The sequence below is a fragment of the Rapidithrix thailandica genome, from assembly GCF_039710355.1.
In the GTDB taxonomy this organism is placed as follows: Bacteria; Bacteroidota; Bacteroidia; order Cytophagales; family Flammeovirgaceae; genus Rapidithrix; species Rapidithrix thailandica.
On record NZ_JBDKWZ010000019.1, the window covers coordinates 1 to 57,671 of the forward strand.

Annotated in this window: 51 protein-coding genes (1 of these 51 running past the window's edge); 33 read left to right on the plus strand and 18 right to left on the minus strand. The window is 41.3% G+C overall.

The annotated features are described in order from the left end of the window. The coding region (locus AAG747_RS24150; RefSeq protein ID WP_346823819.1) for a glycoside hydrolase family 95 protein at window positions 1–2,448 on the plus strand (2,448 nt) is incomplete at its 5' end. Window positions 2,449–2,494: 46 nt separating this feature from the next. On the opposite strand, the gene AAG747_RS29245 is transcribed toward AAG747_RS24150, so the two are convergent. Further along, window positions 2,495–2,758, minus strand: coding sequence for a transposase (locus tag AAG747_RS29245; protein WP_430300671.1), 264 nt, complete (start codon window positions 2,756–2,758; stop codon window positions 2,495–2,497). Window positions 2,759–2,923: 165 nt separating this feature from the next. Here AAG747_RS29245 and AAG747_RS24155 point away from each other — a divergent pair, with 165 nt between their 5' ends. After that, on the plus strand, window positions 2,924–3,502 hold the full coding sequence (locus AAG747_RS24155) for a hypothetical protein (protein WP_346823820.1): 579 nt from the start codon (window positions 2,924–2,926) through the stop codon (window positions 3,500–3,502). Window positions 3,503–3,619: 117 nt separating this feature from the next. Here AAG747_RS24155 and AAG747_RS24160 read toward each other — a convergent pair whose 3' ends face one another. The 3 genes from AAG747_RS24160 to nrfH all read right to left on the minus strand — a co-directional run bounded on the left by AAG747_RS24160 (window position 3,620) and on the right by nrfH (window position 9,206). Further along, complete coding sequence (locus AAG747_RS24160; protein WP_346823821.1) at window positions 3,620–6,823, minus strand: cytochrome c biogenesis protein CcsA; 3,204 nt, start codon at window positions 6,821–6,823, stop codon at window positions 3,620–3,622. A gap of 163 nt (window positions 6,824–6,986) precedes the next feature. Then, window positions 6,987–8,492, minus strand: a complete 1,506-nt coding sequence (nrfA, locus tag AAG747_RS24165) for an ammonia-forming cytochrome c nitrite reductase (protein WP_346823822.1) — start codon at window positions 8,490–8,492, stop codon at window positions 6,987–6,989. Window positions 8,493–8,591: 99 nt separating this feature from the next. After that, complete coding sequence (nrfH, locus tag AAG747_RS24170; protein ID WP_346823823.1) at window positions 8,592–9,206, minus strand: cytochrome c nitrite reductase small subunit; 615 nt, start codon at window positions 9,204–9,206, stop codon at window positions 8,592–8,594. A 307-nt stretch (window positions 9,207–9,513) separates the two neighbouring features. Here nrfH and AAG747_RS24175 point away from each other — a divergent pair, with 307 nt between their 5' ends. After that, window positions 9,514–10,527, plus strand: coding sequence for a metallophosphoesterase family protein (locus AAG747_RS24175; RefSeq protein WP_346823824.1), 1,014 nt, complete (start codon window positions 9,514–9,516; stop codon window positions 10,525–10,527). A 71-nt stretch (window positions 10,528–10,598) separates the two neighbouring features. Here AAG747_RS24175 and AAG747_RS24180 read toward each other — a convergent pair whose 3' ends face one another. Then, window positions 10,599–11,660, minus strand: coding sequence for a class I fructose-bisphosphate aldolase (locus AAG747_RS24180; protein ID WP_346823825.1), 1,062 nt, complete (start codon window positions 11,658–11,660; stop codon window positions 10,599–10,601). 595 nt (window positions 11,661–12,255) lie between these two features. Between AAG747_RS24180 and AAG747_RS24185 the strand changes: the two genes are divergently transcribed. After that, window positions 12,256–12,936, plus strand: coding sequence for an HAD family hydrolase (locus AAG747_RS24185; RefSeq protein ID WP_346823826.1), 681 nt, complete (start codon window positions 12,256–12,258; stop codon window positions 12,934–12,936). Between the two features lie 9 nt (window positions 12,937–12,945). Here AAG747_RS24185 and bioD read toward each other — a convergent pair whose 3' ends face one another. The 4 genes from bioD to AAG747_RS24205 are packed head-to-tail and all read right to left on the minus strand — an operon-like array spanning window position 12,946 to window position 16,198. After that, complete coding sequence (bioD, locus tag AAG747_RS24190; RefSeq protein ID WP_346823827.1) at window positions 12,946–13,605, minus strand: dethiobiotin synthase; 660 nt, start codon at window positions 13,603–13,605, stop codon at window positions 12,946–12,948. 34 nt (window positions 13,606–13,639) lie between these two features. Beyond that, entirely contained in the window at window positions 13,640–14,407 is a 768-nt protein-coding gene (locus AAG747_RS24195; protein WP_346823828.1) for a methyltransferase domain-containing protein, read from the minus strand. Further along, a complete protein-coding gene (locus AAG747_RS24200) occupies window positions 14,404–15,063 on the minus strand; it encodes a DUF452 family protein (protein WP_346823829.1) in 660 nt (219 codons plus the stop codon). The genes AAG747_RS24195 and AAG747_RS24200 overlap by 4 nt, the downstream gene beginning before the upstream one ends. Then, window positions 15,044–16,198, minus strand: a complete 1,155-nt coding sequence (locus tag AAG747_RS24205; RefSeq protein ID WP_346823830.1) for an aminotransferase class I/II-fold pyridoxal phosphate-dependent enzyme — start codon at window positions 16,196–16,198, stop codon at window positions 15,044–15,046. Before AAG747_RS24205 ends, AAG747_RS24200 begins: the two co-directional genes overlap by 20 nt. 310 nt (window positions 16,199–16,508) lie before the next feature. On the opposite strand from AAG747_RS24205, the gene AAG747_RS24210 reads away from it, so the two are divergent. Further along, on the plus strand, window positions 16,509–18,947 hold the full coding sequence (locus AAG747_RS24210; protein WP_346823831.1) for a zinc-dependent metalloprotease: 2,439 nt from the start codon (window positions 16,509–16,511) through the stop codon (window positions 18,945–18,947). Between the two features lie 86 nt (window positions 18,948–19,033). Here AAG747_RS24210 and bioA read toward each other — a convergent pair whose 3' ends face one another. After that, the gene (gene bioA / locus AAG747_RS24215; RefSeq protein ID WP_346823832.1) at window positions 19,034–20,317 is read right to left on the minus strand and encodes an adenosylmethionine--8-amino-7-oxononanoate transaminase; all 1,284 of its coding nucleotides are present in this window, start codon (window positions 20,315–20,317) and stop codon (window positions 19,034–19,036) included. A 99-nt stretch (window positions 20,318–20,416) separates the two neighbouring features. Then, window positions 20,417–21,286, minus strand: coding sequence for an Rpn family recombination-promoting nuclease/putative transposase (locus AAG747_RS24220; protein WP_346823833.1), 870 nt, complete (start codon window positions 21,284–21,286; stop codon window positions 20,417–20,419). 407 nt (window positions 21,287–21,693) lie between these two features. Here AAG747_RS24220 and AAG747_RS24225 point away from each other — a divergent pair, with 407 nt between their 5' ends. Then, window positions 21,694–23,097 (plus strand): caspase family protein, encoded by a 1,404-nt coding sequence (locus AAG747_RS24225; RefSeq protein WP_346823834.1) that lies wholly within the window; start codon window positions 21,694–21,696, stop codon window positions 23,095–23,097. A 64-nt stretch (window positions 23,098–23,161) separates the two neighbouring features. Here the strand turns inward: AAG747_RS24225 and AAG747_RS24230 are convergent, their stop codons facing one another. Beyond that, window positions 23,162–24,004, minus strand: a complete 843-nt coding sequence (locus AAG747_RS24230; protein ID WP_346823835.1) for a PspA/IM30 family protein — start codon at window positions 24,002–24,004, stop codon at window positions 23,162–23,164. 182 nt (window positions 24,005–24,186) lie between these two features. After that, complete coding sequence (locus AAG747_RS24235; RefSeq protein WP_346823836.1) at window positions 24,187–24,765, minus strand: J domain-containing protein; 579 nt, start codon at window positions 24,763–24,765, stop codon at window positions 24,187–24,189. A gap of 346 nt (window positions 24,766–25,111) precedes the next feature. Between AAG747_RS24235 and AAG747_RS24240 the strand changes: the two genes are divergently transcribed. The 3 genes from AAG747_RS24240 to AAG747_RS24250 all read left to right on the plus strand — a co-directional run bounded on the left by AAG747_RS24240 (window position 25,112) and on the right by AAG747_RS24250 (window position 28,070). Further along, window positions 25,112–25,468: a DUF6787 family protein gene (locus AAG747_RS24240; RefSeq protein WP_346823837.1), complete on the plus strand. Its 357-nt coding sequence runs from the start codon at window positions 25,112–25,114 to the stop codon at window positions 25,466–25,468. A 433-nt stretch (window positions 25,469–25,901) separates the two neighbouring features. Beyond that, entirely contained in the window at window positions 25,902–26,756 is an 855-nt protein-coding gene (locus AAG747_RS24245; protein ID WP_346823838.1) for a hypothetical protein, read from the plus strand. A 174-nt stretch (window positions 26,757–26,930) separates the two neighbouring features. Then, complete coding sequence (locus AAG747_RS24250; protein ID WP_346823839.1) at window positions 26,931–28,070, plus strand: cystathionine gamma-synthase; 1,140 nt, start codon at window positions 26,931–26,933, stop codon at window positions 28,068–28,070. Between the two features lie 84 nt (window positions 28,071–28,154). Here AAG747_RS24250 and yjjX read toward each other — a convergent pair whose 3' ends face one another. After that, complete coding sequence (gene yjjX / locus AAG747_RS24255; RefSeq protein ID WP_346823840.1) at window positions 28,155–28,685, minus strand: inosine/xanthosine triphosphatase; 531 nt, start codon at window positions 28,683–28,685, stop codon at window positions 28,155–28,157. 182 nt (window positions 28,686–28,867) lie between these two features. Between yjjX and AAG747_RS24260 the strand changes: the two genes are divergently transcribed. Continuing rightward, complete coding sequence (locus AAG747_RS24260; protein WP_346823841.1) at window positions 28,868–30,541, plus strand: VRR-NUC domain-containing protein; 1,674 nt, start codon at window positions 28,868–28,870, stop codon at window positions 30,539–30,541. Between the two features lie 112 nt (window positions 30,542–30,653). Here the strand turns inward: AAG747_RS24260 and AAG747_RS24265 are convergent, their stop codons facing one another. After that, a complete protein-coding gene (locus AAG747_RS24265) occupies window positions 30,654–30,932 on the minus strand; it encodes a hypothetical protein (RefSeq protein WP_346823842.1) in 279 nt (92 codons plus the stop codon). A gap of 811 nt (window positions 30,933–31,743) precedes the next feature. Between AAG747_RS24265 and AAG747_RS24270 the strand changes: the two genes are divergently transcribed. After that, window positions 31,744–32,007: a hypothetical protein gene (locus AAG747_RS24270; RefSeq protein ID WP_346823843.1), complete on the plus strand. Its 264-nt coding sequence runs from the start codon at window positions 31,744–31,746 to the stop codon at window positions 32,005–32,007. 390 nt (window positions 32,008–32,397) lie between these two features. Here AAG747_RS24270 and AAG747_RS24275 read toward each other — a convergent pair whose 3' ends face one another. After that, window positions 32,398–33,561: an AI-2E family transporter gene (locus tag AAG747_RS24275; RefSeq protein WP_346823844.1), complete on the minus strand. Its 1,164-nt coding sequence runs from the start codon at window positions 33,559–33,561 to the stop codon at window positions 32,398–32,400. Window positions 33,562–33,923: 362 nt separating this feature from the next. Here AAG747_RS24275 and AAG747_RS24280 point away from each other — a divergent pair, with 362 nt between their 5' ends. The 3 genes from AAG747_RS24280 to AAG747_RS24290 all read left to right on the plus strand — a co-directional run bounded on the left by AAG747_RS24280 (window position 33,924) and on the right by AAG747_RS24290 (window position 37,791). Then, window positions 33,924–35,393, plus strand: a complete 1,470-nt coding sequence (locus tag AAG747_RS24280) for an NAD-dependent succinate-semialdehyde dehydrogenase (RefSeq protein ID WP_346823845.1) — start codon at window positions 33,924–33,926, stop codon at window positions 35,391–35,393. A 162-nt stretch (window positions 35,394–35,555) separates the two neighbouring features. Then, window positions 35,556–36,698, plus strand: a complete 1,143-nt coding sequence (locus AAG747_RS24285; RefSeq protein WP_346823846.1) for an acyl-CoA dehydrogenase family protein — start codon at window positions 35,556–35,558, stop codon at window positions 36,696–36,698. Between the two features lie 130 nt (window positions 36,699–36,828). After that, window positions 36,829–37,791 carry a homoserine kinase gene (locus AAG747_RS24290; protein ID WP_346823847.1) on the plus strand — a complete coding sequence of 321 codons (963 nt, stop codon included), beginning with the start codon at window positions 36,829–36,831 and terminating at the stop codon, window positions 37,789–37,791. 191 nt (window positions 37,792–37,982) lie between these two features. On the opposite strand, the gene lon is transcribed toward AAG747_RS24290, so the two are convergent. Then, on the minus strand, window positions 37,983–40,490 hold the full coding sequence (gene lon / locus AAG747_RS24295) for an endopeptidase La (RefSeq protein WP_346823848.1): 2,508 nt from the start codon (window positions 40,488–40,490) through the stop codon (window positions 37,983–37,985). A gap of 506 nt (window positions 40,491–40,996) precedes the next feature. After that, a complete protein-coding gene (locus tag AAG747_RS24300; RefSeq protein ID WP_346823849.1) occupies window positions 40,997–43,261 on the minus strand; it encodes a T9SS type B sorting domain-containing protein in 2,265 nt (754 codons plus the stop codon). 719 nt (window positions 43,262–43,980) lie between these two features. Between AAG747_RS24300 and AAG747_RS24305 the strand changes: the two genes are divergently transcribed. From AAG747_RS24305 to AAG747_RS24395, 19 genes are all read left to right on the plus strand, one after another. Continuing rightward, window positions 43,981–45,306 carry a Stp1/IreP family PP2C-type Ser/Thr phosphatase gene (locus tag AAG747_RS24305; RefSeq protein ID WP_346823850.1) on the plus strand — a complete coding sequence of 442 codons (1,326 nt, stop codon included), beginning with the start codon at window positions 43,981–43,983 and terminating at the stop codon, window positions 45,304–45,306. A 166-nt stretch (window positions 45,307–45,472) separates the two neighbouring features. Then, on the plus strand, window positions 45,473–46,405 hold the full coding sequence (locus AAG747_RS24310; protein ID WP_346823851.1) for a glycoside hydrolase family 43 protein: 933 nt from the start codon (window positions 45,473–45,475) through the stop codon (window positions 46,403–46,405). A 109-nt stretch (window positions 46,406–46,514) separates the two neighbouring features. Further along, window positions 46,515–46,856, plus strand: coding sequence for a winged helix-turn-helix transcriptional regulator (locus AAG747_RS24315; protein WP_346823852.1), 342 nt, complete (start codon window positions 46,515–46,517; stop codon window positions 46,854–46,856). After that, the gene (gene nudC / locus AAG747_RS24320; RefSeq protein ID WP_346823853.1) at window positions 46,849–47,766 is read left to right on the plus strand and encodes an NAD(+) diphosphatase; all 918 of its coding nucleotides are present in this window, start codon (window positions 46,849–46,851) and stop codon (window positions 47,764–47,766) included. The genes AAG747_RS24315 and nudC overlap by 8 nt, the downstream gene beginning before the upstream one ends. Window positions 47,767–47,828: 62 nt before the next feature. Next, window positions 47,829–48,038: a hypothetical protein gene (locus AAG747_RS24325; RefSeq protein ID WP_346823854.1), complete on the plus strand. Its 210-nt coding sequence runs from the start codon at window positions 47,829–47,831 to the stop codon at window positions 48,036–48,038. Window positions 48,039–48,231: 193 nt separating this feature from the next. Next, window positions 48,232–49,152 carry a helix-turn-helix domain-containing protein gene (locus AAG747_RS24330; RefSeq protein WP_346823855.1) on the plus strand — a complete coding sequence of 307 codons (921 nt, stop codon included), beginning with the start codon at window positions 48,232–48,234 and terminating at the stop codon, window positions 49,150–49,152. Between the two features lie 163 nt (window positions 49,153–49,315). After that, entirely contained in the window at window positions 49,316–50,071 is a 756-nt protein-coding gene (locus tag AAG747_RS24335; RefSeq protein ID WP_346823856.1) for an SDR family oxidoreductase, read from the plus strand. 358 nt (window positions 50,072–50,429) lie between these two features. Continuing rightward, complete coding sequence (locus AAG747_RS24340; RefSeq protein ID WP_346823857.1) at window positions 50,430–50,846, plus strand: hypothetical protein; 417 nt, start codon at window positions 50,430–50,432, stop codon at window positions 50,844–50,846. A 196-nt stretch (window positions 50,847–51,042) separates the two neighbouring features. Next, window positions 51,043–51,369 carry an ArsR/SmtB family transcription factor gene (locus tag AAG747_RS24345; protein ID WP_346823858.1) on the plus strand — a complete coding sequence of 109 codons (327 nt, stop codon included), beginning with the start codon at window positions 51,043–51,045 and terminating at the stop codon, window positions 51,367–51,369. Window positions 51,370–51,392: 23 nt separating this feature from the next. Next, the gene (locus AAG747_RS24350) at window positions 51,393–51,821 is read left to right on the plus strand and encodes an SRPBCC family protein (protein WP_346823859.1); all 429 of its coding nucleotides are present in this window, start codon (window positions 51,393–51,395) and stop codon (window positions 51,819–51,821) included. A gap of 128 nt (window positions 51,822–51,949) precedes the next feature. Next, the gene (locus tag AAG747_RS24355) at window positions 51,950–52,339 is read left to right on the plus strand and encodes a VOC family protein (RefSeq protein ID WP_346823860.1); all 390 of its coding nucleotides are present in this window, start codon (window positions 51,950–51,952) and stop codon (window positions 52,337–52,339) included. Between the two features lie 119 nt (window positions 52,340–52,458). After that, entirely contained in the window at window positions 52,459–52,884 is a 426-nt protein-coding gene (locus AAG747_RS24360) for a VOC family protein (RefSeq protein ID WP_346823861.1), read from the plus strand. Window positions 52,885–53,101: 217 nt separating this feature from the next. Then, a complete protein-coding gene (gene def / locus AAG747_RS24365; RefSeq protein ID WP_346823862.1) occupies window positions 53,102–53,686 on the plus strand; it encodes a peptide deformylase in 585 nt (194 codons plus the stop codon). 438 nt (window positions 53,687–54,124) lie between these two features. Next, window positions 54,125–54,970, plus strand: a complete 846-nt coding sequence (locus tag AAG747_RS24370) for a sigma factor-like helix-turn-helix DNA-binding protein (protein WP_346823863.1) — start codon at window positions 54,125–54,127, stop codon at window positions 54,968–54,970. A 62-nt stretch (window positions 54,971–55,032) separates the two neighbouring features. Then, a complete protein-coding gene (locus AAG747_RS24375) occupies window positions 55,033–55,626 on the plus strand; it encodes a succinate dehydrogenase/fumarate reductase transmembrane subunit (RefSeq protein WP_346823864.1) in 594 nt (197 codons plus the stop codon). Between the two features lie 102 nt (window positions 55,627–55,728). Further along, entirely contained in the window at window positions 55,729–56,205 is a 477-nt protein-coding gene (locus tag AAG747_RS24380; protein WP_346823865.1) for a DUF1203 domain-containing protein, read from the plus strand. 240 nt (window positions 56,206–56,445) lie between these two features. Next, window positions 56,446–56,832, plus strand: a complete 387-nt coding sequence (locus tag AAG747_RS24385) for a nuclear transport factor 2 family protein (RefSeq protein WP_346823866.1) — start codon at window positions 56,446–56,448, stop codon at window positions 56,830–56,832. 219 nt (window positions 56,833–57,051) lie between these two features. Then, window positions 57,052–57,387 carry an avidin-fold protein gene (locus AAG747_RS24390; RefSeq protein ID WP_346823867.1) on the plus strand — a complete coding sequence of 112 codons (336 nt, stop codon included), beginning with the start codon at window positions 57,052–57,054 and terminating at the stop codon, window positions 57,385–57,387. Window positions 57,388–57,447: 60 nt separating this feature from the next. Next, window positions 57,448–57,671: the 5' end (the start) of a hypothetical protein gene (locus tag AAG747_RS24395; protein ID WP_346823868.1), read on the plus strand. The gene runs 415 nt beyond the window's last position; the window shows 224 of its 639 coding nt (coding positions 1–224); it begins with the start codon at window positions 57,448–57,450; its stop codon lies beyond the right edge, outside the window.

Consider the following 57,671-nt stretch of genomic DNA (forward strand, 5'->3'; position numbering starts at 1 on the left):
TGGCCATGGACCGCCAATCGTTTTGCTTTATTTAATTTTAGTACAACGGAAGACGGTGTAGATGGTATTGCCGATTTCGACTGGTTTCGCTATCAAGATACCTTGTCACAAACTGAAACCAGGCAAAATACCTCCTCTTCTACAAAGACATCAACAAGTATTTGGTTTGATAAGCCAGGGAAGTCGTTTGAAGAGTCGTGCCCCATAGGAAACGGACGCCTTGGCGCCATGGATTTAGGTGGCATAGCGACAGGCCGAATTGTGTTAAACGAAAGCTCAATGTGGTCTGGGGGGGAGTATCCAGCCGATAGATTAGACGCTTATCAATCGCTGCCCGAAGCACGTGAAAAATTATTTGCTGGCGATTATGAAGCTGCATCCGAATTACTTAAGGAAAAATTTAGCTATGCCGATGGGGTAAAAGGCTGGTGGGAAACCGACCAGTTTGGGTGTTATCAAACCTTAGGGGATTTAACTCTTCAATTTAATGATGCAAGCCCTAAGTTTACAGATTACCACCGCGAGCTTGATTTAATGACAGGAATTGCCACAACAACCTATACACAAAATGGCATTACATATACTCGTGAGTTAATTGCATCAAAACCCGAAGAAATTATCGCTATGCGGATTTCGACTGACAAAGCGGGGGAGTTAAACTTTTCGGCAGCATTGTCTCGAAAAGAAATAACGGCTCCGCAAGAGCTCGCATCTCCATTTTATAGCGAAAACAATTTGCAAATCATGGAAGGGCAATTACCCTTTACACCTCCGGGAGATAATATTAATGTTGGGGGCATAAAATATATGGCGGTTTTGTCGGCTCAAATACCAAAAGGAGAGCAAGGCATTATAAATACTACTGCAAACGGCATTCAAATTAAAGATGCTACCGAAGTCATTTTATTTGTTTCAGCGGGAACCAATTTAAGAAATCCACAGTATAAGTCACAAGTTCGAGAACGGATAAAGTTAGCCGAAAACCTTTCGTTTGAAACGCTGAAATATAATGCAGCGAATCTTCATCAATCGTTTATGGAGCGTTGTAAATTAACTTTACCCGATGGTAAGAACTCGCATTTAACAACCCCCGAAAGAGTTAAGTTAGTAAATGCAGAACCTGATCCGTCATTAGCGGCATTATTCTTTCAATTTGGCCGGCATTTAATGGTAGCTGGTTCCCAACCGGATTCCCCATTGCCTTTAAATTTACAAGGCATTTGGGCAGAAGAATTGAGTACACCATGGCGTGGCGATTTTCATAGTAATATTAATTTACAAATGAATTATTGGCCTGCTGAAGTTACAGGGCTTTCGGATTGTCATTTGCCTCTATTAGAGTTTATTAAACCTGTTGCAAAAAGTGGTGAACAAACAGCAAAAGCGTATTACAATGCACCCGGTTGGATGGCCTACCATACTCAAAACCCCTGGTACGAAACGGCACCTTCCCATTTACCCGCTTGTGTTGGTCCTGTTTGTGGCGATTGGTTAACACAGCATATCTGGATGCATTATAATTTCACACGCGATAAACAGTTTTTGAAAGCTAACTATTTTTTATTAAAAGGGGCTTCAGAGTTTATGCTTTCAGCTTTGGTAAAAGACCCCAAAACAGGGAGTTTGGTTACCAATCCATCGAATTCCCCAGAAAACGAATTTTACTACACCAAAAAGGATGGTACAAAGGGAAAAACAGCGTTTTGTGTGGGCTCAACCTTCGATATGCAAATTACCCGGAGTTTGTTTGAAAACACAGCTGAAGCTGCCCGTATTTTAAAAATTGATAAAGCCTTTGCTAAAAAATTAGACAAAGCTCGATCGCAGTTAACGCCTACTCAATTGGGCAAAGACGGCCGTATTATGGAATGGCAAGAAGAATTTGAAGAGGTAGACCCCAAGCACCGCCATGTATCGCATTTATGGGGACTGTACCCAGGCAATGAAATAACCCTTGCAAGCCCAGAATTGATGGAAGGTGCCCGTAAGAGTTTGTTAGTGCGTGGCGACCATGCAACAGGTTGGAGCATGGCTTGGAAAGCCAATTTTTGGGCGCGCTTACACGATGGAAATCATGCCAATATTTTAGTAAATAATTTAATAGCCAAAAGTGCTCCCAATTTATTTGATAGTCATCCGCCATTTCAAATCGATGGTAATTTTGGAGGCACAGCTTGTGTAGCCGAAATGTTATTGCAAAGCCATGAAAAATTAGATAAAGGAGATATTATCATCGATTTATTACCGGCATTACCCGACACTTGGAAAGATGGTAAGGTGTCTGGTTTGCGAGCACGTGGAAATTTTATTGTAGATATTGAATGGCAAAACGGTCAAGTTACAAAAGCAACTGTTGAGTCTGTTAAGGGAACAAAAGCACAAGTACGATATAATGGTAAGGTTAAAACAATAGAAACAGAAGTCGGTAAAACTGAAATCACCAATTAATTTATGGTTCAAGTGAAAACAATATTCAAATCATTATGTCCTTTAACTATGTTATCAACCCGCTGTGCGAGTTAAGTTTATGCATCCAGGCACGCTGCCAACTACCCTCCTTGCTCCATTTCCTGAAGTGGTGGTATATGGCTCCAAGCTTGGTCTTATTGCTTCTAATCAGTGACTTACAGAGTAGAAGCGACCAATGAACACCTGTTTTGAACTTGTAAAGAATGGCATTGACAACCTCCCCTAAGGGAACCTTGCTGACATAGCCACGTTTGGCTTTGCTTAAATAGGGAATAAAATGCCTAATTATCTATCTTTGTTTAGAATGCGTATCATGCTCTTGGGTTTAGTGGGAGGTCAGATATCCACTAAGTCCGGAGTTGATACGTGTTTTTTCATTTTTTTATTCGTAAAGTTCAAATCACTTCAGTATTAAAAAAATAAAAAAGTATAAGACGATTAGAACGTATTCCAAATGAAAAGACCTTCTTACATCTCTACCAAAAGTACCTTTACAATTACATTATTGGTGATATTTCTGACAGTTATCGGAGTATGGTTATTGGGACTGGGAAAGGAAAGAACCCTCATCGAAAACTCGGTTTGGTCTACCGGTATCTTATCGATTTCCTTTTTTCTTTTTATTTCCATCGGATTGTATAGAGGAGTGAAATTACAAGATAACCTGGGTAAAATCACGGACCGCTTTTCGATGGAAACCGTAGGTGAATGGCATGACGGGATGTTGGCTGGTAACTTGAAATTTCCGGATGAAGGGGATAATTTCTTGATAAACCTGCTTATTTGGCTGGTACTTATGATCGTGTTCAGCATATTCATTTGGGTGTTTGGAGCGATCCTTTGGATGGGAATATTGGCATTTGTTGCCATGCTCTATTGGATCTTTTTTAGAGCGCTCAGGTTGGTTTTCAAAAAATCGATGATCTGTAAAGGCAAGCCGGATAAAAGTATGCTGTATGGTGCCGGATATACGTTGATGTATACTTGTTGGATTTATGGAGTGATCTATTTAGTGTCGTTTTGGAAGGGCTGAAAAGAGTAGGGGGTGAAGGTTGAGGACTATAGGCTAAAGAAGCAGGCAGGCCCTTCTCCCGGAGGATACGGCCTGCCATAGGACAGAAATAAAATTTCCGGAGAAATGCTATTCTTTTCAGGCAAGGACTTTTTCTTCAGTTTCTTTGCCTTTATTGCTTTTTTGAAGCTTCTTAAACTTTCGATACTGAATATAAGAAACTACTGCGAGCAAGGCCACGAAAGCGATGGTCCAATACACAAAGTCGGGCACTGGTACGGGATCGCCTTTGGCGTAGGAATGTAAACCCGCCAAATAGTAATTTACACCAAAGGAGGTCATCAAAATAGAGGCAAACGCTAACAAGCCGGCCAGGTTAAAAGCATAATGCCCCTTCATGCCCGGAACGAAACGCATATGTAGAACAAATGCATATACTATGATACTGATCAATGCCCAGGTTTCTTTGGGATCCCAGGCCCAGTAGCGACCCCAGGATTCATTGGCCCAAACCCCTCCTAAAAATGTACCGACTGATAAGAGAAACAGTCCGATGGTCATGGACATTTCGTTGATACAGGTCAATTCCGTAATACTTTTACTCAGGGCCTTTTGGTTGTTTTCATTTTTGAAAATCATAAAAAACAAACTGAGTGTACCGAGTAAGGCCGACAAAGCAAGGGGGGCATAACTTCCGACAATTATTGCGACATGGATTTTAAGCCAGTAAGATTTCAGCACAGGTACCAGGTTGGTAATCTCCGGGTTAAGCCAATCCAGCCAGGCTACAAAAAGTAACGTACCGGAAAAAAGAACGGAAAGGGGTAAGGTAAAATCGGATTTTTTGCTGAAGACCCAACCAAATAGTAACAGTGACCAAGATACCAAAAGGGTCATTTCGTAGCCATTACTCCAAGGAGCATGCCCACCGGCATACCAACGTAAAAGCAAGTTGAAGGTGTGTAAGAGAAAGACGGCCATCGATAAAGCCAACATAAACCACCAGGAGGCTTTTACCCAAGTCCGTTTAACAGCAAAAACTCTCACAATTGCCAGGACTAACATGATGGGCCCTAATATCCAACAAACTTTAAAGAGAAAGCTAAACAAGTCGAGCCGGTTGTATAAGAGTTCGGCTTTGACTTGCTCTTCAGCTGGTAACACTGCTTCACCCATCTTGTTTTGATAGGTTTTAATATAGTCCAAATACTCTTCCGGTTTTTCCCATTGCTTATCGGTACGGGCTTGTTGAATGCTTTGATAATAGATCGGTAGAATATTTTTGACAAATACACTGTCCTCACCCTTGAACACGGAAGCATCTTGTTGCCCAGGGTACCAGGTATGCGAAGGATCATTGGGCAGAGGAAAGATTTTTAAATATTTTCCGCTAAGGGTATGATATAGAATATTAAACCGTTCATCCACATTGATCAATTCATTGTCCAATTCGGAGCGTTCGGCAGGTTTTTTCAAATTGGCTTTTTCTACTTGTTCGAATAAGAGGTAATTGCCTTTTTCATCAAAAAAGTCCCGGAAAGCTGCCAGGCTTTTTGAATTCACAGGGACAATCTTTTGAATTTCCTTCCCTTTTTTAGGATCAATCTTGATTAAGGGAATGAACGACCAAGCTGTTGGTTCGGCATTGATAGCCAAGAACACCTGATCGGCTGAGTACGTATAAGTTTCTTCTTTTACTTGAAAAGTATAATGCGTTTTGCGCATCAACTTTCTTAAAAATTCGGAAGCCAGGGAATTGATGGGTTTGATGCGTCCGTCCAGGTCTTGCACCAATAAGGCCCCAAAGTTATCCGCATGATTGGGTGCGATGTATTGTAGCGAAAGCCAATGGGTAATGTCTTCTTCATTGAAAGATTCCAATGAATCAACTTCGTTTGCTCTTGAAGAATAGGGGAGAGCGACAAGTAATGTCAAAAATACGGCTACCGGGACGCTTCGTTTTTTCAAGGAATTCAATTGTTTGTTTAATTGTAAAAAGCGGGAACCCTTACCGAATAAGGTAAGGAACATACCCAATCCCATGAGAAAGTAGCCCATATAAGTGATTTGTGTACCCCACCAATCGTGATTTACAGAGAGTACGGTACCTTTTTCATCCGTATCATAAGAGGCCTGAAAAAAGCGATACCCTTTGTAATCAAGTACATTGTTCATGAAAATACGGGTGGGCGTTTCTTGACCTGCATCCATCACGGTGACCTCACTGGCATAGGATGAGGGGCTTTGTGAACCCGGATACCGCTCCAATTGAAAATCCCGCAGATACAATGAAAAAGGAAGCTCGTGAACTTTCGGTCCATAACTCAGTACACAGTCGGCTCCTCCCACCTGTATTTGCTCTGGCCGGCTGATAAATCCTTGAGCAGACCATAAGTTCGCCTGTTGCGTTTCCCCGTTAAAGCTTACTTTCACAATCGTTAAATCGTCCAGTTGCTTGGCTTTTTCTTTGTCTTGACAAGTCACATATTTTAGCGAAGAATTGGCATGAATGGCCGGTATGGTAAACCGCAAGTTGTGGTGTTGATAGAGGGTGCGGAGTTTCAGTTTGGAATAACTCCCCCCCGGCAATATTCCCGCTTCCTGTGTATCCATATGCATAAATTGTAAAGGGACAGGATGACACATATAAAACCCGGAGTCCGTTTCGACCAAAGAGATCGTATTTTTTGTTTGGGGGCCAAATTGGAACGTCAGATGTTTGGTGTGGACTTGTTGCCCTTTTTGCAGAAAATGGTCCTTTCGCCCGGATGAGTCGGCCACAACTAACTGTAATAGTGCGCTCCCTTGGGTGTCTGGTATGATTTGAGGCTCGGCTTGTGGTATAAACTGAACAACTTCCAGGGCAATGGTTTTGTCTCCCATAGAGATTTCTTGATGGAAATCATGGTCGAAAAGACCTAGTTTTTCCTGAAATTCAAAGGCTTGTTGCCAGCCTGGAGTTTCGATCATTCCCGAAAGGTAAAATTTCTCTGTAATCATCCGGTTGTTGGCTTGGTTCTCCCGGATGCGGAGGATGCCTTCAAAACCCAGATAGCGGGTCACCCAGGCTCCTGCCAACACCAAAATGAAGGCGAGGTGAAACAAGAGAATCGGGAGTTTTTTTCTTTGTAAAAGTTTATATTTGAAAATATTTCCAATAAAGTTTACTCCTAACAGGAGCATGATCCACTCAAACCACCATGCTTCGTAGACCAGGTTGCGGGCAGCCGGAGTACCAAAATCATTTTCTACAAACGTGGCGGTTCCCATTGCCAAAGCATAAAGGAAAAATAAAACCAACGTTGTTTTTCCACTCACTATAAGACTCCAAATAGTTCTCATTATTGGTTCACGGATATGGTTATTAAGAATAAAGAATTGGGGGATTGAAAGAATGAATATTTCGGAAGGTTAAACTTTTTACTTGTGGGAGTCACCTCCTTCTCTTTTTTCAATAGAGGTGTTGATATAATAATACACCTCTATTGAAAATCTATTTACCCGTTTATTGCTGACTGATTTCTACATCCTGTTTTCCCGGAGTCTTATTGTTTGCCATCCAGGTAGGCAAGAGGTTTTTCTTAAATTCCGCCTTCTCTGATTTTAATTTTTCCATGTCCAGACCTACAAATACTTGAGCTTTTTCTTTGGTATTGATATCCGGATAAGGTACAGGCTGATTGTGTCCTAATTCGGAAAGCAACCGAGCCAATTTAATCCTTGCTTCTTGCGCAATGTCGATGCCTGAGCCGACTACCCGGCTGATTTCCACCGGAGAGTGGAAAGATCCTCCATGAGAAGCAGCCGCAAAATCCCAACGCCATTGTGCATGACGAATGTCCTGAAGGATGGCTTTCATTTGGCTTTCGGAAGCACCCAGTTCCCAGGCTTTGCCAGCCTCTACATGGGCACGAACAAGCAATTCTTCCAGTTTATTCTGATTGAATTTGATCTGGTTCTGACGGGTATAAACATCTTCGATCAAGTCTTTGGCATCCTCCCGGTGGCATACCTGGCAAGAGTTGGCCACGTTGTTGAGCGGAGATTGGATATGGTGGTCGGTGAATTTCTGTCCACCTTCACTGGTGTAAGGCATATGACAATCGGCACAAGAAACGCCCCGTTTGGCGTGGATTCCGGTGCTGAAGACTTCATAGCCGGGGTGTTGGGCTTTTAACATTGGCGTTTTGCTGATGGCATGCGTCCAGTCCGAAAACTCGATTTCATCGTAATATTTTTCCATATCTTCTACACTCGTTCCGTTTTTCCAAGGAAAGACCAGGTAGGGAATCCCTTCTTTTCCGGGAAGCTTTTTGTTAAAATAGTATTCTACATGGCATTGAGCACAAACCAAAGAGCGCATTTCCTGATGAGAAGCCTGGTTGATATCTTTTCCCATCGCTTCAAACGCCTCGATCAAGGCCGGACGCGAAATTTGAAGACTCATCGTATTCGGCTCGTGGCAATCTGCACATCCAATAGGGTTTACGACCTCAGCACCTTTGTCAGCCCACTTTCCGGAGTAAAATTCGGCAATTCCATTTTCATTCATTAAGCGGGGCACATCCGGACTTTTACAGGTCCAGCAAGTACTGGGCATGGGGCCATCGCCTTCTCCTTTCGGGCCTCCGGTACGCAAGGTATTATGAATATCATCAATGGCATAAAAGTGCCCGCGAGGCTGGCTGTAATCTTTGGAAAAACCATAGCCTGCCCAAAGCACTACCATACGAGGGTTTTCGTCCAATGCATCGCGAAGAGCGTTGCCATTGTGCAAGCTTTTGAAAGTGGTATCTGATGTTTTTAAAAACGATTGATATTGACGGGGATAGTTTTTGCCCCAAACGTCATTGCGCGGCTCATTGGCACCGATTTCCGTTTGCGGTTGATAAGCAAAGCGCGCTTCTGTCTTCCGGCTGACAATGCTCGAAGCCAATATTCCCAGAAAAAAGAAAAGGATTACGGTGGCTATGAATAGTAGCCAATTGCGTACGTTAGTTTTACCAGCCATTGTTTCGTTGATTTAATCTATGATTCAGAGTTTTAATTTTTTTTTATGAATTTTTAAAGGCCGTCATTTTAATGAAAGCCACTTTAGAGATGTGATTGACTACTGGTCGGAAGTCTTTTGAGTTTTGTCCTTTTCCATCTCTTTTTTGATCCACTCCGGCACTATCAGTTCTTTTTCCTCTTGTGATTTCAAAGGCTCAATATGATATCCGATTGCCGAAAGGCTTCTTACTCTGCCATGGGGTACTTCCCGGTGGCATTCCCAGCACAAGCGGTTGGTGCGACTGTTGATGTGATCGGCTACCCAAGAGGCGGTTTGAGCGTCAGTCACCTGATCGGTATGACAACGGATACAGTTGTCTTGAACTACTGCTACCGAAGGCGGCCGCATCTTGATGGTTTGAGGTTCCATGCGCAGGGTGAAAACAGAGGCATGGTACAAACCGTCCTTCGCTTTAAAATAGTAGGTGTTGGCTATATGATCATGGGGTACATGACAATCGTTGCAACTGGCCACTTCCCGGTGAGAACTATGTTTGTAAGTAATGTACTGAGGCGTCATCACATGGCAATTGATACAGGCCCGCGGATCATCTGACAGATAGGAATACGCTTCGGATAAGCGGATCATATAGATGCCCAACCCCAGAATTGCTCCTAATAAAATGATCACCGGAACTTGCCATTTTGGCGGTGGAATTAAAAATTTAAACATGCTCAAGGTTGTGTAGTGTATTTGTTTGCCTGAGCTAAATTATCATTCTTTCTATTGAAATTAAAGAGGTATTTGGAGGTAAAAAAGATGATTTTAATCATGGTTTTTAGGGAGAATATTTTTTATAGAAGAAAAGTGTAAAAAACAGGTTCTGTGTCTTTTGAGGTACTTCGCTTTATTTTTGAAACATTTTTCAGGAAAAAGAAAAAGGTTAATTCACTTCTTTATAAAAAAATATAAATTCCGTAGTTATTTGTCAGGGAAAAGCGATTGGTACTTGTCCTAAGGAAAAAGACATTCGAAAAATATGAAAGGAAGAAGAAAATTTCTACAACAACTCACGATTGGTTCGGCAGGTTTGATGTTGCCTTTTACTTCTGTGGCATTGGGTAAAACCCACAAATGGAAATCGTTGAAATTTGGCGTGATTGCCGATCCGCACAAAGACATCATCCCGGATGCGGACCAACGGCTAGAGGCCTTTATCGAAAAAGCAGAGGAAGAAAAACCTGATTTTATAATCAATTTGGGTGATTTTTGTTTTGCCAAGGAGCAAAATAAACCTTTTTTAAAGCGCTTCGAACAAGTAAAAGTTCCAACCTATCATGTCCTTGGCAATCATGATATGGATTATAATACCAAAGAGCAAATGATGGAATTTTTGGAGATGCCCGGAAAGTATTATTCTTTTGATAGCCAAGGTTATCATTTTGTGGTACTGGATGCGAACTATCTGTATCAGGACGGTACGTTTACCGACTATCAAAAAGGGAATTTTTATGTAGATTTCAATGTAAGAACTTTTATTGACGACCGTCAAATCGAATGGTTTCAAGCCGATTTGGAGGCGACTTCCAAGCCTACCATTGTTTTTTCTCATCAAGGCTTGATGCATCATCAAATGGGAGTAAAGAACCGGTTAAGACTTCAGTTAATTATGGAACAAGTCAACCAAAAGGCCGGGTACAATAAAGTAATAGCTTGTCTTAACGGGCATAACCATATCGACTTTCACCGGGTGCTGAATGGTATTCATTATTTTGAAATCAACAGTATGTCATATCATTGGTTTGGGCATAAGAAATTTTTAAACCATTATGACTCACAGCTTTTGGAACAATATCCCCATTTACCCAATATGGGTATGTACAAAGAGGCTTTGTATGCCTTTGTTTCGATTGAGCCCAAAGGAGGGATTTTAAAAGTACAAGGAGTGCGTAGTCAATGGGCGCCTGTTACTCCGGAGCGAGTGGGAATCCGTAAAGGTATTTTCGGAAGTGAAGGCACTCCGCAAATTTCCGATTACGAAGTAAAGTTATAGCTTCCCGGAAAATCGTAACAAAACAAAGGACTCCCCTTGACTTTATTAAGTGGAGCCCTTTTGTCGTTTGGTTAGGCAAGGTCAATTTCTTGTGTGAGATATACATCCTGAATCAAGTGCAATAACTCAATTCCCTCTTTCATCGGGCGTTGGAAGGCTTTGCGTCCGGAGATCAATCCCGAACCTCCGGCTCTTTTGTTAATCACGGCAGTTTTCGCAGCTTCGGCAAAATCAGAGGCTCCTTGAGAAGCTCCGCCGGAGTTGATCAATCCGATCCTGCCCATATAGCAGTTGGCTACTTGGTAGCGGCACAGGTCAATGGGGTGGTCGCTGCAAAGCTGTTCGTACATAGCCGGGTGGGTTTTGCCAAATTTCAATTGGGTAAAACCGCCATTATTGGTAGGGAGTTTTTGCTTGATCAAATCGGCCCGTAGTGTGACGCCGAGGTGATTGGCTTGCCCGGTCAGGTCGGCTGCCGTATGAAAATCCGTGGAACCCTTTTTGAAATCACTATTGCGCAAATAACACCAAAGCACGGTGGCCATGCCCAACTCATGGGCTTCTTCAAACGCCTGGGCAATTTCCACCATTTGCCGGTTAGCTTCTTCCGAACCAAAATAAATCGTAGCGCCTACTGCTACTGCACCCAGTTCCCACGCTTCGCGCACAGAGCCAAACAGTACTTGATCGTATTTATTCGGGTAAGTCAGTAATTCATTATGGTTGATTTTGACAATAAAAGGAATTTTATGGGCATATTTCCGGGACATTAAGGCCAAGCCTCCGAAGGTCGTAGCAACTGCGTTGCATCCTGCTTCGAGAGCTAATTCCAAAATATTTTCCGGGTCAAAATAAATCGGATTAGGCGCAAAAGAACTACCGGCTGTATGTTCGATACCTTGATCTACCGGCAATATAGAAAGATAGCCACTACCCGATAGTCTGCCTGTATGGTAAATTTGCTGCAAGCTCCTCAGCACTTGCGGTGAACGGTTACTATGGCCAAAAGCATTGTCCAAATGATCAGGGCCGGGGAGGTTCAGTTGTGTCTTGCTAAGGGTAGTACATTCATGTTGTAGTAAGGCTTCTGCTTCTTTGCCCAGAAGGGAAGCGATGTGATCCATGGTGTTCATAATTGATGTGTGTTTAAAGGTTTTTGTTTATTGTTGAAAGAGAACCAAAATGACTTGGAAGAGAAGCGCAATTGAGGAAGATTACTTCATTTTCCTATTCCATTTTATCCTTTCTCACTTTTATAAGAAAGATAAAAAAGGAATTCATTCTTTTCAAATGTAATCAGGCATTCCATCATAAAAGAAATGGCGAACAATGACTTTCTGAAAGGCTGTGAAAAATTGCTTTTTGTGATGGATAGAGATTCAGAGGGATATAAAATATGAGTAGGTGAGATAACCCGAAGCTCAAGATATTTAAAGAATTAATAGTTTAATAACCCTGACTTTTATTCCATATAATCTGTTTTTAAGTATTTGGCTATCATGGTTTTATTGATGATTGTGTCAAGTAGGGTTTACCTCCTTTCTCAAGCCCTGTTATTTGCTATCTTGAAAATTTATTTTTTACTATATGTATACTTTTTATTAAAAAAGTTTAGTATTTTTAAACTTAAAGAAGTACTATTCTCCTATATAGACAGGATTGTGAGATGTTACTGATTATACTTTGAAAGTACTCGTTTATTTGAGAATATATAAACCTTTGATTCAGATGTTAAAACTTGTCGTTTTTGATATGGCGGGTACCACCGTCAACAATACTTTTGGCGTACATGACAGCCTGATTGCTGCTTTTGCCAGTGAAGGCATTTCCATCGATCGGCAATTAGCCAATAAATCCATAGCAGTACCTAAGCCGGTAGGGGTGCGCAGGATATTGGATGCGGTAAAAGGAAAGGGGCATTGGGAAGAAATGCAGGCAGTAGCTATTCACGAAAGGTTTCAAAAAGAAATTATTCGATTTTATCAGGAAGATAAAAGTGTAGAGGAAATGCCAGGTTGTGTGGAGTTGTTTAAAAAATTAAAAGCCAAAGGAATCAAAATTGGGATTGATACGGGATTTGACAGACGGACAGCCAATGTTATTATCGAGCGTTTGAAGTGGCTTGAGAAGGGTTTGATTGATGCCAGTGTAACCAGTGATGAAGTGGAAAAAGGCCGGCCCTATCCGGATATGATTGTCCGGCATATGGAACAATTTCAGATTGGGTCTGCTAAGGAAGTGGCGAAAGTAGGAGACACTCCGGCTGATATTCAACAAGGGAAAAATACGGGTTGTGCTCAGGTCATTGCCATAAGTTCAGGAGCATTTACTCTTGAAGAGCTCCAACGGGAAGAACCGGATATAATCATCCATCATTTGTCGGAATTGTTAGAGATCTGGAATCTATAACGTAAGTGCTTATCCATCGAATCGTAAAGGGGCCCTATCCAAAGGCATATGAATGACCCGGCACTGAGGGAAGTGTTGATGTAAATATTCTTTAAAAACCTCCAGGGTATCAATAGAAATATGTTCGGGAGCTTTGGGATAGTGATTGTACACCAAATATTTTACCTCAATATTTCGATGCAGACAGGCCTCCAGTGACAATAAAGTATGATTGATGCTTCCCAAACGGGCCGAGCTGACCAAGGCCAATGGAAATTGATGCTCCTGAATAAAATCAATAGTGGTGTATCCCGGTTTGACCGGAACCAGCAAACCTCCGGCACCTTCTACCAATACGGTTTCATAAGAGGTTTGTAACTGTTCAATACTTTGTAATATGACGGAAGGATCAATTTCTTGTTTTTCCAAGGCAGCCGCCAAGTGGGGAGATGCCGGATACTTAAACACATAAGGGCAGGTCGCTCCCTGGTAATCTTCCGGAAGAAGGTCAATACCACAGAGCTTACGATGTGTTTGAATATCTTCCGAAATGCCTTGGCAACCTGTTTGGGCCATTTTGTGGGTGATTACTTTTTGCCCTTGATCCATTAGGTATTTGGCCAATAAACCGGTGAATATACTCTTGCCCGCGTCCGTATCGATAGCACTGATAAAAAGAGGTTTGTTCATGATGTTGGATCTTAATGATTGGTCAATCGTGGTCTTATTTTTTTCTTAAAATGATGATTTGTGGATGGTAAGTAAGCTTGACAGATCCGTTATGTTGACTGAATTGGCGGATATATTCTTCTTGAAACTGTTGAAATTTCCCGGGTGTCCACTTTTGCCTTTGAAGGCCGTTCACTCCGGTTTTTTGTAAATGCTTCAATACCTCTTTCGGGCAGGCAAAGTAGAGAGTTTCCCAAAACTCCTCGGTGTATGCTATTTCAAATATCTCTTGAAGTTCATGACTCCAACTACTTAACTCATAGTAGGTTAAGCCGCTTCCCGTTAAGGTTTTTATTTCTTTGAAATTTTCATTGCCAAAGGTGCTGAATGCAATCAGTGCCCCCTTTTTCAACGATGTATGGACCTTCTTTAAAAAGGCAAAGGGTGATTCAAACCATTGTATGGTAGAGCCACTGATCAGCAAATCCGTGGCTGTAGGGATATGTATCTTTTCCCCATCTCCCCAGCAATACTGTACGGATATTTGAGGATGGTTCTGTAAAATGACTTCGAGCAAAGGTTTTACCTCCGGTACCAGGTCGTTAAGGATGAGATGCTTGACAATCGCTTTTTCTAAAAAACACCGGGTCAGGGTTCCGGTTCCGGTGCCAATTTCAACAGCATTCTCAAAAACACTTCCTCCAAGTTCCAAGGTCTTATTGACGAGTTTTTCAGCGACTTTCCTTTGTACTTGAGCTTGTCCGGGATAAGATGCTAAACTCCGTTGAAACCGCTTTTTGACCACTGTCTTATCCATCTTCATACACTTAGTAATTGTTCCCAATTTTCAAAGAAATGAAAAGGAGCATGTGCTGCATCTAGCGTGTGCACCTCCGTACCACGTCCGTTCCAAAAATGAAGTAAATTTTTTATGGGAAAGATCCTGTCCTGGTTACCAATCAACGCCTTATCCCAGTTAAAGGAGGGAGTGGGGAGGGACATTACCTTCTCCAGGAAAAATGCCAGTTCTTCCCGCTGGTTTTCCAGGGTTCTTTGAGGGGGTGTAAATTGTTGAAAAGCACTTTTGCTTCCCAGCATTCTGAAAAAGAATTTGTCGCGCGAAGCCTCTGAAAAATGATCCAACGTACCTTGAAAAGTCGCAATGGGAATGCCCAACTCATCGTGAATGGCAGACAAAGTGCCGTTGATGGCGATGGTTTTAGTAAAAGGAAAGGTGTTGTTTTCAAACACATTCCCAGCTGCCCAAACACCCATGGACCATGCTACCAAATATACTTTTTGATAAGCTTCTAAAAATTGCCAATCTTCCTTCCAAGGGAGGTGGTACGAATGAATATAGCAAATGTCGGAGGTGTCAGAAGACAGGTGCGTCACGATTTGCTCATCGAGTCCCCAGCCCCCAAAGAAAAGGATAAGTTCTTGCGTTTCTTTTTCTCTTTTATTCCAAACCAGCTTCATAGGCTTTCAATGCTTCAATCAATAGGTTTATTTGTGATTCCTCCATCCCTGCATGTAATGTAAACCGGACCCTGGCAGTGCCTTTTGGTACGGTCGGATGCCGGATCGGCAAAGCATAGATTCCCTTGCTTTGTAAATACCCGGAAAGGTTTTCTGCTTGTTCATTACTGCCCACCACCACCGGTACAATATGTGAATCGCCCGGCACGGCAAAGTTCGAAAATTTCGTCAGTTCATTGCGAAGGTTTTGGGTGATTTGTTGTAGATGATTTCTTCTGTTTTGAAAATCAGAGAGTTGCTTAAGAATGAAATAAGTCCAGGCTACATTGACCGGAGGGAGACCTGTCGTAAAAATCAAACTCCGCATTTTATTGACAAGAAAGTCTTTAACTATCTGATTGCAAATGAGATAGGCGCCTTGTGAGGCCAGGGCTTTTCCAAATGTTCCCACAATCAAATCGACTGCTTGCAGGCACTGGGCTTCTTCGGCACAGCCCAAGCCCTTGTCGCCCCGTACGCCAATTGCATGGGCTTCATCCAGATACAAAATGAAGCCGTATTTTTTCTTTAAGGCAAGTAAAGCTTGTAAATCGGTCGTATCCCCATCCATACTGAAAATCGACTCAGTGACTACATAGATACATTTATGGGTTGAAGCGTGCCTTTGTAACAAGTTTTCCAAATGCTTGAAATCCTGGTGCTTGAACCGGACAAAGTCGCATGAAGCCAAGCGAAAACCATCGATCAGACTGGCATGCACCATTTTATCCGCAATGATTAAATCATCTTTATGGCATAAGGCAGAAAGGATACCTGTGTTGGCATGGTAGCCACTGTTCAAAATCAAGGCGGCTTCCCGTTGAAAAAGAGTGGCTAGTAGCTCTTCTGTCTTTAAATATTCTTTATGATTGCCTGTGAGTAGCCGGGAAGATGAAGCACTGAATGGGAATAGGGAAATATCCGGGTGTTTTTCAAAAAACTCTTTTTGTAAATGAGGTAAATCTCTCAAACCCAAATAATCATTGGATGATACATCCAGTAACTCTTTACCTGGCGGAGATTTTAAAAAACGGTGATTTTTACCTTCCTTTAGTTGGCTTAACTCCTGTTGCAAGGCTTGCTCAAACGTGTTCATGGTATGTATCGATTAGTCTATTTCAGCTCGTTTACAAGGGTCGATGAATTTCATGGGATAAGAGGATTACAAACTTAAAAGCTTGTTCGATGAGATGCAGGCCTGGGTTAACCTTTTGTCCACCTTCACTTCTTTTCTTCTATCCTTTCGTCCATACCTTTTTTGCAAGCTTAAGGAATTGTCTGCTTTTGGAGCGTAGTAGATGAGAATTTTTTCTATATTTTTATCTCTTCAAGTCCTTTTCGGAAGAATTGCTTTCATGAATTATGGAGGTAACCGGTATTTCAATCAATGATTTAAAACAAGCAAAATGAAAAACTCACTTCCCTTCACCATCCTTAGTCTATTACTTCTGTTTTTTAATACGGCCACAGCGCAAAAGCAAGCGGATCTTTTAGCTTCCCAGACTTACTATCAGGGATTGGTGGACTTTTACTATGATTCCTTGAATGATAAAATTTATTTTTCGGTGAGTAAGTCGCAATTGAATGAGGAAATTTTATACATTCATTCTTTGGCTACAGGCGTAGGGTCAAATGATATCGGTTTGGATAGGGGGCAATTAGGGGCTGAACGAATTGTAAAATTTGAGAAAGCCGGAAATAAGCTTTTGTTAGTACAACCTAATTATAAATTCAGGGCCAAGAGTAATAATGCCGCAGAAGTAGCTGCTATGGAGCAAGCATTTGCACAATCAATATTGTGGGGATTTAAAATTGAACAAGAAAACTCCGGACGTTATTTGATAGACGCTACAAACTTTTTATTGCGTGATGCCCATGGAGTAAGCCGGACTTTGGCCCGGAAAAACCAAGGGAATTACGCATTGGATTTGACCCGGTCCGCATTTTATTTACCCAGGACGAAAAATTTTCCTAAAAACACCGAATTTGAAGTGACCCTTACTTTTACAGGAAAGCCCGAAGGTCGTTGGATAAACTCCGTTACTCCTAATGCCGAAGCCGTTACCGTACGTCAGCACCATAGTTTTGTCTCCTTACCTGACAATAATTACCAAGCACGGAAATTTGATCCCAGAGCGGGTTACTTTTCGATGGCCTATTATGATTATGCGGTACCGTTAGGAGTGCCATTGGAGCAAAAATTTATTGCCCGGCACCGTTTGGAAAAGAAAGATCCCAAGGCGAAAGTAAGTGAACCGGTCAAACCTATTGTATATTATTTGGATCCCGGTACTCCCGAGCCGATCCGTTCGGCTTTGCTGGACGGGGCCCGTTGGTGGAATCAGGCGTTTGAAGCCATCGGTTACAAAGAGGCTTTTCAGGTAAAAATGCTACCGGATGGAGCAGATCCGATGGATGTTCGCTATAATATGATCCAGTGGGTGCATCGCTCTACCCGGGGGTGGTCCTATGGGGCTTCTGTCATCGACCCTCGAACCGGAGAAATCATCAAAGGGCACGTGACTTTGGGCTCACTCCGGGTGCGTCAAGACTATTTGATTGCGGAAGGCTTGTTAGCCCCTTATAAAGATGGCGAAAAGGTGCCGGATGCAATGGAAAAAATGGCTTTGGCCCGTTTGCGCCAGCTCTCGGCTCATGAAGTGGGACATACCCTGGGTTTGGCCCATAGCTATGCATCCAGTACCGAAGGCAGAGCCTCCGTGATGGACTATCCGCATCCTTATGTTTTTGTAAAAGGCGGAAAGATTGTATTGGACAATGCTTACGATGATCGAATCGGAGCCTGGGACAAGGTGGCTATTGCTTATGGGTACCAGGATTTTCCGGAAGGCACAGATGAAAATAAAGCCCTGAATGATATCATAAGCGCTTCTTTGAAGGAAGGCTTGACTTTTTTGTCAGATCAGGACGCCCGGCCTCAAGGTAGTGCCCATCCGAATGCACATTTATGGGACAATGGTAAAGACGTTGTGGCAGAACTGGAGCGAATGATGGAAATCAGGAAAATAGCCTTGACGAATTTTGGGGAAGAAGCCATTCGAAAAGGGGAAGCTTTGGCTAAATTGGAGGAAGTGTTGACTCCCCTGTACTTCTTTCACCGCTATCAAACGGAAGCTGTAGCCAAAGTGTTGGGGGGATTGGAATACCGCTATGCTTTACGGGGTGACGGGCAGTTTGCTACGAAAATGATTGACCCGGAGTGGCAGAAAAGGGCTCTGGAAAGTTTGGTCAAAACCTTGGACCCAAGTTTTCTGGCATTGAATGAAGAATTGATGGCACAAATACCGCCCAGGCCTATGGGTAGCTACCGCAATCGTGAAATTATAAAAGTCAAAACCGGAATGACGTTCGATCCCTTATCAGCTGCCGAGTCCGCTGCGGATATGACGTTGAGTTTATTGCTACATCCCGAAAGGGCCAACCGCTTGGTGGAATATCATGCCCGGAATGAAGAGCAGCCAGGTTTGGAGTATGTTATTAAGCGTTTGATTAAAACGACCATTATGAAGCCTTTTCCGAAAAATTTTGAAAAAGAGGTTCAAATGACCATAGACAATGTCGTATTACAAAAGTTGATGGAGTTGGCCGTGAATCCCAAATCTAGCAATAAAGTGAAGGCTATTGCGCATTATCACTTGGACTTGTTGAAAGAGTGGCTAGAAGATAAAGCGGAATATGCATTGCCTGAATCAAAAGTTCATTATGGATATGGTTTAAAATTAATTAAGGCTTTTGAAAAGGAACCGGAAAAATACAAAGTATCAGATCTGTTACCACTTCCGGATGGCTCACCCATCGGGATGGAGTGGGGATGCGGGCAGTAGGGAGGGAGTTTAAGGTGTTAGGGATTAGTGGGGGAAATTAGCTAAACTAACCCCTAACACCTGATCTCATAATAGTTTTGAGAGTTTTACCCTTCTCGAGCTACTTCCACCATTGCTTGGGTTAGTTTACTTAGTTGTTCTTTTTCCATTATAAATGGAGGCATCGTATAGATTAATTTACCAAAAGGCCGTATCCACACGCCTTTTTTTACAAATTGAGCCTGGACTTTGGCCATGTCAACCGGAGCTTTCATCTCAATGACTCCGATAGCGCCCAACACCCGGACATCTTGTACAGCATTTAAGTGTCTGGCTTCTTCAAGTTCCTCGCGAAGTTGTGTTTCAAGTGACCGGATACGCAATTTCCAGTCACTATCTAGCAATAGTTGAAGGCTGGCATTTGCTACGGCACAGGCTAGTGGGTTCCCCATAAAGGTAGGGCCGTGCATAAACACTCCGGGGGCTTGAGAAGAAATCGTTTCCGCTACTTTTTTCGAAGTCAAAGTGGCTGCAAAGCTCATGTAACCACCCGTCAGGGCTTTTCCTAAGCAAAGAATATCGGGACTAACCTGAGCGTGATGACAGGCAAATAACTCCCCGGTTCGACCGAATCCCGTGGCGATTTCATCACAAATCAATAAGATGTCCAGTTCATCGCAAAGCTTTCTTAATTCTTTTAAATATTGCGGATGGTAGAACCACATACCCCCGGCCCCTTGCACAATAGGTTCCAGAACAACCGCGGCAATTTCTTGGTGGTTTTCCATCAGTAGGTTTTTCATGGAAGTAAAGCTTTCCGGGTCCCAGTCACCTCCAAACCGGCATTGAGGTTGCTCGGCAAAGTGTTGCACATTCAAACGGCCTTTCCAGATGGTATGCATACCCGTACCCGGATCGCATACGGACATAGTGTGCCAGGTATCTCCATAATAGCCATTGCGGATGGTGGCAAATTTGCATTTGTGAGTATTACCTCTCGCATGCCAATATTGCAAAGCCATCTTTAATGCTACTTCTACCGCTACCGAACCGGAATCGGAAAAAAAGACCCAGTCTAATGAAGAAGGAGTGATTTCCACTAGTTTTTTAGTGAGAGCCACGGCTGGTTCATGAGTAAGCCCCCCGAACATAATATGGGCCATTTGTCCGGTTTGCTTGTGAATAGCTTCGTTTAACACCGGGTGATTATATCCGTGAATCGCAGCCCACCAAGAGGACATACCATCCACTAGTTTGCGGTCATCCATCAATTCTATCCACACACCTTTAGCCGATTTTACCGGATAAACAGGCAGGGGGGTAGTGGCTGATGTATAGGGATGCCATATATGTTGTTTGTCGTACGAAAGCAATGTGCTGATATCGTTCATAGGTTTGATTTTCTTTTGAAAACAGCTCCAAAACTATAAAACCCGAAGGGAGTATTGTTATCCCTCCGGGTTTATTTTTCATCCAGATCGTATGTTACTTTAGAGAACGTTAATTTGTTCTTTTGTCAATCCGGTCAGCTCAATGATTTCCTCAATAGAATATCCTTTCGTCAAGAGCTTTTTAGCAATGTCTAGTTTCCCTTCCACAATTCCTTCTTGTTTACCTTCCAATCGTCCTTCTTCTTTGGCCGTATCCAATGAATTCTTCAAGTCTCTGTAGTATTTTAAGCTGTCTTCATAGGATCGTACCTGTTCGGGAGTAAACCGGGCAATTTCTGCCGTCTCGAACAATTTTTCAAAAATCCGTTCCCGAAGTTTATCGGGGATGCTGTCAAGCCGGTTCAGGTTTCTGATTACATACAACCATTTGTCAAAGTGGGTCTCCAGTTCATCCACGGTTTTGTTGAACTTGGGCATTTCCAGGTAAATGAAAGTCAATTTATGATAAAAGACTTCATTGGTTTCAATGTCTTTGAGTTTGATATCGTATCGGAATTTGTCCGGATCGTCCTTATCTTCATCAAAGATAAAATCGAGAATGGCAATGGTATACACGGCTTTCAGTTCGTAATTCCAGTCGGCTCTTTTGGCCTGCTCCCGGATGGGAAAGGTGGAGTAATAGACGGTTCTGTCTTTAAAGAAGTTTTGCTTGGTTTTTTGCAATTCCACGATAAACTTTTCCCCTCTTTCATTTTCGCAGTAGAGGTCAAAAATAGCTTTCCGGTCGAGCGCTCCGGAGCCCAGGTGCTCGCTTTTGAGGTAGGTCAGATCTTTGATTTTGCCTTGTTCTTCCTCCAGCAATACATTCAGGAAGTCGAGCAACAAATCTTTGTTAGGTTCCTCTCCAAATAGCTTTTTAAAACCGTAATCGGTAAACGGATTGATATATTTCTCAGTGAATTCAGTCATTATTTTGACAGCTTTTTACAAAAATACAAAATATTCTTCAGCGTATTCAGAAGCCCGTTTATAACTTTTATTCCTTCTAACTTGTAGCCGGTTCAATTCTCAGAGAGAGTTTTTTTATTGCCGTTCAGGTATTTTATTCTCGGTAAGAACCTATCAAAATTCGTTACACCCCTTTGATGATGAAAAGCCTTCGTTTTAAGGATTTTCAAAATGATGCATTGAGGTTCCTGAAATGGGGATTTTTAATCCAAAATCCGAAATTTAGACAATGCTTTTAAGCTGAAAAAAATATTAATCAGAAATTGAAATAAATAACTTTGTGGTAGTTAAGAAAAACGCCAACTTATTTGGTGGAATATCCGTAGTTAAGACAAATTAAAAAAGGTTATTTTCGTACTCGAACTACTATGAAATATACGTTATTTTTACTTCTGTTTCTCAACCTTCCATTTTCTTCGGCAACCTTTGCTCAAGACTCAAAAGAGGCAAATTATGCCACCATTCACCTTTATCGACCAAGGCAATTTGCGGGAGGGTTGATCAAAACAATGCTTTATTTCAATGGTCAAGACGTTTTGATGATGCCCAGTGGTTCCAAACTTACCTATAAAATCTATTCGGAAGGGCTGTTGCATATCAGGCTCAATAGTAGTAATATACTTGATTATGAGGAGGGTGATCGAGTAACAAGTAAAGGCCTTCGCTTGAATGTAAGACATGGAGAAAACTATTATATAAAAATCTTCAGGGAAATGGAAACGATGGTTTTAATACCTGTTTCTGAAGCTGTGGGACGTGAAGATTTTCAGCGAAAAAAAATGTTCAAACACAGAGGAATGTACAAAGAGGAAGATTTGAACTTTCCGGTTATTAATAATCATTACTATCCCGACTTGGCTACTTCAACCCCTCTTGCGACTCATCAGGAAGAGGCTTATCCTTTAGAAAAAACGAATGAAAGTGTATATCCGAGTGAACAACCCTCTCAAACAGAAGAAATAAGGAGTGAATTATATGAAAAATTAGTACAAAATGAACGAGAGAATTCCAATGCCATAGCGGTAGTTATAGGAAACAAAGATTATCATGGAAAAGATATTCCCAAGGTAGCCTATGCGTTGAACGATGCCCGGTTAGTAAAAGAAATGCTCATTCGCTCTTTTGGGTTTAAGCCTGGAAATATTATTTATATGGAAAATGCCAGCAAGGCAAATTTTGAAACGGTATTTGGAATAAAAGGCAACCATAAAGGTCGTTTGTATAATTATGTAAAACCGGGAGAGTCGGATGTGTTTATTTACTATAGCGGGCATGGGGCACCTGATCCCGAAAGTAAAAACCCTTATTTCGTTCCGGTGGATTGTGATCCGCAGCTCGTGGCTTTGAGTGGGTATTCGCAAGAAGTATTGTATGAAAACCTGAGTAAAGTTTCGTATAAATCTTTGAGTGTAGTAGTGGATGCTTGTTTTAGTGGAGCCAGTGAAGAAGGAATGTTGGTTAAAAATATTTCTCCGGTATTTATCAATACAAAAGAAAAGCTTTTTCAAGATCCCAAGGTCAGTATCTTGACTTCGGCCAAAGGCACGGAGGTTTCTTCCTGGTATCCGGAAAAACAACATTCATTATTCACTTATTATCTTGTGAATGGCTTTACCGGAGTAGCAGATCAGGATCAAAATCATAAAATTTCGCTGAATGAAATAAAAGAATATCTCTCCGAACATGTCACCTACATGGCCAGAAGATTAAATGGAAGGGAGCAAAATCCGCAAATCAACGGTGAAGTAGAGAAAACCCTTTTGACTTACTGAAGGCGGAATGCATTTCATAAAAAAGGCCGTTTGAACAAACGGCCTTTTTTATGAAACTTTTTAATTAATTATTATTACTGTCTTTTAACTTTTGTTTGAGTTTTTCCAATTCAAGAGACGAACTCGGTGGAGGGGTATTTGAATGCTCGGTCGAGTTGCTTTCAGAGGAAGTGTTATCAGATTGATTCTCAGAAGCTACTCGGGCTTTTAACTGTTTTAATGCTTCGGAATTCGGTAAGTTACTTTGTGAAGTTGAAGCATCAGCCCCCAAGGCATTATTGATTTCGTCATCAATACTGGTGGCTTGCCCGGCAATATCCGCATACGACTCTGCCAAGGCTTCTTCCTCGGCTACCTTTTCTTTCATTCGTTCCAAACGGGCCAACGTATCACTGGAGTCAACACTGGCGAGTTGCTTGTTGAGTTTTGCGGTGGCTTTGCTAACCGTAGAGCGTGCTTTTAAGGTTTTTAATTCGCCTTCCCAACTGGAAATTTGTTGTTTGAGTTTTTGCACATTGCCTTCCATTTTACCCACCATCTGGTCATAATGAGCAACGTTTTTCTCACTGCCTTTTACTCTACTTAAAATTTGCTCTTTTTTACTCAGTGCTTGTTCGGCCAACCGGTCCGCTTCTGTCTGAGCAATTTCTCCCTTATTGGCTTTTTGTAAAAGCAGTACGGCTTTATTTTCATATTCCAAAGCCGCGCGATGGCTTGCTTCCAACTCTTTTTTAGCGCGAATAGCCATGGCTTTTACTTCGGCCAAACCCTGAAGGCTTTTCGCCAAGTCATTTTTTAAATCCCGGATGCCTTGCTCGGTCATTTTTACCGGATCTTCCAATTTATTCAAAGCAGCATTTGCTTCCGCTGCTCCTATACCAAATAATCTTTTTAACCAACCAAACATAATATTTCTTTAATTCCGCTAAGATGACTATTTACAAAAATAAGAAAATTTTAGGAATCCTTATTATAGGTACTTCAATTGGATTTCCCTCTTTTTTCATTACATATCCACTCATTTGTGGGTTCCAAATGGGAAAGAAGCCTTGCAAAAAAAACAACTTATTCCCACGATCTAAAGTAGTTCTATTTTGAAATGTTAAATTTCTTTTGGAAGTATTTATACGCCTCATTGACTTTCAGAGTGATTTGTTGGGCCGTTTCAAACTTTTCGGGTTCGTTATGGTACAAATCAGGGTGGTACATTTTCATCATCTTCCGATAAGCCTTTTTAATTTCATCAAATGAAGCCCCCTGAGGCAGTTCCAATGCTCTATAATACTCGGTTTCTTTGTTTTGAGTAGCGTTTGAGTGTTGAGTATCGCCATATTCCGAATGACTTCGGGAACTGTTTTGGTATTGGTTGTCAGAACCGGAGTAAGATTCAGACGATTCCGTATTGAATTTTTGTTCGTATTCCCTTTTCAATTCGGCCTCCAATTCATCTACCTCTTTCTCTTTAAAAAAGTCTTTAATCCTGCCAAATCCTCCTGATGACTTCTTACTCCATTCTGTCTTCATCTTTTGATAGGCAGCATTGTTGTTGAGATAGTCTCTTAACTCAGGGTTGTTTTCCAGTTGATCGGTAAGCTTTTTAAATGACGCAGTATCTTCAAGTTGATTTAAATTCGCTTTAATGATGTCAGATAATCGTTTGATGACCATGATATATAAATATATTAAGCTGTAAGGTACAAAATACGGAAGAAATAATTCAAAGTAAATGTAATAAAGGTATATTTATTAGGATAATCGGTCGTGATAAAGAGGCCTTATTGTGAAAGTGGCTTCAATGGGCTGTCTCTAAACGTTTTGGAGGCCACTCGCCATCATTGACGTTCTTACTTATCTAATAAAATCCTCCTCATTAATAACGGCTGACAACGGTACAAAGGTTGCCAGTATTCGCATGCTTATTCAGTGAATGACCAAAATCACCATGGAAAAATGAGGGGGTTTTATAAATTTCTAAACATTGTACTATAAATTTGCCGCGGAAATTTTATCATTTATGGAAAGAGAGGAGACACTAAATTCAACAACTGACAACCAGACAGGGGTAATCAAAGTATTCAATCGGCTAAAAGACAAATGGGGGGTCGACAGCCTGTTTCAAGTATTTTTAATCCTTTTGGTCTTTTCGGCAACCGGTAGCACTGTCGTGTTAATCCGCGGGTGGTTGTTCGACTTTTTAGGCTTTGGCGAACATACGGCTTTTTGGCTGAAAACCGTAGCCTATTTGGCTTTTGTGATGCCTGCTTATCAAATTTTGTTACTTGTTTACGGAACCATGTTAGGTCAGTTTTCTTTCTTTTGGGAAAAAGAGAAAAAACTGTTTCGCTTAATCAAAAAGCTTTTTATCCGGTAAGTATCGAGCTTGTTTCTTTTTGGAAATGCAAATTTCTTTCCTTTATGAAAGAAAGTGCTTTTCTATTTGCTTGGGTTGGTTGTTTCCAATCTTCTTCTCTTCTGACCACCTTATGGATACTTCTTTTTAGTAATGAAAGGTTTGGAAACCTTCTTCATACATATTTTTTCTATTCCTTTCCACATAAATTTATTGTCCTGTTTTCAAAGGTTATTCTCAATTTCTACTGTTGTGTAAAGCTTGTATAAATATATTTGCGAGTTATAAATGTATTGAAATTGATTTGAGGCAGTGTTTCTTTCTCTTGTATTTCTATTTTTTCACGGCTTTATTTAAACCTATTGGTTTTGTCTTTGTCATAGTACCATAGTGTATCGCAAACACTATTTGCCAATATTCATTTGGTTACATGTTTGAATTAAATTCTCTAACTATGAAAAAGATTCTAAATCAAGCTCTTATCTCTGTATTTTTGTTCTCAATGGTATTATTCGGTGCTTGTGAAAACAGAGAAAACGACTTAGCACCTGAACCTTCCGTGCATGACTCAATGGATGAGGCTCAGGTCGAACTTACTCTGGCTTCGTTAGATGCCGATGTACAAGCCATCATGTTGGAAAAGGATCAGGACTTACAGAAAACGGGAAGTTTGATTTCTTCCAAAAGCTTTCAACAAGATTGCCGGGAAATTACCATTGATACGGAAAACAAAGTAATCACCGTAGATTTTGGGACGGAAGGGTGTACAGGCTTGGACGGTAAAACCCGGAAAGGTAAAATCCTGATTTCGTATACGGCCCGTATTCATCAGCTAGGGGCGGTCATTACCATGATATTTGACAGTTATTATGTCAATAATTTAAAAATCGAGGGAACCAGGGTTTTGAAAAATAAATCCATCGATGCCGAAAATGGAAATATTCATCAGGAAGTGATTTTAAAAGATGGTAAAATCATCTTCCCGGATGGGACCACTTATACGAGAAATGCGAATTGGGTTCGGACTTGGGTCCGGGGGGCAAACCCAAGCTTAGACGAATTCTATTTGGAGGGATCAGCCAATGGAACCAACCGTAGGGGAGTAGCATATGAAGTGGAAATTACAAAGCCCTTAGTGAGGAAGGCCGGGTGTATGTTGGAAGGTATCTACATTCCGGTAGCGGGGACGAAGGAGTTTTTGAAAAATGATGAGTTGAAACGCGTGATTGACTTTGGGGATGGATCTTGCGACCGGAATATCACCATTACCATTGCGGAGAAAGTAATCTCGGTAGAACTTGAGAAATAAGTCCCTATTGCCTGTAAAAAAATAATGTATGTTTGCCTGGGGTATCACCTCAGGCTTTTTAAATTCTCTTGTTCATTTTGAAAAATGGAAAAAAACTGCAATTTCAACAGAAATTCAAATTTCAATTTCTAACTTTCTAAAAAATATCAAAAGTAATTTAATCAATTGGCGCATATGAAATTTGCAACCAAAGCAGTACATGCCGGAGTACATCCTGACCCGGCTACCGGGGCAATCATGACTCCCATATATCAGACCAGCACTTATGTACAAGAATCTCCGGGAAAACACAAAGGATATGAGTACTCCCGCACATTAAACCCTACCCGGGCGGCTTTACAAGAAAGCCTTGCAGCGATTGAAAATGGCAGGTTCGGTTTATGTTTTGCCTCGGGGTTGGCCGCTACGGATGTCGTTTTAAAGTTGTTGAAATCCGGTGACGAGGTGATAGCCTCCAATGATTTGTATGGAGGAACGTACCGTATATTTACCGGGGTCTATGAAAAATATGGTATTAAGTTTCACTTTGTACCGATGGATACCCCGGACCGGGTGGAAGCAATGATCAACGAGCGTACCCGTTTGATCTGGTTGGAGTCTCCAACGAATCCCTTGCTGCATGTCATTGATATCAAAAAGATAATGGAGGTGGCAAAGGCAAAAAATATTCTGACGGCAGTAGATAATACCTTTGCAACACCGTACTTGCAAAACCCTCTGGATATGGGGGCGGACATTGTAGTGCATTCCGTAACCAAATACCTAGGCGGGCATTCCGATACGGTGATGGGAGCGCTGGTGACGAACAATGAAAAATTAGCGGAACAATTGGCCTACTTTCAGAACTCCTGTGGTGCCGTTCCCGGCCCGCAAGATTGCTTTTTGGTATTAAGAGGTATCAAAACCTTGCCCTTACGGATGGCACAACATTGCAAAAATGCCAAAGTAGTCGCGGAATATTTGAACCAACATCCTAAAATCGGAAGAGTATATTGGCCGGGTTTAAAAGAGCATCCCAACCATGAAATTGCCAAACAGCAAATGCGCGATTTCGGAGGGATGGTTTCGTTTACCTTGAAAGATGATTGTGTAGAGGCTGCGATAGAGGTGTTAGAGCGTCTGAAATTGTTTGCCTTAGCCGAATCATTGGGAGGGGTGGAATCGCTTTGCGGACATCCGGCTTCAATGACGCATGCGAGTATCCCGAAAGAAGAGAGGGAAAAGACGGGTTTAAAGGATTCGTTGATTCGCTTGAGTGTGGGTATTGAGGATCAAGAAGACCTGATTGCCGATTTGGCACAAGCGCTTGATTAGCGATATATCAATAAAAAGCCTGGTTTGCTAGTATGCTCAAACCAGGCTTTTTTATCTATGGTACTAGTGCTGTCAACAATCAATTCAATAGAGTTTGGGATTGACCAACGGGATCAAGGCCAGCACCACGGCATGTTGGTAGTACTCTGTACGGTCCAATTCACCATGTGTCAGTACACCCACGGCTCCTCCTTTCTGCTTGGAATTATCTTGGTTAAATACAGCATCCGTAGCTTTGCCAAGTTCTATCCCTTGCTCTACCAAGTAGACTACTTCCTTGGGTAAGTAAAAAGCCCCTGTTTTGGATTGTCCGGTTTGTTCATCTTTGGAAATCACATAGATCCAGGCAAAAGCCAGCATTCCATGATTGCTTTTTTCTACACCTCCTTCAATGCCCACCCAATAGTCGGCCTCATGGTATTTTCCCTGGGCATTCCGGGCTCTGGTCACAGCTCCTTTGAAGGTTTCTTCGTTACTAAAGGGTTGATCGTTGACCCCGCTTTCTACTTCACAGCCCATCACTTCAAACTGTTCATCGGGAAACATTCGAACAAAAGCTTGTTGGGTGGCATTCACCTTCACCGGATTTTTCGAGGCTACAATTATTTTTTTCATGTAACAAATTAATTAAAAATTCTTGAATTTTGTCAATAGAGATGAATGACAGTTTGCTACTTCATCACAAAATAACCCAAGGCTATGGAGGAAAGAAAGCAGTTCGCATAAGGAGGCTGGTCATTTCGTCTTAAATTTGTTTTCTTACGGCTCCTTCTCGCTTATTTGAAGATTTTGTAAAAATGCCAGACCAAACACCCATACAATTGCCCCCCAAATACTATTTGGAAAACTTTCGATACCTCATTGGATTTGTGCAAGAACAGTATGCCTCCGTATTGGAGGAACCCGAACAGACATTTATTTCCAAGTTCAACGCACTTTCGGAAGATGCGCAATGTCTATACTTGCGGATGATGAACCGGAAGGGGGTGTTTTTCCGGATTAAGAAATTTCAGTATGCCGAAATTGCTTCCATCCCTACGGCTGAAAAAGAATTGATCGAACGTGGGTTTATTCAATTGGTAAAAGAACTGAGTCTGCCGGAAGTAATAGAGGTCATGCAAATCTTTACCAAACCGGAGCTGATTAAAATTTTTCAAGGGCAGGAGGGTTTTGATAAGTCGTTAAAAAAGCTTCCCAAAGGGGAGCTACTCTTGACATTGGTCAGCCTGTGGGAACCGGAAGAGTTGGTAGAAGCCCTTCAAGCATTTGAGGAAGTGGTGTCCATGCTTTTTGTACAAGAAGCTACTTTTTTACAATTTCTGTTTTTTGGCAGCCTTCGGTATTCCATGAGCGAGTTTGTAATCCGCGATATCGGCAATGCCCGTTTTCAGGTGTTTGATCCGGAGCAGTTTACTCCTCTGTTTCATACAAGACTGGAGGCTGTAGAAAAGTTTAATATGACTTTATTGTACCGGGAATTTAAGAGGCAAAAAGAATTGCTTTCCGCAGAAGAAATTTACGAATGGTTTCGGGTACATTTTCCGGATGTGCCGGAATTGACCGAACCTACCGTTCCGGTATTTGGCCGTATGGTTCAGCGGGTGGGCGGATTGTTGGAAAGAGCTAAACTCTGGCGCCAGGCAGAGAAGATTTACCAATATGCGAACAAGCCGCCCATTCGTGAGCGGAGAGTCAGAGTATTGGAAAAGATGGGAGAAAGAGATGAAGCCTTGGCCCTTTGTGTGGAAATTGAAGAAGAACCTCATAATGCGGATGAATATTATTTTGCCCGGGATTTTCAACACAAGCATCAAAAGGACACCCGTTTTTTAAAAGCTACCACACGCCTGCTCAAAAAAGCAGAACAAATGGAAGTGCCTCTACAATTCAAAGAGTCGGTAGAGATGGGTGTTTTGGAGCAGCTGGCAGGACAGGGGTATGAAGGTTTTTTTGCTGAAAATTACCTTTGGCGGGCGCTGTTTGGCCTATTATGTTGGGAAGAGATCTTTGATGAATCCACTGCTTCTATCCATCACCCTTTGCAACGGAGGCCTTCGGATTTGTTTGGAGAACAGTTTTTAGCCAAACGAAAACAAAAACTCCAAAAGCGCCTACAGCTTTTGGAACATCCTCAACAGGCAATGAACTACCTGGGTACTGTTTTCCGGGAAAAAGAAGGTACCGTCAATCCTTTTGTAGGTTGGTTTCCGGATACCATGGCGCATTTAGACAAGTTGTTGTCCCGGGTTCCCGGAGCTTCATTGCAGAGTGTACTTTGGGAGATCGCCAAAAGTCCGGAAAATAATACCCGTGGATTTCCGGACTTATATGTTTGGAAAGAGCAACGCTATGACTTCATCGAAGTGAAATCTCCAAACGACCAGTTGTCCAACCAGCAGTTGTACTGGATGGAGTTTTTTAGAAAAAAAGGCATTCGGGTAAAAGTACTTCGGGTGCATTGGGGTGAATAAAAAAAATGAATCCTGCCAGGGGGAAGGATTCATTTTAAAGGTAGTTATGATCCATAATTGTATGGTTTTTCTTGACAGGTAATCGCAATGCAATAACTTGGATGAAGTTGATTTAATCCAATAGGTCCTCTTCTTCATCCTCGGAAGGGACGTAACTATTACTTTTTTCGAATACGTCTCCATCGAAATCTTCTTCCATTTGACTCGGAGAGTCGACTTTCACCATAAATAAAGTGTCCTCGGTTTCGAAATGAAAAACGAACATACTCCGGTTGCCGGGAAGGTCCACCCGTTGAGCCAGTTGGTGAATCCCTCCGGGGTGTTCAACGTTGATTCGTTGCTTTACATCAATGGGCAACTTATCATAACTCAATAACCTCTTTTGTTTCATTATGCTATAAGATTAAAAGTTAAAAAATACTTCATAAAAAAAGCCATTAGTCTTCGCTAACCGCCTAGTCAGTATTGATGTTGAAATCTCTTCTTTCAAGAGACTTAAAAAGTTACCAATGTCATAACCTTTACAAGGTGAAAAATTGAGCGCGCAAATATATTTTTACTTCCAAAGAAAAAAACCTTTTTAATAAAAATTTTTCTGGAAATTTTCACAAAATTTTCGTCTCTCTATTTTACTCAAATTTGAGAAAATGTCCCAACAATTTTCCTCTAAAAATCAACCGGTTTTTTCCCCTCTTGTTTTCATTTGGCAGCGAAGTGAATTAACCTTTTTCTTTTTCCTGAAAAATGTTTCAAAAACGCCTCCTCCGTGTTACTTTTTTCAACAATAGTCTTTGGCTATTCTTTTCAAAAAGTGCCTTGATGAGCCGGTTTTGATTCCATCTTCGGTCAAAAACTATACGTTTAAACCTCTTCAGCAAGAAAAAAGCCCTGTCCATTGTTTGGGATTTTATGGAAAACCTTTGTTCGTTTGTCTGGAGATATTCTTCGCGAATCGATATCATCCGTATCCGGTAAACACATACAAAAGAGCGTCCAAAAGCCACTGAATTGAACAGGTGGTTTTTCCTTTTATGATCAAAAAAACGAAAAAAAATAACTACTTATCCTTCTGTGGGAGGAATACTTGTAAAATGCTGGTTTTTAGGGGCGTAATATTCACTAAACTTTAACTGTACCGTGTTAATTAGTTCATATAAAAAAAATATACTTGTTGTATCACTGGCTATTAACCCAATATTATCATGACCTATGCAGAAAAATTTGAAGACCTTAGCTTTCAGCAAAAAGTAGTAATGGTGAAAGAACTAGGCGAACTAATGACCACACAATTGAATGCTAATGGTAAAGTTTGTGTGTTTGACGTCTCAGGTATGTTTATCGGAGTTTGGTACGAAAACGGCCTGTCTGACCGGATTACCCGGATCAAAGAGATCAAAGACTACACGGAGTTGAAGAGTATGTTTCCCCGGGTAAAAATCATCGATGGAGAAAGTCATGATGACTGACCGGTACCCCTAAAAAGGTCAGTGAACAACGATATTTTTTCAATGATACCCTAGTATTTTTTTGACACCTGCCTCAGCCAATTTACTTTTTTTTCATTGCTTGAAAGATTTTTTAAGAGTTCGCCTCTTCTTTCAAGCAATGTCCTTTTTCTGCTTGTTAAATCAGTATTGCCTAAGATGAATTCCGGCCCTTCTTCATTAACAATCTCTTCAAATAAACTTAATTTGAATTATGAGAATAATCGTATTTTGTGCCCTTTCTTTGCACCTGTCGTAGTAAACTTCTCTTCATATTTTTAAAGGCATTAAGGGTTCATGTGATACGTGAACTCTTTCTTTTTGCCTTTGATGTAACAGCCGAAGGCCCCGTGTAAAAACAGAAGCCTTCTCTTAAATTTCCTGCTCTTCTTCTTCTTTCTTATTGACTTTAAAAAAGCGCTGAATTTTCGTAAGGGTTAGCGCGTGTTCTTCCGTTCCCGAATCGCTGATCAGATAGGACCAGGGGCGCAAGCTTGGGGTATGCTGACAGACGATTTTAATCATGCCCACTACCGGTACAATGATAAACATACCCGGTACTCCCCAAACATATCCTCCCAGTAGTACACTCAGTATGATAATGAAGGGATTGATGCGCATCTGTCCGCCGACTATGTTCGGAGTGAGTATATTATTTTCGGTAAATTGTACAATGATAAACACCACCACCACTCCCAAGCTATACTTTGGCGAATCCATAATGAGTAAGGACAAGGTAAAGGGGAAGAGGTAGCCGAATATGGTTCCGAAATAAGGAATGAAATTACAAATGGCTGCGATGACCCCGAAAAGGATTGCATAACGTATCCCGACAATGTACAAGCCCATGGAGTTGATAAAACACAGGATCAAAACCACTGTGAATACGCCAAACATATACCTTCTGGTGACATGCGAAATATCGGAAATTGTCTCGTCTGCCATTTGGTGGTATTTAGGAGGTGTGAGCTTGAGAATAAAGGCCTTGAATTTATTCCGGTAGTACAGAAAAAAGAAAACGTATACCGGCATAATACCAATGACAAAGATGGTATTGGTGGTATAACTCAAGTATTGATTGATGTTTTGCCCAAAAGTGTTGATGAGTTCTTTCGCCCGTAGTTTAATCCAAAGCTCTTCCGATTCGATCTGTAGATTCCAAGCACCCTCTACATAATTTAAGGCGGTGACTAGATTGCGCAAGGCTTGTTGTTCGAGAGCGGGTAAGTCTTCCAGAAACAGGGACACTTGTTTGTAAATAAAGAAGAAAGTACCATAGATGACGGTAAGTCCCAAAATAATACTGAGGATGTTTGCTAAAATCCTGGGGAAGCGCCTCTTTTCAAAAAAACTAGCGACCGGATAAAGTAAATACGCGAATAAAATCCCTAAACACAGGGGGTAAAGAATATTGCGGAATTCTCTCAAAAAGAAAAATAAGAGAATCCAAAAAAACATCACCAGTGTCAGTTTGGTGAGTAAGGGCATTGGAAATCCCTTGGAAGCAAATGTTTTATAATCAAATTTGTTGGACATGATTTTCAATAATCGAGTTAGTTTTTTTATTGCCTGGCTACCCGGTATGTTTCTGTATTATTCCCTACTAGATCGGAAACCTACAGAAAATTCTTTTACGATTAGCCGTCTATTATAATTTGTAATTTTCCTTGTGTTATTGCCTTGAATTATTTATCTAACAATAGAGACAGAATACAAATTCTTACAGAGGGATTGCCTCCGGAGAATTTTTTTGAAAAATGCCGAATAACAACCCCCTTTGAACCTAAAGGAGGTGTGATTCCATCGAACTGCTTTCCGGTTGTTAAATAGTATTTTTAGATTTTAAATAAGAAAGCTCAGGCTAATTTCGGCATAAAAATTAATTTAAACACAGGAAAATGGAAGACTTCATCAAAGATCGGGAATTATTAAAAGACAGCGCTTATATAAATGGCGAGTGGGTAGTGTCAGATCGGGATACTTCTTTTTCTGTAATGAATCCGGCTACCGGAAAGAAATTAATTCAAGTTGCTGATATTCAAATAGATCAGGTTAATATTTGCATTGAAAATGCTGCAGAGGCTTTTCTTTCCTGGAAGACGAAAACAGCCAAGGAGCGCTCCGGGTACTTGAGAGAGTGGTATAATTTAATCCTTCAACATGCAGATGATTTGGCTACCATCATGACATTGGAGCAGGGCAAACCTTTGGAGGAGGCGAAGGGGGAAGTGTTGTACGGAGCCTCCTTTATCGAATGGTTTGCCGAAGAAGCCAAGCGCACTTATGGTGATATCATTCCGGGCTTTGCACCGGGGCGCAAAGTGATGACCTTGAAACAACCCATTGGGGTAGTGGCTGCAATAACTCCTTGGAATTTTCCAATTGCGATGATTACCCGGAAAGTAGGACCTGCCTTGGCTGCAGGTTGTACCATCATTGTAAAACCCAGTGAGGAAACGCCCTTGTCGGCCCTTGCCCTTGCCGAACTCGCTTCCCGGGCAGGTATTCCCAAAGGCGTTTTTAATGTAATTACCAGCACCCAGGCTGCGGCAGTAGGCAAAGAATTTTGCGAAAACAGTACGGTTCGCAAACTGTCTTTCACAGGGTCTACGGCCGTTGGAAAGGTGTTAATGCACCAGTGCGCTGATCAAGTGAAAAAACTTTCCTTAGAATTGGGTGGAAATGCTCCGTTTATCGTGTTTGAGGATGCGGATTTGGAAGCTGCGGTGGAGGGAGCCATTGCCTCCAAATACCGGAATGCCGGCCAAACTTGTATTTGTGCTAACCGGATTTATATACAAGAAGAAATTTACGAAACTTTTGCTGAAAAACTGGCTGCAAAACTGGCCGGGCTTAAGGTAGGAGAGGGCTTGAGGGCTGGCTCGGAGATAGGCCCTTTGATCAATGAAAAAGCCGTGAAAAAAGTGCTTGCCTTGATTGAAGATGCCCGTGAAAAAGGTGGGGATATTATGATAGGAGGGAGAGTTCATGCCTTTGGTCAGAGCTTCTTTGAACCTACCGTCATCTTGAATGCCCAGGCTTCAATGGCCTTGGCACAAGAAGAAGTTTTCGGGCCGGTGGCGCCATTGTTTAACTTTAAAGACGAACAAGAGGTAATCCAGTTGGCAAATAATACAAAGTATGGATTGGCCGCTTATTTTTATGCCAAGGATGTCCATCGCGTATGGCGGGTGGCAGAAGCCTTGGAATACGGAATGGTAGGGATCAATACAGGATTGATCTCTACGGAAGTAGCTCCTTTTGGAGGCGTCAAAGAATCAGGCATTGGCCGGGAAGGGTCCAAATACGGAATTGAAGAATATATGGAAATCAAATATCTGTGTATGGCAGTGGAGGAAGGGAATTAATGGATTTTAGGATTTTGTTCTTAAAATAGCACCTTTTGGCAATAGCCGGATTACTACTTACAACCACACTATATACAAGCACTTACTAACTGACGAGTATTAACACGACTAACCGTACCGATAACCAAGAATTTTCTTAACCAATTTTAATAAACACATAGTATGAATGAAATTATCATGCAGGACCAGCATCAGATGATTGCTGAGAGTGCCCGTGATTTTGCCCGAATGTTTATCCTCCCTAAGGTCCGTGAATGGGATGAGCAACAATACTTTCCCTTGGAGGTAATGCATAAGCTTGGCGAATATGGTTTTATGGGAGTATTAGTTCCCGAAAAGTACCAAGGCGCTGGCTTAGGGTATCAGGAGTATATTACCGTAATTGAAGAAATTTCCAAAGTTTGCGGGGGGATCGGTTTGTCTTTGGCCGCACACAATTCTTTGTGTACCAATCATATTTTGGAGTTTGGGAATGAAGAGCAAAAGCGTAAATATTTACCCAAACTGGCTACAGGAACATGGATTGGCGCTTGGGGACTGACCGAAACGGGGACGGGTTCCGATGCCGGAAACATGAGTACCACAGCTAAATTAGAGGGAGACCATTGGGTTTTGAACGGCTCTAAAAACTTCATCACTCACGCGCTGAGTGGGGATGTGGCAGTGGTGATTGCCCGTACCGGTGCAAAAGGCGACTCACATGGTATGTCGGCCTTTATCGTAGAAAAGGGAACCCCTGGTTTTACTGCCGGGAAAAAGGAAGACAAACTGGGAATGCGAGCTTCGGAAACGGCTTGTCTGTTTTTCGATCAATGCAAGGTTCCTCAAGAAAATGTCTTGGGTGAAGTAGGCGAAGGCTTTGTCCAGGCCTTGAAAGTGTTGGACGGAGGCCGTATTTCGATTGCCGCCTTGTCATTAGGAATGGCCAAAGGAGCCTACGAAGCTTCCGTGCAATATGCCAAACAACGGAAACAGTTTGGGCAAGCTATTGCCAAGTTTCAGGCGATCTCATTTAAACTGGCCGAGATGGCCACGAAAATCCAGGCTTCGGAGCTTATGATCCGGGAAGCCGGAAAGTTAAAAGATCAAAAGAAAAAAGTAACGGAGCTTTCGGCCATGGCCAAGTATTATGCCTCGGAAGCCGCGGTGGAAATCGCCAATGAAGCTGTGCAAATCCATGGAGGATACGGGTATACCAAAGACTTTCCGGTTGAAAAATTTTACCGGGATGTCAAATTATGTACCATCGGTGAAGGGACCTCCGAAATTCAAAAATTGGTAATTGCCAGGGAAATTTTGAAATAAACCCGGAATGAAAAATCCTTTCCCTCCGGGTCTTGTCACAGGCCTGGAGGGGTATTTACAAAGCCGGTAATCTTTTTTACGCCTACTACCCCCACTTTACTTAAGCTAATTTCTTATAACCTAATTTGTTATGGAAGATCTGTTGACACACGAAATGAACCAGGTGCTCTCCCACTATTCTATAGGTAAATTGATCACTGTTTCAAAAATTGCAGTAGGGTATGCCAATCAGAATTACATCATTCAAACCCATCAGGGAAAGTATTTGTATCGCATTGTTGGCCTCCAACCACATAATGTTATCCAATACGAATTGCAAGTACTGAACAAATTGAAGACGGTTCGCTTTCCTACGGCTTACCCGATTGTCAAAGATGACGGAGAATACATTTGTGAGACTTCCCATGGCAATGTGGTGATTTACGAATTTGTAGAAGGGGAAACTCCTGAAATAAAGGAGAATACGGCCCAACAAATAGGGGAAACATTGGCTCGTTTGAGCCGTTTTCCGGATTGGCAACAATTCGAGAAAAAGAATGCTATGAACATCGATCTTTGCGAAGGCTTGATCGATGAATTTGCACAGGCAAAACACTCATATCCCGAAATTTTTGCTTTTTTCAAACGGGAAACCCGGTACCTCTTTCCCTATCTGGAACAGCCCGTCCCTATGGGCTTTGTCCATGGCGATATTTTCCCGGATAAAGTGATTTTTAAAGATGGGAAATTAAAGGCCATAGTCGATTTCGAAGAAGTCTGTACGGATCATTTGTTGGTGGATATAGGGATTGCGATCAATGGGTTTTGTATTCGTCAAAATACCTTGGACGAACACTTGCTAAAAGCCTTTTTAACAGCCTATAATCAAGAGCGAAGAATTTCCGAAGAAGAGTTTGTTTTGCTTCCGTATTATATTGAATGGGGGGCTTTTGCGATGGTATATTGGCATTTGAGGAATGATTTGTTGCATCAAGCGAATCGCAGACAATTGGCCCGGGTGGAAGAGCTGGTAAGCCGGATCAAACACTTGAAAGGATTTGATTATTCATTTATCTTAAACTTCCGGAAAGAACTGGCAGAACAAAATGCCTGATTTGTTTTTAAAAAATAGCACCTTGAAGGTCTATATTTAAGAGCATATTTTAAAAAAACGTTTTTGACTCAACGGGTGATTTTTAGGCAGGCTCTAAGGGAGCGTTTTAGTGAATTATCAAAATCGTAAAATAAAAAAATCGCCTGGTGAATTATCCTCAACTCCCAGGCGATTTTTTGTATGTATCGTACCTATGCTTTGATATTTTTATCTTCTACCGGATGGCCATTTCCATTATCCAATATAAATTTGATAGGGTTCTTCACTTTGGTTTTAAGTAAAGCAATTTCCAACACTTGTTCTACCGTGTCTACAAAATGAAGTTTTAAACCTGTCAAATATTGCTTTTCAATCTCGTTGACATCTTTTGTATTCCGGGTACTCAGGATGATATCGGTAATTCCCGAGCGTCTGGCAGCCAGCAGTTTTTCTTTGATACCTCCCACAGGCAATACCTTTCCACGAAGCGTGATTTCACCGGTCATGGCCAAGCCCTTTTTCACTTTTCTTTGAGTAAAAATAGAAGCAATTGAGGTCAACATCGTGATTCCGGCAGATGGGCCGTCCTTCGGCACCGCCCCGGCAGGCACGTGAATATGCAAATCGTAGAAATTGAAGATCTGATGGTCGATATCCAATGTCTCCGCATTGGCTTTCAAGTATGATAAAGCAGCTGTGGCAGACTCTTTCATCACATCTCCTAATTGTCCGGATAGAGTTAATTTTCCCTTGCCCCGGTTCAGGCTGGATTCCACAAAAAGAATCTCACCACCTACCGGTGTCCAAGCAAGCCCGGTTACCACCCCGGCTACCTCATTGTCCTGGTACAATTCCTGATCGAATATCGGAGTTCCCAGAATTTCTTCCACCCGTTTGCTATTGATGTTTTTGGTATAGGTTTCTTCCATGGCCACAGACTTGGCTACGTTACGTACCAAGGAGCCTATTTTTCTTTCCAAATTCCGGACTCCGGATTCACGGGTGTAATCCTGTATGACCTTTTGGATACCTGATACATCAAATTTAATGTCTTTCGCTTTTAAGCCATGTTCCTTCCGCTGTTTGGGAATCAGGTGTTTTTTGGCGATTTCTACTTTTTCCTCTTGCGTATAGCCGTTGATCTCGATGATTTCCATCCGGTCGCGTAGAGCAGGGTGGATCGTATCCAAAGAGTTTGCGGTGGCAATGAATAATATTTTCGACAGGTCGTATTCTATCTCCAGGTAGTTATCCACAAAGGTACTGTTTTGTTCGGGATCCAATACTTCCAACAAAGCAGAAGAGGGATCACCTCTAAAATCAGAGCCTATTTTGTCGATTTCATCCAGGATAAAAACCGGATTAGAGGTACCTACTTTTTTCAGGTTTTGCAAGATCCGGCCCGGAAGTGCACCTACATAGGTTTTGCGATGACCCCGTATTTCGGCTTCGTCCCGAAGGCCTCCCAATGACATGCGGACATACTTACGCCCCAGCGATTCTGCAATAGAACGGCCTAAAGAAGTTTTTCCTACTCCCGGAGGGCCATATAAACAAAGAATCGGCCCTTTTAAATTTTGTTTCAGCTTCAATACCGCCAGGTATTCAATGATCCGTTCTTTTACTTTTTCCAAGCCGTAATGGTCCTTATTAAGGATTTTTAAAGCCCTTTGCAAGTCAAAATGGTCTTTGGTAATGGTTTCCCATGGCAAGTCCACCAAAAACTCACAATAATTGATGGCTATGGGATATTCGGCGGCTGCGGGGTTCATCCGTCCGATTTTTAACAATTCCTTTTCAAATTGCTTTTGCGCTTCAAACGGCCAGTTCTTGTTCCGGGCCTTGAGGCGCAGCATTTCAATTTCCTGATCACTACTTTCCATTCCCAGCTCGTCCTGCAATACTTTCATTTGTTGGCGGAGAAAGTAGTCCCTTTGTTGCTGGTCAATATCAGAATGTACTTTGCTGTGGATTTCCTGTTTCAACTCCAGCAATTGAATCTCCCGGAGCATATATTCCAGCAGTTTGGTTGCCCGGTCTTTGATGCTGGTCAGTTCCAAGAGCTCCTGTTTTTCTCTTACTTCCGCATTGATATTGGAAGAAAGAAAGTGTGTCAAAAAACTGGGGCTTTCAATATTTTCCAGGGCCACTTGAGCCTCTTGAGGAATTTCAGGGTTGAGCTTTAAGATCTTATTGGCCGCTTCCTTTAAGGATTGCATCAGGGCTTTGCTCTCATGCTTGTTATCCAGCGTCTTTTCCTCGTGAATAATCTCCACTAAAGCCTCCAAATAAGGGTCTTCCGTGATGATTTTATTAATCTCGAATTTCCTTTTTCCCTGAATAATGATGGTTGTGTTACCATCCGGTAATACCAACAGTTTCAGTATTTTGGCGATGGTACCCACTCTATAAAGATCACTGACTTCCGGATCTTCGCTATTCATGTTTTTTTGAGCAACTACTCCAATCGTTCTGTTCCCTTTATAGGCATCTTTTACCAGCTTAACCGATTTTTGCCTACCTACAGTAATGGGGATAACAACCCCCGGGAATAATACCGTGTTTTTAATAGGTAGGAGCGGGAGTGTAAGCTCCTTCTGATTTTCATATTCATCTTCGCCTTCTTCTTCTGCCGGTAAAATTGGAATTAATTGATCAGATTCGAGATCTGACAATTCACTGAGTCGAATCCCTAAGTTTTGGTTTCGTTTATGTTTCATCACTATATATCGCCTAGTATTTTATGCTATTTTACTTCTATTTTTAGAGACTGGAGTAATTTTGATTCAATTTACCTCATTGTACAAAATTTAAAAATTATTCGATAACAATAGGCAAAATTGTCATAAATCTTGAACAGAGGAGTTTTTCAATCCTTGTGCCAAGGAATATTACAATATACGTGAATTAATCGGATATTTTTTTAACTGCTTGAAAAGCAGTATTATATTTTATTTTTGAGAAATAAGCTTCCGGAAATGAGTTGCTAAGATCCCGTCAAAATACCAGACATACCTGACAAAGTTGCATGATGAAACAATGTAAAGTTGCCTACATCCAGGCAGTATTTTGTTGAATGAGTATTGCGTTGGGGGAATGAACCCATTTTTTGTGAGTGGTTTTTAATATTATCGAGACTTTTTTCAGATACCGAACCGGTCTTTTTTTAAGACAAGTTAAAGAACTTGATGAGTTACCGGAAGCCAAGCCTGTGCGATTCGAACGGTTATCGTTCTCCTACAATGCTGATAGTCCCTTTGTAATGTGCATTATTATATTCAATACTATAATAATAGATTCCGGGGGGGAATCCCCGTCCGTCCCATTCGAAGTTCCGTTCTTCGCTGTAAAAAATATCTTCTCCCCACCGGTTGTAAATTTGGATATGCTTGAAGGAATCCCGGCAATTGTCAATGGGCAAATTCGAGATTTTAAAAACATCACTTTTGCCATCGTTATTGGGAGTGAAGGCATTGGGAAAGGGCCGTATTTCGATTTGGGATAAGTCTGTTACGGTGACCCGCAAGGTTAATGTGTCATAAGTGGCATAGTCACAGTATGTTTGGTCGCTGATTAAAAAGTCAAATTCATACTCTTTCGGAGAAAAATCTTCATTGAGAAAATCACAAGTAGGTGTCCATTCAAAGGTCGCTACCTGTGGGGAAGGACCACTGGCTCCTTGAAACGAAATACCCAGGGAATCAAAGATATACTGAGGTGTTAGTCCAATGATTTCAACCTGGTCATTGTCCTCATCACTGCCAATGATTTCGTACCGTAAAGACTTGCCTACAAGAGCATTTGAGTTGAAATAACGTCCTTGCATATCCACCGGAAGTGCATTGATCTGTAATTTTGGCCGTTCATTCGGGATAGGGTCTTTAAATACTTTAATCTGTACACAAGCGGTATCCTGAGAGATTATCCCACACCTACCTATATCGCTCGTAATGAATTCAAACTCAAATAACTTTTCCGAAATCCCGGTGCCCAGTGTTGCACAGGTAGGTGTCCAGGAAAGCTGACTACTGGTAGTGCCTTTGCCCTGAGTGTTTTGAAAGGAAATTCCCAACTGTGTTAAATCAAACCCAACTCCTTTGCCTTGTAACCAGATACTGTCCAAGTCACTGTCTTCTGCAAAAATTTCGAAAGAAGAGAGTTCATCGATGGAAAACTCTCCGTAATAACATCCCAAGTCTTCATCGTAATCCAAATCCGTGTGCACTTCGGGTTTGTGATTGGGTAGTTCTATAAACAGGTTGATTTCTACCGTATCAAACATGGGAAGGCTACAAGAGTTATCTCCTACTAAAACTTTGAATGAATATTCCTCATTGATGAGGGTCGGGCACTCTGTCAGACAAACTTGTATTTGAGCCGAGTCCTCCGGGTGGATGATGACGTCCAGGTCCCCACTGAAAACCAAATCGTTTTCGGGAAAGTTGTTGGCGATGATTTTGGAAACTAACCGGGTATTTGCATCTTCATCTCTTACCGTCAGGTGAAAACAGTTGTCCGTTTCGTTGGCTTGATAAGTAATGCTTTTTCCACTGTGGTATTCCTCCTGGTATTTATCTACCACTTTAATGATTTCCGGGGGGCTGGCTTGCGGGCAATCGATCACTAGCATTTGAAAGTCTCTTCGGACTTCTCCGATTTTTTTGCCATCCCGGTATTCTTCTACCTTAACCGAGAATACGAACAATCCCGTTTCGGTGGGAGTGATGGTGATAAAGCCTTGTTGGTTGATAGAGATAGGAGGCTCGCCTTTAATCATATTTTCCAGGTTATATCCGGATAGAAATTGAACCAGTGAATAGGGTGCCGGAGAAGGGGGAGGTGCCGGAGAGTCCGGTGTGCTATGTCCGTTGATAGGAATAGCCATAGAATATACCAATGAATCACCATCCGGATCGTCCCCGGAAAAATCGAAGTAAAAGGGTTGATTCAAGCACGCATAATCACTTAAGGGAGGGAACAAACGGGGAGAAGAATTGATAAAGGCTTGTCCTCCTTGTACTACAGCGGGAAACTCCAGATAAAAGGATTGTCCGGCCCCACCCGGATCAAAAATATTCTGAATGACTCCGTTCCGACAACATCTCTCGAAGACCATATAGTAGCCTTCGGCTTCATTGTACTCACCGGGAGGGAGTTGAATGGTGCGTTCGTAATAAATCCTTTGGGTTCTTAATTGAGGAATCGAACAATCGGGATAACTGTATGCTACGGAAGAGGTTGAAACCAAGGGCAATATAAAAGTGCCGACTTGCTGATGGGTACGTTTGCTAAAGGAAGAAATGCTGACACTGTTGTCCAAAGCGCCCGGATTGCCGTTGATCTGATCGAAATACAGAATAAGGGCCAACTTATAACTGGAACCGGAAAGATGGGTTAATTCTATTTCTCCTCCTACAATATGAGTGGAATACGTTGGCTGAAATGCTAAAATCAATAATGAAATGCAAATAGCTGATCTGAAAAGTTTCATGAAATCAGGGTTTTCAAGGAAACATAGTATTGATATATCATGGGGCCGGGTTCAGGTCCATTAAATAAGAAAGAAAACTTGTGTTATTCAAACCTGTTGAACGACTTCTCCAAGCCGGTACGGAATAAAGTACGATTGATAATATAGGTATTATTCGGTATTAATTTAATATAAGAAAGTGGACTTCCTACAGAGGTAGACCGGATTTGATGGAATGGCTTGTAACTACATTTTAGTATAGGTCTATTTCTTTTAAAGATACTATTTACCAGCTTAAGATAAAAGCCCCTAAATAAGGAAATTTGAGAGGGAGAGGAAGTTCTATTTCATGAGAAGTAAGAAATACATTGTATATTGTTATTGAATAACTGTTTTTGTCCTACTACTTGTGAAAGTACATTTTCTTCAAACTTTGGGAAATGGATACGTTTTTTTGAAAAAGAGAAAAGGGTATATTACACCAAGAGAGAAGGTATCGGATGGAGTAAACTTCAAGCCTTGTTGTATTTGGCTGCAAAGCTCAAAGAACCCCAGGTTAGAAAATGTAGTTTGCCCTTGTATTAATGATAAAAACTCCGTAGAATTCGGCCTATTCTATTTGGTCGCTTACCACAAGTTCGTGTGGTTTATTTTTTTATAAAAAAAACAAATGCAATACTGTGGCATTTGTAGTTCGTTTTCTATTTTTAGTACACTAAATGGACAAATCTGTAAGGTACATGATTGCTAAAAACGATATCGTAGCAAGAAGTGATATTGGAAAGATACGGGTTAAAAACGAAGATGCACTTAACTTTTTTACCAAAGGCTCACGACAATTTTTTATGGTTTGTGATGGGATGGGTGGGCATCCCGGTGGAGAGATTGCTTCACAAATGGCCATTGAATATTTGGAAACTTACCTTCAAGAACACACAGCCCATTCTCAACCGGTTGAATTATTGGAAGGTGCCTTGTTGCACGTGAATGAGCAAATCCGGAAGTTTGGTCAACAGCATCCCCGTTACTTGCATTTAGGCACTACCTGTGTAATGGTTTTGGTGGAAAACGAACAACTATATCATGCGCATGTGGGGGATAGCCGGGCATATCTTGTCCGGAAGGCTGAACTCAAAGCACTCACAAAGGACCATTCATATGTACAAAGTTTGGTGGATAAAGGAGTAATCTCTACGGAAGAAGCGGATCAGCATCCCCGGAAAAACGAGCTTCTTCAAAGCTTGGGGATGCAACAAATATTGCCAGATGTTGCTAAAATTTCTGTAAACTTGCAGGCTGGTGACCGGGTGTTACTTTGTAGCGATGGCTTGACCAATATGCTGACGGAAGAAGAAATCCGGCAAGCACTTATTGCCCCGCTTGAGTTAAAGGGTATTGTCAATCGTCTGATTGACTTGGCAAACGAACGGGGGGGTGTGGATAATATTTCGGTCCTATTATTTCAGTACCAACCAGATCAATCAACTTTGAGCATGATACAGGAAGACACGCAACAGATGCCCTCAAAAGAAGGGATTTCTCCCAAAAGAACCTTACTCTCCGTAGTAAGTTTCCTGATTTTTTCAGCATTTATTGTATTGCTTTATTTGCAGAAACAACAGGCTTGGGAAGCAGATTTGAACAAAATGCAGAGTTATGCGGATTCATTAAAAAACGTGGCTTATCACTATAAAGAAAAAGCAGAAACATTGCAACAAGCTCAACAAGGGGCCATACAAAGCATTCGGGATCATTATTTTGATTCGTTTGATAGCGACCATTACCGTTTGTACGGTTTGTTAAGAGATAAAAACAAAGAGTTTAACACCGCTGAACTTTCTTTGAGGTATAATATTTTCAACACCTCTGCCATTAAAAGCAGCGAGACTTTGGGAGAGCGGTGGTTTATTGTGCCGGTTAAAGGGTTGCATTATGTGAAAGAAGGTGAAACCTTAACGGATATTGCAGAAAAGTACTATACCGAATTAGCCGATTCTTCCCTGGTAGAACGCTTTAACCCTGATGTACAACCTGGTAAATTTATCTTTATTCCATTTAATAAATAGTGGTTTTTCCGCTGCTGCGTACTAAGTGACAGATCTTTATAAAAAATCAAAAAAGGACCAAAGCGTTTTTAAACAGCTTTGGTCCTTTTTTGATGGGGCTAAGAGAATAGGAGCTTCTTTTTTCGTAGATTTATCTCTAAAATCCCTAGAATTAAGCGATAAAAAAATGAAGAAAATTTTACTTTTTACTCTCCCTCTGATATTGGTATTTGCTTGTTCTCAAAAAGAGGATACGGTATTCTTGTTCTCTTATTTTAAAAATAATGGAGAAGATGGGTTGCACTTGGCTTATAGCGAAGACGCTTTGAGCTGGAAAACACTAAACAATGATAGTTCCTTCTTGTTGCCGGCAGTGGGGAAAGAGAAGCTGATGCGTGACCCCTGTGTCATCAAAGGTGGAGATGGCAAGTTTCATATGGTATGGACATGTGGGTGGAACGAACGTGGAATAGGATATGCCCATTCCACAGATTTGATTCATTGGTCGGAACAAGCATATCTTCCGGTTATGCAACAAGAGCCCAATGCCAGAAACTGTTGGGCACCGGAGCTGTACTACGATCGTGATGAAGAGATTTACCTGATCTATTGGGCTACTACGATTCCCGGTAAGTTTGCAGAAACGGATTCTACCGGAGACGATGGCTATAACCACCGGATGTATTATACAACTACCAAAGATTTTAAGCAATTCAGCAAAACTCAAGTATTGTATGATCATGGGTTTAATGTAATTGATGCCACCATCCGGAAAGTGGAAAATGAGTATTTGATGTTTTTGAAAAATGAGACAAAGCATCCGGTAGTTGAGAAGAATATTCGAATTGCCAGAAGTCCTGAACTTTTACAGGGATATACGCAAGCATCTGAGCCTATCACCGGAAGTTGGGTGGAAGGGCCAACTGTGGCGCATACCCGAATGGGCTGGATTGTTTATTTTGACCAATATACCCGGCACCGGATGGGTGCGGTGTTGTCAACCGATTTGGTTACTTGGACTGATATTTCCGATCAAGTTGCCTTCCCGGAAGGAACCCGGCATGGAACCGTGTTTAAAGTAAAAAAAGACGAGTTGGATAAGTTACTTTCCTCTGAATGATCTGCTATTAACTACATCTTTAGAGTGAGAATTCTAAGGGGGAAATATATTTTTCTTATTGCTACATTATATGTAGCTTTGCTACAGAATATAAAGCGAAAGATTTAGTATGGATTTACCGATACCAGGACAACCTGTACGTGGTTCCAAGTCAGGACAACCCATTATGGCACTCTTTGACTTGTTAGGTCGAAGTTGGGCCATGGGAATTATCTGGAATTTACACCAGCGTCCTTGCACATTCCGGGAATTGCAGCAAATATGTGAATCGATTTCCCCAACCACCTTGAACAAACGTTTAAAAGAATTAAAACAGGCTTTTTTAATTGAGCGCTCCTTAGAGGGGTATACCCTTACCTCTCAGGGAGAAGAACTTTTTTTATTGCTACAACCCTTGGGAAAATGGTCGAGAAAATGGGCTGAGAATTTTAAAGAAAAAGAAGATGAATAAAGTACAATATTATAGCAATTCGGAGTTTGCCAGGGCCGTACATTTGCGAAATACCGGCCCTTTAAAAGGTAGTGATACCGCACCGAATGCTTTAATTCCGGTTTGGAATGAGAAGTTTTACTGTCAAAAAAACGGAAGTGGTTATTCGGTTATGACAGATGCTACCAACGAACTTATGGCACTTTCGGAAAAAGTAATCTTTCTCGGACAAGAGCATGACCGTAAGATTGCTTGTATTGACCTTTCCGATACAGAGTTGTCCGATTTGGAAACAACTTTAGGTACAGGTGAATTTTTAGATCTCCGCACCATCGTTCGTCAGTTAGACAGGGAACAAGCTGCTTTGCTTGCCTATGCCAAGGGACTGGCTCGCTGGAATAGAATGTATTCCTTCTGTGGAGTTTGTGGCTCGGCGACTAAAAGCCGGGACCGGGGCCATAGTAGAAAATGCATCCATGAATCCTGTGGAACAATTTCTTTTCCAAGAATAGACCCGGCTATCATCGTTTTGATTGAGCACAAGCCTTTGGGGCAAGCGCCAATGTGTCTGTTGAATAAAGTCAAAACAGAACAGGGGTATCGCTGTTCTACATTTGCCGGGTTTGTAGAAATAGGCGAGAGCCTTGAAGATGCCGTGCGTAGGGAAATGAAAGAAGAAGTGGACGTAGAAGTGGGTAATATACGCTATGTTAGTTCTCAGCCCTGGCCGTTTCCGGCATCCATCATGCTGGGATTTGTTGCCGAAGCAAAAAGCCAATACTACCAAGTAGATAATCAAGAAATCAAAGATGCGGGATGGTTTACGGCTCAAGAGATTGACCGGCTGGTAAAAGAGGGTACGTTGGTCTTGTCGAGAGAAGATTCCATAGCCCGGTACTTAATCGAATCCTGGGTGAAAGAAAACCTTTAAACCTATGCGATATATCCCAAAACCTTTGCCGGACGAATACCCATCCTATTCCCATAATCTATATGGATTTGCTAGAAGATGATGGTAAGGTGCTGGAGCAGCTCAGGCAGAACTTTGAGACGATCAAAGTATTTATTTATGACTTGCCGGAAGAGGCATTTATGAGAAGAGGTACTTCGTCGGGAAATATTAATGAACGGATTGTCCGGGCTTTACCAGTATCAAAGAGCGGTATTTGTCACTGTGAAAATGAAGCAAAGGAGGGAGAATGATAACTTCCCTGTTCCTTTTTTGCTTTCGGAAAGAATATTATTTTCGTATTTCAACCTTAATGATAAAGTCCTTACAGAGCGATGACTTTCGGGTGCATGAGCGATGCAGAGAGTCGGCTTCTAAAAACTTTTAGAGAGTGTTTGAAATTCAATTTTACGGCTTTAAGGAAATGCGGTTTTTATTACTGATCAGATGAGTACGAAAAACGATATCGCCTATTATGAAACGCTAAGTGATCTTTACAATGCATTGGGTTTGCCGGTTGAGCAGGAGGTAGAGTTCACTATTCATAATTTATTGGATATTCATAAAGAAGTGCCTTTTAAATCTCCGGTGTTCAGAACCAACTATTATTCATTTATTTTTGTCAAGGATGGAAAAGGGAATTATACCACCGATGAGCATCGTTTTGATTATTCGGCCCGGACAATATATTTTACCAACCCCGGGCACCTGAAGGCATTCGAGTTTTATGAACTGAAGGACGCCTATATCATTACCTTGAGTGAAGAGTTTTTGAAAACCAATGTGCATAAGGACATCTTTCAAGAGTTTCCTTTTCTATTGGCTGAGACCGTTCCGCCACAAATCCTTTCCGTGGAAAAGTTTCAGGCCTTTGAACAATTGTATAAGCAAATTCTGACTGAATACCAATCGGATTCCCATTATAAGTATCGTATCATAGGCAATCTTTTTGTGGTTTTGTTATTGAAAATCAAAGAAGCTTTTTGGGGCAATTACTATCCTTTGGAAGAAGGGGGACGAAGCTCTCAAATTGTAAAAAAATTCAAACAAACCTTGGAGGGGCATTACCGTCATCTGGCCGAAGACAAAGTACAATTTCTCTATCAAGTACAAGATTATGCCAAAGCACAAAATCTTAATCCCAGTTACCTTAGCAATGTGATTAAAAGCAAGACCGGAAAATCCATGAGCACTTGGATCGCGGAAAAAACTATAGCTCAAGCCAAAGCTTTCTTAAAACACTCGCCCTTGTCGATTAAAGAAATAGGATATCGTTTGGGGTATTCGGAAACAGCCCATTTCAGTAATTTTTTCAAAAAGCAAACCGGTATCAGCCCTTCTCTCTACCGCAAAAAGTTTGCACTTTAACGAAAAGCATTCTCATGTATTTGCAAGCTTTCCTGTGATTCTCGCAACAAAGAATTTGTGAGAAGCGTCCACCTTTGTCATTGTATTCATTATCCGGTTTTTTCTGACAAAGCGAATAAATATTTGTTAGAAAAAACCCATCGAAAATTAAAAAAGAAACAATATGAAAAAGGTAGCACTCATTACAGGGGGAAGCCGGGGGTTGGGTAGAAATACAGCGATAGCTCTGTCAAAAAAAGAAACGGATATAATTATTACTTACAACACCCAAAAAGAAAAAGCCGAGGAAGTAATTGCCGAAGTGGAAAAGAACGGAGGCAAAGCCGTTGCTTTACAGCTCAACCTTGGGGAAGTGAAGTCATTGAGCAAATTTGTAGAAAAACTGTCTGGTATTTTGCTAACTCATTGGGAAAGAACTCACTTTGATTTTCTGGTGAATAATGCCGGTTTTGGTATTTATTCCCCAATCACTCAAACATCCGAAGAGCAATTTGACAGTTTGATGAATGTACATCTCAAAGGTGTATTTTTCTTGACTCAAAAACTGCTTCCCTTTTTGGCTGACAACGGGGCTATTGTCAACTTTTCCACCGGTTTGGCCCGTTTCAGTGTTCCGGGATATGCTGCGTATGCTAGTATGAAAGGAGCCGTGGAAGTGTTTACCAAGTACCTGGCCAAAGAGTTGGGAGCAAGGGGGATTCGTGTCAATGTGATAGCTCCGGGGGCTATTGATAACGATTTTAATAAAAGTAATTTCGAAAAACACCCTGAGGCAAAGGAATTTCTCGCTTCTCAAACGGCATTGGGAAGAGTCGGCCGCTCCGAAGATATTGGGTCTGTAGTGGCGGCAATCTGCTCCGATGCATTAGGTTGGGTGAATGGGCAGAGAATTGAAGCTTCCGGAGGTATGTTCTTGTAAATGTTTGCAGATGTGGGAAAGTTCAGTAGTCGATAAAAAAGACTTGTAGGGTTATTTGTGTTGCAAAATAGTGGGATTAGCTGATTTGTGCTGGTGTGAGAATATTCCTTGAAGGCACACAACTTTACGAGTCTTTAGTGTGACTTTATTAAAGTAGGAAATGAAGTGGTTTATACGTATAGTTTTTGACCGAAGATGGAATCAAAATCGACTCATCAAGGCATTTTTTGAAGAGAATAGCCAAGAGCTATTGTTGAAAAAAGTAACACAGAGGAGGCGTTTTTGAAACATTTTTTAGGAAAAAGAAAAAGTTTAATTCACTTCTATGTCAGAATTTTATAACTTAAAATCATGAAGAATGAAGTTATTAATGATTGTTTATGTATCCGCGATAAGTTTTTTAGGATGTAAAGATCACCCCCGGCTCTCGCCTGACTGTAAACAACAAGTCATCATTGACAAAGACCGTTATTTACAGACTCCCTCAGACGAATTCTCCATTTTCAAAGCCACACTTAAAAATGATTGTCTGTTACTTACTGTAAGATATAGTGGCGGGTGTGGAACTACTGACTGGAAACTGATTGATTCCGGAGAGCGCTTAGGCCAAGTTCCCGTACAAAGAAACATCCGCTTGACTTTAAAAGATGAAGACCCTTGTGAGGCCTATCTGGCCAAAGAACTTTCGTTTGATTTGTCTCCATTGAAAGTGAAAGGTGAAAATAAAATCTCCATTTCACTGGAAGGTTGGGACAAGAAGCTAATTTATGAATAGTAACCGGCTAGCACGTGCTGAGTACCGTTAGGAAAAAATGATGAGTAAGTATCCCGGCTTTGCCTATGCTTAAGAGGGATGCTTTTGCTTTACATGCTTAAAAACATTTGTTGAGGAGTTTATAAAATAAAATCAAATTATATGTAACCATTTGGTTTTATTTTGTTAAATTAGTAACCAAATGGTTACGAGTTAGATGAAAGCAAGAAGAGATGTATTTCAGGCGATAGCCGATCCGACCAGAAGGGAAATTATGGGATTGTTGGTTCATAATACCTTGACATTAAATGGAATTGTAGAACATTTTGAGGTCAGTCGCCCGGCGATTTCTAAACATATCAAAATACTGGAAGAATGTGGTTTGGTGATGATAGAGCAACAGGGGCGGGAGCGCTATTGCACAGCGAAACCTCAAAAGCTCAAAGAAGTTTTTGATTGGATTGATCAGTACAAGGTTTTTTGGAATCAAAAATTGGATGCACTGGACGATTTTTTAATGAATGACACGCCTACCGATTCATGATACATCTGTTAACCCAAAACAAAATGAATAAAAAGCTTTTAGTCATTGAACGTACGTTTAAAACGCCAGTGGAGAAGGTCTGGCGGGCGATTACGGATAAAAAACAGATGAAAGAATGGTACTTTGACCTGAAGGAATTCAAAGCCGAAGTCGGATTTGAGTTTCAATTCAATGCCGGAACAGAAAACGGTGAATACTTGCATCTCTGTAAAGTGACCGAGGTGATTCCACTGAAAAAACTCCGATACAGTTGGCGGTATGACGGTTATCCGGGCAATTCGTTTGTTACCTTTGAACTGTTTCCGGAAGGGGAGTTTACCCGTTTGAAGTTGAGCCATGAAGGCTTGGAGTCCTTTCCCAAAGACAATAAAGATTTTGCTTCTACAAATTTTGAAGAGGGATGGGGCCAAATTATCGGTGCTTTCTTGAAAGCGCATCTGGAAAAAATGTAAGCTGGTTTTGTTCCGGAAAGCAATTCCAAACAAGGATTCGATAGGTGTTTTACGGATTTACTTTTCATAGTTGACTATTCAACTAAGGTTAAACCACAATTTTTCCAACCTATAAAAAGATGACTCTTATGAAAATCAAACTCACAAGCATTCCCGTAAGTGATCAGGAAAAGGCACTTCACTTCTATACGGAAGTATTAAACTTTGAAAAGAAACACGATATTCCTGTGGGGGAAGACAGGTGGCTGACTGTGGTGTCTCCCGAAGAACCGGATGGAGTAGAGTTATTTCTCGAACCGAATGGGGACTACCCGGCAATGAAGGCCTTGAAAGAAGCACTTGTAAAAGACAAAATTCCCTATACCTCCTTTGAGGTGGACGATATCCAAAAGGAGTACAAGCGGTTGAAAGAACAGGGAGTTCATTTTGTTCAAGAGCTGGAAACTACAGGTTCGATCACCCAGGCCATGTTAGACGATACTTGTGGTAATTATATTCTGATCTACCAACCAAGTTAAAAGATATATTGTGGTACGGAGCAAATTTTTCCTCATGAAAAAATTGTCTAAAACGTACAATTCAGACTCCGTTTTGCGCTGTTATTTTGTCTTTCATTAGATCATTAAAAGCAAGCATTATGGAACAACAATCAGTAACACTCACTCCATATTTGAGTTTTGAGGGCAATTGCGAAGAAGCACTCAATTTTTACAGTGAAATATTTCAAGGAAAGGTAGAAGTCGTTAACCGGTACGATAATCCGGCAATGAAAGCACCCGCCGAGTATAGAGAGAAAGTATTGCACGCTTACATAACTTTTGGTGCCGTGACTATGTATGCCAGTGATGTATTTCCCGGTAAACGGGCTCATAAAAGTAGTGGAGATATGGCTCTTTCCCTGGATTTTTCTGAGGTAGAAACGGCCAAAAAGGTTTTTGAACAATTGTCGGAGGAAGGTGAAACCGGAGTCCTTTTTGCCAAACAATTCTGGGGAGACTGGCATGGCAATTTGATAGATAGGTATGGCATTCGTTGGATGATAAACGTTACGGAAAGAGCATAAAGCAAGATAACTCTTTAAGGCATAAAGTTAAAAGGCTGTTTCATTTTTATGAGGCAGCTTTTTATAGTTGTGCGGCTCATTTGTAATCAAGCAAAATGATTGTATTTCTGTTTATATAATGTACATATTCACCTTTGGCAGATCACTGTTGATTTGTGTAACTTTGTGTTTACTTGTGAGTAGGTAGTGTAATGTATTTTATGAAGCATATAAAGAAATGAAACTTCCGATTTATTCTTACGGACACGAGGTTTTGCGTGCAAAGTGTGAAGAAGTGACGCAGGATTTTCCAGAATTTGATGCATTGGTGGAGGCCATGTGGGAAACGTTGTATGGAGCAAATGGTTGTGGGTTGGCAGCTCCCCAAATCGGAAAGTCACTACGTTTGTTTTTGGTAGACAGTAAATCTACCTATGAGTATATGACGGAAAGGGACCGGAAGGAATTATTTGAAGAGGGGGACACCGGAATTATGGAAACCTTTATCAATGCCCGTATCCTTCACCGTTCGGAAGAAGCCTGGATGGATGAGGAGGGGTGCCTGAGTATCCCCGGTTTGAGTAGAATGGTAGAACGGCCTTGGGAAATTGAAATAGAGTATTTTGACCGGGAATTTAACCAACATACGAAAACATTTGCCGGAGTGACCGCCCGGATGATCCAGCATGAATTTGACCATACCGAAGGGATTCTTTATCTGGATTATTTATCCCCTTTGCAAAAGAAATTGCTCAATGGAAAACTGAACAAAATCGCCAAAGGGAAATTTCCAACCAAGTACCCAATGAAATTTTTGAAATAAAGTGGTTTCCACTTATAGTTTTTGACCGAAGATGGAATCAAAACCGGCTCATCAAGGCACTTTTTGAAAGGATAGCCAAAGCTATTGTTGAAAAATTAAGACAGAGGAAGCGTTTTTGAAACATTTTTTAGGAAAAAGAAAAAGTTTAATTCACTCCAATAAAAGAGACCTTTGGAGGCAAAGGTATTTTCTCTGAAATGATATGGGTTTATTAAAATTCGGGCCTTTGAAAAAATGCGTTTGGAAACTTTTCATAAAAAGCGTAGAAAAATCTTCGGGATATAGAGTTTTTGTTTTAAAACTATAAAGAATCTTTTTCGAAGATTTTCGCTTTTTGTGGAGAGTTTTAGCAATTTTTTCAACAGCCCTTGATTTCTTTGCTTACTTTCTTTATCAAGAAAGAAAGTAAGGATCAGGATTCCTATATAAAAGATGATTATGCTCGATTTAAAAACGTTGAGAGAAACCTTGTTCCGGACAGCCTATCAAATGTTGGGAGAAGTGGAGGATGCGGAAGATGTAGTACAGGAAGTATTGGTGGACTTGAGTCAAAAAATAGCTACGGACAAAGTCGCTGCCATTGAAAATCTGAACGGGTACTATGTACGGGCGACTGTTTATAAATCCATTAATTATTTAAAAATCAAGAAGAGAAGCGAATATCCGGGCGTCTGGCTTCCCGAGCCATATATATTTCCTTCCCATTTGGAACATTCCGGGTTGGATGTATCTTTCGGCTTTGTGCATCTTTTGTCTAAGCTTAATCCAAATGAAAGAGCGGTCTTCATCCTCCGGGAGAGCTTTGAAATGAGTTTTAAAGAAATTGCGATGGACTTGCCTTTCACCGAGGCAAATTGCCGGAAACTCTACCAACGAAGTAAAGAAAAAATACAGCATAAAGCCCCTTTAAATGTTGTCGATCAACATAAAAAAGAAGCACTGACCCAACAGTTTCTTCATAGTGTTCGCACCGGAGACATGGAGGCTTTGTTGCAATTATTGGTAGAGGAAATTACCATTTACTCGGATGGTGGTGGCAAAGTAGCCGCAGCCACAGTACCGATACAAGGAGTGGAAAGATGCATCAAATTTTTGCTAGGGATTCAAAAACAAGCCTCTTCCAATATCCGGGTAGAAATCAAAAATTCAGAAAGCAATATTTTGATATTGTTGTACGAAGCGTCTGCAAGTGAGCCTTATACAGTGGTGGTATTAGACGCTTCAGAAGACAAGATCCGAACCATATACTTGCAGCGAAATCCGGATAAATTGAAATTTCTCTGATTCTTTGTCACAAAGTACGGTGGTTTTTTGCCATTAGGGGGAAACAAATAAAACCACTGATTATGACAAAGAAACTGCATTATTTTTCAGGACTGACCATTGCACTGTTTGTTGGTGTGCACTTGACCAATCACCTGATGCTTCTTGGAGGTACGGAGGCCCACCTGTCTTTCATGGAAATCGCTCGTACGGTTTACCGCAACCGGTTTGTTGAGTTACTTTTGCTATTGGCAGTGTTTTTACAAATCCTATCAGGAATACAATTGCTCAGGAGCAAACGGAAAGACCTCAATACTATTTATGACAAGCTCCACCTCTATTCCGGGTTATACCTTTCCTTTTTCCTGTTGATTCATGTCGGAGCGGTATTGAGTGGAAGGCTTTATGCAGGGATAGATACCAATCTGTATTTCGGTGCGGCTGGCTTGAATACTTTTCCGCATTTGTTATTTTTTGTGCCTTATTATTCCTTGTCGGTCATCGCCTTTTTTACGCATGTTGCCTGTATTCACCGGGTAAAAATGATGCGATTTTCCAACCAACCCGTAGCGGTAAACTTTCAGACAAAGGTGATTATGTGGATCGGAGGGATCATAGCTTTGGTCATCCTGATAGGCATGATGCAAGTAGAAATACCTTCGGAGTACCAGTTATAGTCTGTTACATAGTAAGCTGACTATTGGGTTGCGCAATAAACGGGTTGTTTGTGCCAAGGGTAAAGCGGAGTTTTGTCAGACAAGAATTAAATGAATAAAATCATGAAAACTAATTTTCAAGTAGAAGCTATTGACGTTTCTGAAATTAACCATCTTTTTCAACTTGGTGAGGAAGAACTATCAAACTTTGGAGCCGAATGGAAAACCGTAAACCGCGCCACAGGGTACCCTTGTCGGGTGAGCCTGCAGGAAAGTCCTATGGGTGAAGAAGTCCTTTTATTTGCTTTTAAGCATCACCCGGTCAGCTCTCCTTACCAAGCCTCGGGACCCGTGTTTGTACGGAAAAATGTAGAAACGGCCCGTTTGAAACCCAATGAATTGCCTGCAATGTTACAAAGCCGCTTGCTTTCGCTCAGAGGGTATAACCGGAAGGGAAATTTGGAGGAATCCCGTACCGTAGAGGGTAAGCAGTTGAGAGGGTACCTCGAAGAGGTTTTTGAAAATCAGAATGTGAAATATATTCATATCCATAATTCAGGGGCGGGTTGTTATATGTGTAATGTCAAACGGGTCAATTAAGCTTTATGGCTGAAAAAATGGGAATGTGATCTCACAATCCTCCTTGAAATTAAAAAAGGCAACTCAACAAAGTTGCCTTTTTATAATGGTAAAAGGCTGCCATCGTTGGAAGGAGAGCTGTTTTTGGGGTAAGAATTGGATTTTGAAATTTGTCCTGTTTACTTTGGCCAAAATTTATTACTTCTCATGGGCGAGCCCGTTGGAGGTAGGGTCATTACTCAATTCAAACCTACTAAAAAAATGAATCAACTCAGGATCAAACAAAAAGCGGTTGAAAACTACATTAAAGCCTACAACAGCTTTGACATTGAAGGTATGCTAAGAGATTTGCATCCGAATGTGGTATTTAAAAACATTTCAAATGGCGAAGTAAATCTGACTACAGAAGGCAAAGAGGCATTTCAAAAACAGGCCAAACAGGCAAAAAACCTTTTCCGGGAAAGGGAACAAAGCATCCGGAATATTCAATTTGATGACAAGCAAGTGACCCTAGAGATTGATTACAAAGGAGTGTTGGCGGTAGACCTGCCTAATGGGATGAAAGCAGGAGATACCTTGGCCTTGAAAGGAAAAACCATCTTCCGTTTTGAAGAAGACAAAATCGTGTCGATTGAAGATATTAGTTAAGTCATTGCTGAGCTTAGTTGCTTTATTTAAGAGCTGTCTAAAAAGTCAAAGGAATAAAAAAATCCACAAAAGTTTTTAAGACAGAAAGAGTCACAAATATTTAATTTATAATTAGTGGTTTCTGTGTAAATCTTTAGTGCTTATCCATCGTCTTTTTAGACAGCTCCATTTTTGTATAATTTTCATCATCAAAAAAGAATCTTAAACATGCTCTAAAGGATGAACTATCACGATAAAAAATTCAGACCAATCAGTAATTCGGAAAACGGGGAAACTTCCGAAGAAACAATTTTCCTGTACCAACAGGAGGGAAACATCCTTACCTCGGAGTACAGTGGCGGTAAAATACTCAAAGGCCATTTGATTGGTCTGGTGGATGAAGAGGGAAATATCAATATGCGTTATCATCAGGTAAATACCAAGGGAATCTTAATGACCGGCACCTGTCATTCCCGCCCCGAAATACTGGAAAATGGAAAAATCCGTTTGCACGAATCCTGGCAATGGACTTCAGGCGATTGTTCTGAAGGAGAGTCGGTACTTGAGGAAGTTTGAAAGGGCTTGTCAGGAATAAATAAAAAGATATAGTCAACTCCCCTGCAAAATACACAGCTCATGAAACATGAATTCTTCTTTATTACCGGTGCTATTTTAGGCTTTTTAACATTAGCGGAAATACTGCTGGCTTATACTTTTTGGCCGTTTATATACCGGATGGGAATACCTGTTTATAAAAAAACAATTGATGTTAAGAGTACTAAGTTAAGCCTGCCATCTTCCCGTACAATTAAGAAGTCAGAAGGAGTGTTTCATTTGAATACAAATGGAAAAGTCTATTT

Bases quoted from the DNA above. Each gene is read 5' to 3' on its own strand.
- AAG747_RS24155 (WP_346823820.1), top strand. From the start codon at position 2,924: ATGAAAAGACCTTCTTACATCTCTACCAAAAGTACCTTTACAATTACA.
- AAG747_RS24160 (WP_346823821.1), bottom strand. From the start codon at position 6,823: ATGAGAACTATTTGGAGTCTTATAGTGAGTGGAAAAACAACGTTGGTT.
- nrfA (WP_346823822.1), bottom strand. From the start codon at position 8,492: ATGGCTGGTAAAACTAACGTACGCAATTGGCTACTATTCATAGCCACC.
- nrfH (WP_346823823.1), bottom strand. From the start codon at position 9,206: ATGTTTAAATTTTTAATTCCACCGCCAAAATGGCAAGTTCCGGTGATC.
- AAG747_RS24175 (WP_346823824.1), top strand. From the start codon at position 9,514: ATGAAAGGAAGAAGAAAATTTCTACAACAACTCACGATTGGTTCGGCA.
- AAG747_RS24180 (WP_346823825.1), bottom strand. From the start codon at position 11,660: ATGAACACCATGGATCACATCGCTTCCCTTCTGGGCAAAGAAGCAGAA.
- AAG747_RS24185 (WP_346823826.1), top strand. From the start codon at position 12,256: ATGTTAAAACTTGTCGTTTTTGATATGGCGGGTACCACCGTCAACAAT.
- bioD (WP_346823827.1), bottom strand. From the start codon at position 13,605: ATGAACAAACCTCTTTTTATCAGTGCTATCGATACGGACGCGGGCAAG.
- AAG747_RS24195 (WP_346823828.1), bottom strand. From the start codon at position 14,407: ATGAAGATGGATAAGACAGTGGTCAAAAAGCGGTTTCAACGGAGTTTA.
- AAG747_RS24200 (WP_346823829.1), bottom strand. From the start codon at position 15,063: ATGAAGCTGGTTTGGAATAAAAGAGAAAAAGAAACGCAAGAACTTATC.
- AAG747_RS24205 (WP_346823830.1), bottom strand. From the start codon at position 16,198: ATGAACACGTTTGAGCAAGCCTTGCAACAGGAGTTAAGCCAACTAAAG.
- AAG747_RS24210 (WP_346823831.1), top strand. From the start codon at position 16,509: ATGAAAAACTCACTTCCCTTCACCATCCTTAGTCTATTACTTCTGTTT.
- bioA (WP_346823832.1), bottom strand. From the start codon at position 20,317: ATGAACGATATCAGCACATTGCTTTCGTACGACAAACAACATATATGG.
- AAG747_RS24220 (WP_346823833.1), bottom strand. From the start codon at position 21,286: ATGACTGAATTCACTGAGAAATATATCAATCCGTTTACCGATTACGGT.
- AAG747_RS24225 (WP_346823834.1), top strand. From the start codon at position 21,694: ATGAAATATACGTTATTTTTACTTCTGTTTCTCAACCTTCCATTTTCT.
- AAG747_RS24230 (WP_346823835.1), bottom strand. From the start codon at position 24,004: ATGTTTGGTTGGTTAAAAAGATTATTTGGTATAGGAGCAGCGGAAGCA.
- AAG747_RS24235 (WP_346823836.1), bottom strand. From the start codon at position 24,765: ATGGTCATCAAACGATTATCTGACATCATTAAAGCGAATTTAAATCAA.
- AAG747_RS24240 (WP_346823837.1), top strand. From the start codon at position 25,112: ATGGAAAGAGAGGAGACACTAAATTCAACAACTGACAACCAGACAGGG.
- AAG747_RS24245 (WP_346823838.1), top strand. From the start codon at position 25,902: ATGAAAAAGATTCTAAATCAAGCTCTTATCTCTGTATTTTTGTTCTCA.
- AAG747_RS24250 (WP_346823839.1), top strand. From the start codon at position 26,931: ATGAAATTTGCAACCAAAGCAGTACATGCCGGAGTACATCCTGACCCG.
- yjjX (WP_346823840.1), bottom strand. From the start codon at position 28,685: ATGAAAAAAATAATTGTAGCCTCGAAAAATCCGGTGAAGGTGAATGCC.
- AAG747_RS24260 (WP_346823841.1), top strand. From the start codon at position 28,868: ATGCCAGACCAAACACCCATACAATTGCCCCCCAAATACTATTTGGAA.
- AAG747_RS24265 (WP_346823842.1), bottom strand. From the start codon at position 30,932: ATGAAACAAAAGAGGTTATTGAGTTATGATAAGTTGCCCATTGATGTA.
- AAG747_RS24270 (WP_346823843.1), top strand. From the start codon at position 31,744: ATGACCTATGCAGAAAAATTTGAAGACCTTAGCTTTCAGCAAAAAGTA.
- AAG747_RS24275 (WP_346823844.1), bottom strand. From the start codon at position 33,561: ATGTCCAACAAATTTGATTATAAAACATTTGCTTCCAAGGGATTTCCA.
- AAG747_RS24280 (WP_346823845.1), top strand. From the start codon at position 33,924: ATGGAAGACTTCATCAAAGATCGGGAATTATTAAAAGACAGCGCTTAT.
- AAG747_RS24285 (WP_346823846.1), top strand. From the start codon at position 35,556: ATGAATGAAATTATCATGCAGGACCAGCATCAGATGATTGCTGAGAGT.
- AAG747_RS24290 (WP_346823847.1), top strand. From the start codon at position 36,829: ATGGAAGATCTGTTGACACACGAAATGAACCAGGTGCTCTCCCACTAT.
- lon (WP_346823848.1), bottom strand. From the start codon at position 40,490: ATGAAACATAAACGAAACCAAAACTTAGGGATTCGACTCAGTGAATTG.
- AAG747_RS24300 (WP_346823849.1), bottom strand. From the start codon at position 43,261: ATGAAACTTTTCAGATCAGCTATTTGCATTTCATTATTGATTTTAGCA.
- AAG747_RS24305 (WP_346823850.1), top strand. From the start codon at position 43,981: ATGATTGCTAAAAACGATATCGTAGCAAGAAGTGATATTGGAAAGATA.
- AAG747_RS24310 (WP_346823851.1), top strand. From the start codon at position 45,473: ATGAAGAAAATTTTACTTTTTACTCTCCCTCTGATATTGGTATTTGCT.
- AAG747_RS24315 (WP_346823852.1), top strand. From the start codon at position 46,515: ATGGATTTACCGATACCAGGACAACCTGTACGTGGTTCCAAGTCAGGA.
- nudC (WP_346823853.1), top strand. From the start codon at position 46,849: ATGAATAAAGTACAATATTATAGCAATTCGGAGTTTGCCAGGGCCGTA.
- AAG747_RS24325 (WP_346823854.1), top strand. From the start codon at position 47,829: ATGGATTTGCTAGAAGATGATGGTAAGGTGCTGGAGCAGCTCAGGCAG.
- AAG747_RS24330 (WP_346823855.1), top strand. From the start codon at position 48,232: ATGAGTACGAAAAACGATATCGCCTATTATGAAACGCTAAGTGATCTT.
- AAG747_RS24335 (WP_346823856.1), top strand. From the start codon at position 49,316: ATGAAAAAGGTAGCACTCATTACAGGGGGAAGCCGGGGGTTGGGTAGA.
- AAG747_RS24340 (WP_346823857.1), top strand. From the start codon at position 50,430: ATGAAGTTATTAATGATTGTTTATGTATCCGCGATAAGTTTTTTAGGA.
- AAG747_RS24345 (WP_346823858.1), top strand. From the start codon at position 51,043: ATGAAAGCAAGAAGAGATGTATTTCAGGCGATAGCCGATCCGACCAGA.
- AAG747_RS24350 (WP_346823859.1), top strand. From the start codon at position 51,393: ATGAATAAAAAGCTTTTAGTCATTGAACGTACGTTTAAAACGCCAGTG.
- AAG747_RS24355 (WP_346823860.1), top strand. From the start codon at position 51,950: ATGAAAATCAAACTCACAAGCATTCCCGTAAGTGATCAGGAAAAGGCA.
- AAG747_RS24360 (WP_346823861.1), top strand. From the start codon at position 52,459: ATGGAACAACAATCAGTAACACTCACTCCATATTTGAGTTTTGAGGGC.
- def (WP_346823862.1), top strand. From the start codon at position 53,102: ATGAAACTTCCGATTTATTCTTACGGACACGAGGTTTTGCGTGCAAAG.
- AAG747_RS24370 (WP_346823863.1), top strand. From the start codon at position 54,125: ATGCTCGATTTAAAAACGTTGAGAGAAACCTTGTTCCGGACAGCCTAT.
- AAG747_RS24375 (WP_346823864.1), top strand. From the start codon at position 55,033: ATGACAAAGAAACTGCATTATTTTTCAGGACTGACCATTGCACTGTTT.
- AAG747_RS24380 (WP_346823865.1), top strand. From the start codon at position 55,729: ATGAAAACTAATTTTCAAGTAGAAGCTATTGACGTTTCTGAAATTAAC.
- AAG747_RS24385 (WP_346823866.1), top strand. From the start codon at position 56,446: ATGAATCAACTCAGGATCAAACAAAAAGCGGTTGAAAACTACATTAAA.
- AAG747_RS24390 (WP_346823867.1), top strand. From the start codon at position 57,052: ATGAACTATCACGATAAAAAATTCAGACCAATCAGTAATTCGGAAAAC.